Source organism: Achromobacter deleyi (assembly GCF_902859705.1).
Lineage (GTDB): Bacteria > Pseudomonadota > Gammaproteobacteria > Burkholderiales > Burkholderiaceae_B > Achromobacter > Achromobacter deleyi.
In genome coordinates this window covers 1-52,528 of sequence record NZ_CADIJO010000036.1, presented here as the reverse complement: position 1 = coordinate 52,528, position 52,528 = coordinate 1, and the positions used below count along the sequence as shown (strand labels likewise).

Annotated in this window: 50 protein-coding genes and 2 riboswitches; of the genes, 23 read left to right on the top strand and 27 right to left on the bottom strand. The window is 65.7% G+C overall.

Translation table 11 applies throughout. The features are described from left to right. Nucleotides 1–621, bottom strand: a 621-nt coding sequence (locus HV798_RS29275) for a DUF2242 domain-containing protein (RefSeq protein ID WP_175196059.1), incomplete at its 3' end; no start/stop codon positions are given. A 151-nt stretch (nucleotides 622–772) separates the two neighbouring features. Next, complete coding sequence (locus HV798_RS29270) at nucleotides 773–2,173, bottom strand: spinster family MFS transporter (protein ID WP_175196057.1); 1,401 nt, start codon at nucleotides 2,171–2,173, stop codon at nucleotides 773–775. Between the two features lie 183 nt (nucleotides 2,174–2,356). On the opposite strand from HV798_RS29270, the gene HV798_RS29265 reads away from it, so the two are divergent. From HV798_RS29265 to HV798_RS29255, 3 genes are all read left to right on the top strand, one after another. Beyond that, nucleotides 2,357–3,349, top strand: a complete 993-nt coding sequence (locus HV798_RS29265; RefSeq protein ID WP_025135694.1) for an AraC-like ligand-binding domain-containing protein — start codon at nucleotides 2,357–2,359, stop codon at nucleotides 3,347–3,349. A gap of 266 nt (nucleotides 3,350–3,615) precedes the next feature. Beyond that, nucleotides 3,616–4,713, top strand: a complete 1,098-nt coding sequence (locus HV798_RS29260) for an NAD/NADP-dependent octopine/nopaline dehydrogenase family protein (protein WP_175196054.1) — start codon at nucleotides 3,616–3,618, stop codon at nucleotides 4,711–4,713. 2 nt (nucleotides 4,714–4,715) lie between these two features. Then, nucleotides 4,716–5,714: a 3-hydroxybutyryl-CoA dehydrogenase gene (locus HV798_RS29255; RefSeq protein ID WP_175196052.1), complete on the top strand. Its 999-nt coding sequence runs from the start codon at nucleotides 4,716–4,718 to the stop codon at nucleotides 5,712–5,714. An 83-nt stretch (nucleotides 5,715–5,797) separates the two neighbouring features. On the opposite strand, the gene ampC is transcribed toward HV798_RS29255, so the two are convergent. Next, nucleotides 5,798–6,937 (bottom strand): class C beta-lactamase, encoded by a 1,140-nt coding sequence (gene ampC, locus HV798_RS29250; RefSeq protein WP_175196070.1) that lies wholly within the window; start codon nucleotides 6,935–6,937, stop codon nucleotides 5,798–5,800. A gap of 202 nt (nucleotides 6,938–7,139) precedes the next feature. Then, nucleotides 7,140–7,230, top strand: a riboswitch (glycine riboswitch). A gap of 1 nt (nucleotide 7,231) precedes the next feature. After that, nucleotides 7,232–7,322, top strand: a riboswitch (glycine riboswitch). 44 nt (nucleotides 7,323–7,366) lie between these two features. Here ampC and HV798_RS29245 point away from each other — a divergent pair. Further along, on the top strand, nucleotides 7,367–8,596 hold the full coding sequence (locus tag HV798_RS29245; protein WP_175196050.1) for a D-amino acid dehydrogenase: 1,230 nt from the start codon (nucleotides 7,367–7,369) through the stop codon (nucleotides 8,594–8,596). 3 nt (nucleotides 8,597–8,599) lie between these two features. Here HV798_RS29245 and HV798_RS29240 read toward each other — a convergent pair whose 3' ends face one another. From HV798_RS29240 to HV798_RS29230, 3 genes are all read right to left on the bottom strand, one after another. Then, nucleotides 8,600–9,343, bottom strand: coding sequence for a sulfite exporter TauE/SafE family protein (locus tag HV798_RS29240; RefSeq protein ID WP_175196048.1), 744 nt, complete (start codon nucleotides 9,341–9,343; stop codon nucleotides 8,600–8,602). Nucleotides 9,344–9,517: 174 nt separating this feature from the next. Next, nucleotides 9,518–10,105 (bottom strand): SUKH-4 family immunity protein, encoded by a 588-nt coding sequence (locus HV798_RS29235; RefSeq protein WP_175196046.1) that lies wholly within the window; start codon nucleotides 10,103–10,105, stop codon nucleotides 9,518–9,520. Between the two features lie 13 nt (nucleotides 10,106–10,118). Next, entirely contained in the window at nucleotides 10,119–10,907 is a 789-nt protein-coding gene (locus HV798_RS29230; RefSeq protein WP_175196044.1) for a PhzF family phenazine biosynthesis protein, read from the bottom strand. Nucleotides 10,908–11,128: 221 nt separating this feature from the next. Here HV798_RS29230 and HV798_RS29225 point away from each other — a divergent pair, with 221 nt between their 5' ends. Then, a complete protein-coding gene (locus HV798_RS29225; RefSeq protein ID WP_175196042.1) occupies nucleotides 11,129–11,944 on the top strand; it encodes an alpha/beta fold hydrolase in 816 nt (271 codons plus the stop codon). Here HV798_RS29225 and pdxR read toward each other — a convergent pair whose 3' ends face one another. Then, nucleotides 11,945–13,540, bottom strand: coding sequence for a MocR-like pyridoxine biosynthesis transcription factor PdxR (gene pdxR / locus HV798_RS29220; RefSeq protein ID WP_175216621.1), 1,596 nt, complete (start codon nucleotides 13,538–13,540; stop codon nucleotides 11,945–11,947). Between the two features lie 91 nt (nucleotides 13,541–13,631). Here pdxR and HV798_RS29215 point away from each other — a divergent pair, with 91 nt between their 5' ends. Continuing rightward, the gene (locus tag HV798_RS29215; RefSeq protein WP_175196037.1) at nucleotides 13,632–15,332 is read left to right on the top strand and encodes a M24 family metallopeptidase; all 1,701 of its coding nucleotides are present in this window, start codon (nucleotides 13,632–13,634) and stop codon (nucleotides 15,330–15,332) included. An 86-nt stretch (nucleotides 15,333–15,418) separates the two neighbouring features. On the opposite strand, the gene HV798_RS29210 is transcribed toward HV798_RS29215, so the two are convergent. Continuing rightward, nucleotides 15,419–15,913, bottom strand: a complete 495-nt coding sequence (locus HV798_RS29210; protein ID WP_175196035.1) for a nucleoside deaminase — start codon at nucleotides 15,911–15,913, stop codon at nucleotides 15,419–15,421. 143 nt (nucleotides 15,914–16,056) lie between these two features. Between HV798_RS29210 and HV798_RS29205 the strand changes: the two genes are divergently transcribed. Next, the gene (locus tag HV798_RS29205; protein WP_175196033.1) at nucleotides 16,057–16,503 is read left to right on the top strand and encodes an SRPBCC family protein; all 447 of its coding nucleotides are present in this window, start codon (nucleotides 16,057–16,059) and stop codon (nucleotides 16,501–16,503) included. 79 nt (nucleotides 16,504–16,582) lie between these two features. Here the strand turns inward: HV798_RS29205 and HV798_RS29200 are convergent, their stop codons facing one another. Next, nucleotides 16,583–17,530 carry a Dyp-type peroxidase gene (locus tag HV798_RS29200; protein ID WP_175196032.1) on the bottom strand — a complete coding sequence of 316 codons (948 nt, stop codon included), beginning with the start codon at nucleotides 17,528–17,530 and terminating at the stop codon, nucleotides 16,583–16,585. Between the two features lie 118 nt (nucleotides 17,531–17,648). Between HV798_RS29200 and HV798_RS29195 the strand changes: the two genes are divergently transcribed. Both HV798_RS29195 and HV798_RS29190 read left to right on the top strand, forming a co-directional pair. Further along, nucleotides 17,649–18,695, top strand: a complete 1,047-nt coding sequence (locus HV798_RS29195) for a transporter (protein ID WP_025135682.1) — start codon at nucleotides 17,649–17,651, stop codon at nucleotides 18,693–18,695. A gap of 196 nt (nucleotides 18,696–18,891) precedes the next feature. Continuing rightward, nucleotides 18,892–21,597, top strand: coding sequence for an autotransporter family protein (locus HV798_RS29190; RefSeq protein WP_175196030.1), 2,706 nt, complete (start codon nucleotides 18,892–18,894; stop codon nucleotides 21,595–21,597). Between the two features lie 78 nt (nucleotides 21,598–21,675). On the opposite strand, the gene HV798_RS29185 is transcribed toward HV798_RS29190, so the two are convergent. Further along, a complete protein-coding gene (locus HV798_RS29185) occupies nucleotides 21,676–22,650 on the bottom strand; it encodes a GlxA family transcriptional regulator (RefSeq protein ID WP_025135680.1) in 975 nt (324 codons plus the stop codon). A 170-nt stretch (nucleotides 22,651–22,820) separates the two neighbouring features. Here HV798_RS29185 and HV798_RS29180 point away from each other — a divergent pair, with 170 nt between their 5' ends. Next, a complete protein-coding gene (locus HV798_RS29180; protein WP_175196028.1) occupies nucleotides 22,821–23,189 on the top strand; it encodes a DUF1428 domain-containing protein in 369 nt (122 codons plus the stop codon). A 136-nt stretch (nucleotides 23,190–23,325) separates the two neighbouring features. Beyond that, the gene (locus HV798_RS29175) at nucleotides 23,326–23,829 is read left to right on the top strand and encodes a VOC family protein (RefSeq protein ID WP_025135678.1); all 504 of its coding nucleotides are present in this window, start codon (nucleotides 23,326–23,328) and stop codon (nucleotides 23,827–23,829) included. 146 nt (nucleotides 23,830–23,975) lie between these two features. Here HV798_RS29175 and HV798_RS29170 read toward each other — a convergent pair whose 3' ends face one another. The 3 genes from HV798_RS29170 to HV798_RS29160 form a co-directional block, all read right to left on the bottom strand. Further along, nucleotides 23,976–24,488 carry a DUF1993 domain-containing protein gene (locus HV798_RS29170; protein ID WP_025135677.1) on the bottom strand — a complete coding sequence of 171 codons (513 nt, stop codon included), beginning with the start codon at nucleotides 24,486–24,488 and terminating at the stop codon, nucleotides 23,976–23,978. Between the two features lie 186 nt (nucleotides 24,489–24,674). Continuing rightward, on the bottom strand, nucleotides 24,675–25,676 hold the full coding sequence (locus HV798_RS29165) for an extracellular catalytic domain type 1 short-chain-length polyhydroxyalkanoate depolymerase (RefSeq protein ID WP_232786479.1): 1,002 nt from the start codon (nucleotides 25,674–25,676) through the stop codon (nucleotides 24,675–24,677). Nucleotides 25,677–25,880: 204 nt separating this feature from the next. Beyond that, a complete protein-coding gene (locus HV798_RS29160; RefSeq protein ID WP_025135675.1) occupies nucleotides 25,881–26,063 on the bottom strand; it encodes a hypothetical protein in 183 nt (60 codons plus the stop codon). 283 nt (nucleotides 26,064–26,346) lie between these two features. Between HV798_RS29160 and trhA the strand changes: the two genes are divergently transcribed. Further along, nucleotides 26,347–26,991 (top strand): PAQR family membrane homeostasis protein TrhA, encoded by a 645-nt coding sequence (gene trhA, locus HV798_RS29155; protein ID WP_025135674.1) that lies wholly within the window; start codon nucleotides 26,347–26,349, stop codon nucleotides 26,989–26,991. A 49-nt stretch (nucleotides 26,992–27,040) separates the two neighbouring features. Here the strand turns inward: trhA and HV798_RS29150 are convergent, their stop codons facing one another. Further along, nucleotides 27,041–28,225 carry an FAD-dependent oxidoreductase gene (locus tag HV798_RS29150; protein ID WP_175196026.1) on the bottom strand — a complete coding sequence of 395 codons (1,185 nt, stop codon included), beginning with the start codon at nucleotides 28,223–28,225 and terminating at the stop codon, nucleotides 27,041–27,043. Nucleotides 28,226–28,355: 130 nt separating this feature from the next. Continuing rightward, nucleotides 28,356–29,123 (bottom strand): AraC family transcriptional regulator, encoded by a 768-nt coding sequence (locus HV798_RS29145; protein ID WP_175196024.1) that lies wholly within the window; start codon nucleotides 29,121–29,123, stop codon nucleotides 28,356–28,358. 102 nt (nucleotides 29,124–29,225) lie between these two features. Here HV798_RS29145 and HV798_RS29140 point away from each other — a divergent pair, with 102 nt between their 5' ends. The 4 genes from HV798_RS29140 to HV798_RS29125 all read left to right on the top strand — a co-directional run bounded on the left by HV798_RS29140 (nucleotide 29,226) and on the right by HV798_RS29125 (nucleotide 32,245). Beyond that, the gene (locus HV798_RS29140; protein WP_175196022.1) at nucleotides 29,226–30,041 is read left to right on the top strand and encodes a sulfite exporter TauE/SafE family protein; all 816 of its coding nucleotides are present in this window, start codon (nucleotides 29,226–29,228) and stop codon (nucleotides 30,039–30,041) included. Between the two features lie 120 nt (nucleotides 30,042–30,161). Then, on the top strand, nucleotides 30,162–30,869 hold the full coding sequence (locus HV798_RS29135; protein WP_175216620.1) for a 4'-phosphopantetheinyl transferase family protein: 708 nt from the start codon (nucleotides 30,162–30,164) through the stop codon (nucleotides 30,867–30,869). Nucleotides 30,870–31,083: 214 nt separating this feature from the next. After that, entirely contained in the window at nucleotides 31,084–31,488 is a 405-nt protein-coding gene (locus tag HV798_RS29130; RefSeq protein ID WP_175196019.1) for a DUF4168 domain-containing protein, read from the top strand. A 61-nt stretch (nucleotides 31,489–31,549) separates the two neighbouring features. Continuing rightward, nucleotides 31,550–32,245 carry a glutathione S-transferase family protein gene (locus HV798_RS29125; protein ID WP_025135668.1) on the top strand — a complete coding sequence of 232 codons (696 nt, stop codon included), beginning with the start codon at nucleotides 31,550–31,552 and terminating at the stop codon, nucleotides 32,243–32,245. 64 nt (nucleotides 32,246–32,309) lie between these two features. Here the strand turns inward: HV798_RS29125 and HV798_RS29120 are convergent, their stop codons facing one another. Next, nucleotides 32,310–33,071: an ABC transporter permease gene (locus tag HV798_RS29120; protein ID WP_025135667.1), complete on the bottom strand. Its 762-nt coding sequence runs from the start codon at nucleotides 33,069–33,071 to the stop codon at nucleotides 32,310–32,312. Then, the gene (locus tag HV798_RS29115; RefSeq protein ID WP_025135666.1) at nucleotides 33,068–33,991 is read right to left on the bottom strand and encodes an ABC transporter ATP-binding protein; all 924 of its coding nucleotides are present in this window, start codon (nucleotides 33,989–33,991) and stop codon (nucleotides 33,068–33,070) included. Before HV798_RS29115 ends, HV798_RS29120 begins: the two co-directional genes overlap by 4 nt. Before the next feature lie 191 nt (nucleotides 33,992–34,182). Here HV798_RS29115 and HV798_RS29110 point away from each other — a divergent pair, with 191 nt between their 5' ends. The 6 genes from HV798_RS29110 to cynS all read left to right on the top strand — a co-directional run bounded on the left by HV798_RS29110 (nucleotide 34,183) and on the right by cynS (nucleotide 39,559). Next, a complete protein-coding gene (locus HV798_RS29110; RefSeq protein ID WP_175196017.1) occupies nucleotides 34,183–35,322 on the top strand; it encodes a sensor histidine kinase in 1,140 nt (379 codons plus the stop codon). A 12-nt stretch (nucleotides 35,323–35,334) separates the two neighbouring features. Continuing rightward, the gene (locus HV798_RS29105; RefSeq protein ID WP_025135664.1) at nucleotides 35,335–35,973 is read left to right on the top strand and encodes a response regulator; all 639 of its coding nucleotides are present in this window, start codon (nucleotides 35,335–35,337) and stop codon (nucleotides 35,971–35,973) included. Between the two features lie 132 nt (nucleotides 35,974–36,105). After that, nucleotides 36,106–37,467, top strand: coding sequence for a CmpA/NrtA family ABC transporter substrate-binding protein (locus HV798_RS29100; RefSeq protein WP_175196015.1), 1,362 nt, complete (start codon nucleotides 36,106–36,108; stop codon nucleotides 37,465–37,467). After that, a complete protein-coding gene (gene ntrB, locus HV798_RS29095; protein ID WP_175196013.1) occupies nucleotides 37,467–38,309 on the top strand; it encodes a nitrate ABC transporter permease in 843 nt (280 codons plus the stop codon). Before HV798_RS29100 ends, ntrB begins: the two co-directional genes overlap by 1 nt. 2 nt (nucleotides 38,310–38,311) lie before the next feature. Next, nucleotides 38,312–39,106: an ABC transporter ATP-binding protein gene (locus HV798_RS29090; RefSeq protein WP_025135661.1), complete on the top strand. Its 795-nt coding sequence runs from the start codon at nucleotides 38,312–38,314 to the stop codon at nucleotides 39,104–39,106. Between the two features lie 9 nt (nucleotides 39,107–39,115). Further along, nucleotides 39,116–39,559 (top strand): cyanase, encoded by a 444-nt coding sequence (gene cynS, locus HV798_RS29085; protein WP_175196068.1) that lies wholly within the window; start codon nucleotides 39,116–39,118, stop codon nucleotides 39,557–39,559. Nucleotides 39,560–39,574: 15 nt separating this feature from the next. Here cynS and pdxK read toward each other — a convergent pair whose 3' ends face one another. The 8 genes from pdxK to HV798_RS29045 all read right to left on the bottom strand — a co-directional run bounded on the left by pdxK (nucleotide 39,575) and on the right by HV798_RS29045 (nucleotide 42,939). After that, complete coding sequence (pdxK, locus tag HV798_RS29080; RefSeq protein WP_175196011.1) at nucleotides 39,575–40,438, bottom strand: pyridoxine/pyridoxal/pyridoxamine kinase; 864 nt, start codon at nucleotides 40,436–40,438, stop codon at nucleotides 39,575–39,577. A 67-nt stretch (nucleotides 40,439–40,505) separates the two neighbouring features. Next, nucleotides 40,506–40,646, bottom strand: a complete 141-nt coding sequence (locus HV798_RS29075; RefSeq protein ID WP_281360928.1) for a colicin immunity domain-containing protein — start codon at nucleotides 40,644–40,646, stop codon at nucleotides 40,506–40,508. Nucleotides 40,647–40,684: 38 nt separating this feature from the next. Next, on the bottom strand, nucleotides 40,685–40,948 hold the full coding sequence (locus HV798_RS29070; RefSeq protein WP_175196009.1) for a hypothetical protein: 264 nt from the start codon (nucleotides 40,946–40,948) through the stop codon (nucleotides 40,685–40,687). Between the two features lie 153 nt (nucleotides 40,949–41,101). Then, nucleotides 41,102–41,320, bottom strand: a complete 219-nt coding sequence (locus tag HV798_RS29065; protein ID WP_175196007.1) for a hypothetical protein — start codon at nucleotides 41,318–41,320, stop codon at nucleotides 41,102–41,104. After that, nucleotides 41,317–41,550, bottom strand: coding sequence for a hypothetical protein (locus HV798_RS29060; protein ID WP_246289281.1), 234 nt, complete (start codon nucleotides 41,548–41,550; stop codon nucleotides 41,317–41,319). The genes HV798_RS29065 and HV798_RS29060 overlap by 4 nt, the downstream gene beginning before the upstream one ends. Nucleotides 41,551–41,673: 123 nt before the next feature. Then, nucleotides 41,674–42,027 (bottom strand): DUF596 domain-containing protein, encoded by a 354-nt coding sequence (locus HV798_RS29055; protein WP_175239579.1) that lies wholly within the window; start codon nucleotides 42,025–42,027, stop codon nucleotides 41,674–41,676. 130 nt (nucleotides 42,028–42,157) lie between these two features. Continuing rightward, complete coding sequence (locus HV798_RS29050; RefSeq protein ID WP_175196003.1) at nucleotides 42,158–42,505, bottom strand: Imm8 family immunity protein; 348 nt, start codon at nucleotides 42,503–42,505, stop codon at nucleotides 42,158–42,160. Beyond that, entirely contained in the window at nucleotides 42,502–42,939 is a 438-nt protein-coding gene (locus HV798_RS29045) for a hypothetical protein (RefSeq protein WP_217481201.1), read from the bottom strand. The genes HV798_RS29050 and HV798_RS29045 overlap by 4 nt, the downstream gene beginning before the upstream one ends. 248 nt (nucleotides 42,940–43,187) lie before the next feature. On the opposite strand from HV798_RS29045, the gene HV798_RS29040 reads away from it, so the two are divergent. Then, nucleotides 43,188–44,384 carry an IS4 family transposase gene (locus tag HV798_RS29040; protein WP_175216619.1) on the top strand — a complete coding sequence of 399 codons (1,197 nt, stop codon included), beginning with the start codon at nucleotides 43,188–43,190 and terminating at the stop codon, nucleotides 44,382–44,384. A 99-nt stretch (nucleotides 44,385–44,483) separates the two neighbouring features. Here HV798_RS29040 and HV798_RS29035 read toward each other — a convergent pair whose 3' ends face one another. Both HV798_RS29035 and HV798_RS29030 read right to left on the bottom strand, forming a co-directional pair. Next, nucleotides 44,484–44,936, bottom strand: a complete 453-nt coding sequence (locus HV798_RS29035) for a hypothetical protein (protein WP_175196671.1) — start codon at nucleotides 44,934–44,936, stop codon at nucleotides 44,484–44,486. Between the two features lie 7 nt (nucleotides 44,937–44,943). Then, nucleotides 44,944–52,506: a hemagglutinin repeat-containing protein gene (locus HV798_RS29030; protein ID WP_246289280.1), complete on the bottom strand. Its 7,563-nt coding sequence runs from the start codon at nucleotides 52,504–52,506 to the stop codon at nucleotides 44,944–44,946. Nucleotides 52,507–52,528 lie beyond the last annotated feature (22 nt).

The window sequence follows — 52,528 nt, the reverse complement described above, 5'->3', positions numbered from 1 at the left end:
CGCGTCCGGCGTGGTCACGGGGTCCGCGGGCGGCTTGGGCGCGGCGGCCTTGCCGCGGCCGGGCGGCGGCACATGGGGCGCCGCGGCGGCCTGCGCGTCCGGCAGGAAGCGCTGCAGCAGCTGGAAGAAACCTTCATAGAACGCCGGCCGCGACACGGTCTGGCTGGCCGTCTTGACCAGCGAATCGTCGCTGGCGCCGAACGGCATCGACACCTGCCCCAGCACGCTCACGCCTACGCTGGCCGAACTGGAGGTGCGCTTGATGGAATAGCGGTCCTGCACGGCGTTGGCGAACACGGTGGCGCGCTCGTTGGCGGCGCCGTCCGAGGCGCAATCGATGTTGAAGCTGATCTGCGTGTGCTGGCCGTCGTCGCCCTGGAAATTCTTGTGGCCGGTGACGCGCGAACCTTCGAATTTGTCGATGTTGTAGCCCTGGCTGAGCAAGGCCCGCCGCCCGGCGTCGCACGCCGTGTTGCTGCCCGCCGCGACCGTCCGGGAATAGGTGTCGTTCTGGGTGAAGTCTTCTTTTTCGAAGGCGGCTTTGGGAGCGGCGCATCCCGCCAGGACGGCTGCCAGGGCAGCGCACAACGGAAGGGCAAGACGAGGGGTGACGCGGGGCATGAAAAAATCCGGCTTCGGGGCGACGGGGGGATTATCGGCCAAGGGCCGAGCGTCCGGCGCCCGCGCGAGCCTGCGCAGTGATGAGTTGAAACAGCTTTATAGCCCATCTGCGGCAGTGGCGCCCGCGGGCACATGCCGTAACCCTTATGTGTCAAGGCGTAGCCCGCGCCGGCACGGGCGCCGCACCGCCCGGGGCCGCCCCCTGCTCGGCCAGGGTCTCTTCCCGCACCAGACTGCGCCGATACTTGCCGCAGCCCACGGCCAGAAGACCCACGCACAGCAGCGTGGCCCCCCCGATCAGCAGCGACATGGAATGGCCCACCGCCGCGGGCAGCTTGAACAGCCGATCCGTCAGCAAGGCCACCGCCGTCGTGCCCGCCCCCAGGCCGATCAGGTTCGAGATCAACAGGAACAGCGCCGACACCTGCGCCCGCAGCTGGTTGGGCGGCAGGATCTGCATCGCGGCGGTGGACGTGGGCATGGGAAACGAGGCAAAGAACATCGCGGGCAGCAGCAGGCCCACCGACAGCCACAGGCCGTCGACCTGGGTGAACGCCACGGCGGGCACGGCCATGCCGACCGCCCCGATGACGCCGGCCCGCAGCGGCGCATCGCTGTAGCCGCGCTTGGCCAACCAATCCATCAGCCAGCCGCCGCAGAACACGCCGGCCGTATTGGCCACCAGCACCACCACGCCCAGCATGTAGCCCACGTCCACCGGCGACAGGCCGTACTTGCGCATATAGAACGCCGGCGTCCAGCCCAGCAGGCAGAACAGGATCATGGCGTAGAACGAAAACCCCAGGTAGTGGCAGAAGAATGTGCCGCGATGCCGCCCCAGGAAACGAAAGGTCTCGCCCACCGAGGGCTTTTGCGCCTGGCCGGCCGCATCGCGGCGCACCCCGCGGCGCTGCGGATCGCGCACGGTCAGCAGAATCAGCAACGCCACCAGCAGCCCGGGCAGGCCGACAATGAAGAAGGTCACCTGCCAGGGCCGCAGCGCGCCCAGCAGCGGCACCGCCACGCTGTCCACGCTTTTGAGCAGGTTGATGACGTAGCCGCCGATCAGGAAGGCCATGCCGCCGCCGATGAACGAGCCGATGGAATAGATGCCCACCGCGCGGCCCAGCTTGTGGCGCGGAAACATGTCGCTCAGCATCGAATAGGTGGCGGGCGACAGCGCGGCCTCGCCCACGCCGACGCCGATGCGCGCCAGGAACATCTGCGCGAAGCTGCGCGACAGGCCACAGGCCGCGGTGGCCAGGCTCCAGAACGCCACGCCGATGGCGATGATGCGGGGCCGCGAATAGCGGTCGGCCAGCAGCGCGATGGGAATGCCCATGAAGGCGTAGAACAGCGAAAACGCCAACCCGTGCAACAGGCTGAACTGGGTGTCCGACAGTTGCAGGTCGTGCTTGATGGGCTCGATCATCAAGGCCAGGATCTGCCGGTCGACGAACGAAAATATGTACGCTAGCATGCAGATCAGGACGACATACCACTCGTAGGCATAGCTGGTCTTGGCCGCGTCGTTTCGGGGGTCGCCCATCATGTTTTTCCCTTGTATCGCAACGGGATCGCGCCGGCCCCGCCAGGGTGGCGGCTGCGTCCCCTTGTCTGGTTCGCCAATCCGGGCTTGCGTCGGCAGGCCCCAATGGCTGCATCTTTTGTAGGCCTTTGCGTCCACCGGCTCTATACCGGGCGCGCAACGGCTATTCCCGGGGCGCAGGAAAGCATGTTCCAAGACACCTATCCGCTGCAACGCCATTGCCTGCTCAATTCGGGCAATGTCTCTGAAATCACGGACCAGGTCAGCCAGCACCTGTGGTCGCACCGCATGTGCGTGGCCCCGGGCGAGCCCATGCGCTCGCGCCTGTACGGGGTGTTCTTCGGCAGCGCCGCGCTGTTCGACCTGCACTACGGCGCCGACGTCGAAATCGATGCCGGCGACATCGCCCGCTACTACCTGGTGCGCGTCACGCTGCAAGGCGCCGGGCTGGTCACGCTGGGCAAGCGCAGCGCGCTGTTGCGCGAAGGCAGCCTGACCATTTCGTCGCCGTCCGAACGCAGCATCATCCGCATCGGCCAGGACTGCCGCAGCCTGATCCTGCGCATCGAACGCCAGGCCCTGGAGCGCCACCTGCAGCAACTGCTGGACCGCCCGGTCAAGCAGCCGCTGGTGTTCGACCTGGAAGCTGCCCCGGGCTCGGCGGGCCTGGCCGCCGTGCAGGAAACGCTGGACTACCTGTGCCGCCTGTACCGCCACCCCGCCATTGAAGGCGTGACGCAGACGCTGGCCGCGGGCTTTTCCGACTATCTGGTGTCGTTGCTGCTGACCCAGCTGCCGCACAACTATTCCGATGCGCTGCGCGCCGACCGCCGCCAGCCGCTGCCCCAGCACGTGCGCCGCGCCCGCGACTACATCGAAGAACACATCGACGCGCCCATTGCCCTGACCGACCTGGCGGCGCATTGCGGCGTGTCCATCCGCACCTTGCAGAACGGCTTCACGCAGTTCCTCAAGCAAAGCCCCAGCGACTACCTGCGCAACCGCCGGCTGGCGCTGGCGCACGCCGCCCTGGGGCAAGCGCGGGACGGCGACAGCGTCACCGACATCCTGCTGCGCTGCGGCGTTACCAGCTTCGGCCACTTCGCCACGCATTACCGCAAGCGGTATGGCTGCCTGCCGTCCGACACGCTCAGGCAGCGCCGCGCCTGTACGCCCTGATAGCGGCGGGATGGTGCTTGAAGCAGTGCTTGGTCGCTGCCTGATCGCTGCCTGATCGTTGCCTGATCGCTGCCTGATCGCTGCCTGATCGTTGCCTGATCGCTGCTTGGTCGCCGCCTGATCGCCGCCGGACTGCGGCCGCTGCCATGTCACGCACCTCGCCGCCCTGCATTTGCTTGCCGATTCGGTATCCCGCCTGCGCGTTCGGCGCAGACCGCGCCTTGTCCCATCGCTAGGATCAAAGCCTCTATCGAAGGAGCTTGATCATGCGCATCGGCGTTATTGGCGGCGGCCACGGCTGCTACGCGGCGGCGGCCGACCTGGTGGAAAAAGGGCATCGTGTGCGGCTGTGGCGCCGCGACGGGGCCGCGTTCGACAGCCTGCGCCAGGCCGGCGCCCTCACGGTGACCGACTATCGCGGCACGCGCCGCATCCCGCTGGGCGACGGCCCCGGCCAGCTGGAGCTGGCGGCTGACCTGGGCGCCGCGACGGACGGCGCGCAATTGCTGGTGATTCCGCTGCCGGCCACGTCCCACGCCGCACTGGCGCCTGACCTGGCGCCGCACCTGCAAGACGGCCAGGTGGTGTTCCTGCCGCCCGGCACCTTCGGCAGCCTGCTGTTCGCCCGCGCCCTGAAAGACGCCGGCAACCCGGCCGAGGTGGCCTTTGCCGAGACCGGCACCCTGCCCTACCTGGCGCGCAAGCACGGCGACCGCGTCGTGATCAGCGCCTACGCCACGCGCCTGCCCACCGGCGTCTTTCCCAGCCGCCTGTCCGGCCCCGCCCTGGAGGTGCTGGCGCAGGCCTACCCCAGCATCGAGCCGATCGAAGACGCCCTGTCGGGCGCGTTGATGAACGCAGGGCCGGTGATCCATCCGCCGCTGATCCTGATGAACGCCGGCCCGCTGGAACACTTCGACAAGTGGGACATCCACAACGAAGGCACGCAACCGTCCATCCGCCGCGTGACCGACGCGCTGGATGCCGAACGCATCGCCGTGCGCACGGCGCTGGGCTATGCGGCGCCGCACTTTCCGCTGGCCGACCACTACGCCGCCGAGGGCGATGAATGGATGTACGGCCGCGGCGCGCACGGCAAGCTGACCGACAGCGGCGACTGGCGCGAGAACATCGACCTGGCCCGCCACCGCTACATGCTGGAAGACACGCGGCTGGGCCTGTCCTTCCTGGTGTCGACGAGCCGCTGGGCCGGCGTGCCCACGCCGGTGGCGCAGGGCTTGCTCAGCGTGGCCTCGGCAGTGACCGGCCGCGACCTGTATGCCGAAGGCCGTACGCTGGAAGCGCTGGGCCTGCACGGCCTGTCGCGCAGCGCCATGGCCGCGTTGCTGGCGCAAGGAGCCTGACCATGGACAGGACCTTGTGCGTGGTCGGCGCCGGCCGCATGGGCATCGGCATCACGCTGTCGTACATCCATGCCGGGCTGCCCGTCACCCTGATCGACATCAAGCCGCGCGAACGCGGCGAACAGGCCGAATATTTCGCGCGGGTGCTGGGCGACCTGCGGCGCGAACTGGCCACGCTGACGCGGCTGGGCCTGCTGGACGCGGCACAGGCCGACATTGCGCTGGGCCGCGTGCGCCTGACCACCCGCGACGACGCCCACGCGGACCTGGCCCACGCCCGGGTCGTGTTCGAAGCCGTGCCCGAACGCCTGGACGTCAAGCGCGACACCTTCGCCTGGCTGGGGCGGGCCTGCGCGCCGGACAGCGTCATCGCGTCCACCACGTCCACCTTCCTGGTGACCGAACTGGCCGCGTTGGTGCACGCGCCCGCCCGCTTTCTGAACGCGCATTGGCTCAACCCGGCGTATCTCATTCCGCTGGTGGAAGTGAGCCGCGGCCCGCAGACGGCGGACGCCGCGTTGCAGGACCTGCTGGCGGTGCTGCGGCTGGCCGGCAAGACGCCAGTGCAATGCGCCCCGGCGGCCGGCTACATCGTGCCGCGCATCCAGGCCCTGGCCATGAACGAAGCGGCCCGCATGGTCGAGGAAGGCGTGGCCAGCGCCGAAGACATCGACACCGCCGTGCGGCTGGGCTTCGGCCTGCGCTTCTCGGTGTTGGGCCTGCTGGAATTCATCGACTGGGGCGGCGGCGACATCCTGCATTACGCGTCCCGCTATCTGGCCGATGCCATCGACCCCCGCTTTGCCGCGCCGGACATCATCGCGCGCAACATGGAAGCCGGCCGCAACGGCCTGCGCGAAGGCCAGGGCTTCTACGACTACGCCGGCATGGACGTGGACGCCTACAAGCTGCGGCGGCTGGGGGAGCTGTGCGACCGGTTGCGCATCATGGGCTTGCTGCCGCGTCATGACGCGGCCCGGGAAATGGGCGACGTGCGGTAAATAGGCAGGGCCCGGGTGGACGGCATTACCGTCGCAGGCAACGGCCAGGGGCCAGGCAGCGCCGCCGCACAGCCCCCCGCCGTTCAACGATCCAGCGTCTCCAGCACCCGCAACGCCAGCCGTACACGCGCCTCGTTGGGATAGTTGCGGTTGGCCAGGATCACGATGCCCTCTTTGCGCGACGGCACGAAGGCCACGTAGGCGCCAAAGCCGTTGGTGGCGCCGGTCTTGTTGATCCACGTCGCGGGCTGCGGCGCGCTCGGCGGCTGCAAGGCCTGCACCGGCAAGGTCTCGAAGGCCACCTTGGCCGAATTGCCGGCCACCAGGTCATCCACCGACACCGGGTAACGGTACTGTTCCCAGATCAGGTCCTGCGTCATCGCGCCCAGCTGGTAGTAGCCCGTGTGCGTGGCCGCGATGGCGCGCTGGATGGCGGCATCCACCGGCGCCACGCCCAGGTTCGCCTCGACAAAGCGGATCATGTCGCGGGCGGTCGATTTCACGCCATAGGCTTCGTCCGCCAGCACACCCGGATTCACCCGCACCGCCGCGTTCTGCTTGTTGTAGCCCCAGGCGTAGTCGGGCATTTTTTCAGGCGGTACGTTCACATAGGTGCTGCGCAGCCCCAGCTTGGGAAACAGGCCCTGCTCCAGCGCCGCCACGTAGGGCTGGCCCAGGCTGCGCGCGGCTACCACGCCCAGCATGCCGATGCTGGGATTGGCGTAGGTGCGGTGCGTGCCGGGCGCGTATTGCGGCGTCCAGGCCTTCAGATAGGCCATCAACTGGGCCGTGTCCTGCACGGCGTCCGGCACCTGCAAGGGAAAGCCGCCCGCCGTGTGCGTGGCCAGGTTGATCAGCGTGGTCTTGGCGAACGCGCTGCCTTGCAGTTCGGGCACGTACCTGGCGGGGCTGTCGCCCAACGACAGTTTGCCCGAGGCCTCTGCATAGCCCGCCAGCGTCACGGTGAAGGTCTTGCTGATCGAGCCCAGCTCGAACAGCGTGTCGGGCGATACCGGCTTGCGCGGTGCGCGCGAGGCATCGCCGTAGTTGAAAAAGCGCTGCTGGCCATTGCGGGTGACGGCGATCGCCATGCCGGGGATGTCGTATTGGCGCATGACCTCGGCGACGGTGGCGTTGATCGCCTCGTCAGCAGCCTGCGGCGGCACCGCAGCGACTGGTGCGCCGGACGCGGCCGTCGCTGGCGCTGGCTGCCCCGCCGCCATGGCGGGCCCGGCGCCTGCGGCCAGGGCCAGGAACCACATCGAAATACGGAATTTTTCCCTCAGGCGCATGCCATTCTTCCTATCGCGTCATACCGGCTGGCGCCGGCCGAATGGCGCCCAGTGTAGGACGAAATTGGCACATCCTAGTACTAACCCTAAGTCTCGTCCGGCCGAAATTTTGGCTATCCTGCTTCGGTCGATTCAAAACCCCGCAGAAGAGACTCGCCCCCGTGGCGGGCGCCGACGGAGCAACCGCCCCGGAAACTCTCAGGCAACAGGACTGCGCGGTGTAGACAATCTGGAGAGAGGTGCCAAGCGCGCCCACCGAAGGGGATCCCGCGGCGCACACCGCCCGGGTGAAGCTCTCAGGTACCAAGACAGATGGGGTGCTGCTGCCAATTGGCCGCAGCCACGCTATCTGGAGCCACCATGCCCCGCATCGCCATCATCGGCGCCGGTATCACCGGCGTCACGTCTGCGTACGCCTTGAGCAAACTGGGTTACGACGTCACGGTCTACGACCGCCAGCGCTATCCCGCCATGGAAACGTCCTATGCCAACGGCGGGCAGCTGTCCGCCAGCAACGCCGAAGTCTGGAATAGCGCCGCCACCGTCATGAAGGGCCTGCGCTGGCTGGGCCGCCGCAATGCGCCGCTGCTGCTCAACCCGCGCTTCAGCTGGCACAAGTATTCTTGGCTGGCCCAGTTCATGGGGCAGATCCGCAATTACCGCCAGAACACCATCGCCACCACCCGCCTGGCCATCGAGGCGCGTCAGCACCTGTACGCCATGGCCGAGGAAGAAGGCATCGACTTCGACCTGGAACGGCGCGGCATCCTGCACATCTACCACGACGCCGCCAGCTTCGAGACCGCACGCCGCGCCAACGCGCTGCTACGCGAAGGCGGACTGGAACGCCACGCGGTCACGCCCGACGAAGCACGCGCCATCGAACCCGCGCTGCAAACGGCCTGCCACGGCGGCTTCTACACGCCGTCCGATGCCACCGGCGACATCCACAAATTCACCAGCGGCCTGGCCCGTGCCTGCGTGCGCCGCGGCGTGCGCTTCGAGCAGGACGCCGACATCCGCGCCATCAGCCGCGACGGCCTGCCCTACGTATTGGACATTGCCCGCGAAGGCGGCACGCAACACGAACAGCACGAGGCCAGCGCCATCGTCATCTGCGCCGGGGCCGCCAGCCGCCAGTTCGCGCGCCAGCTGGGCGACTCGTTGAACATCTACCCGGTCAAGGGCTATTCCATCAGCGTGCACCTGGACGAGCCCGACAGCCGCGCCGCCGCGCCCACCGTCAGCCTGCTCGACGAAGCCGCCAAGATCGTCACCAGCCGCCTGGGCGACCGCTTCCGCGTGGCCGGCACGGCGGAATTCAACGGCTTCAACATGGACATCCGCGCCGAACGCATCCAGCCGCTGGTGGACTGGACCCGCAAGCACTTCCCCGGCGTACGCACGTCACGCGTGGTGCCCTGGTGCGGCCTGCGCCCCATGACCCCCAACATGATGCCGCGCGTCGGCCCGGGCAAGCGGCCCGGCGTGTTCTACAACACCGGGCACGGGCATCTGGGGTGGACGTTGTCGGCAGCGACGGCGCAGATGCTTGCGGCGAGTGTGCGGGACGGGGTGGCGCTGGCGTAGCGCCTACCGCGCCAGCAACTGCGGCACCGACGACGCCAGCAACGTCAGCCCCGAACATGTCAGCAGGCCCAGTACCGTGCGCCGGAACGTCACTTCGGAAATGCCGATGTACAGGCGGGTGCCCAGCAACGTGGGGATCAGCATGGCCGGCGCCACCACCGCGAACATGGGCGCCATGTCGCGGGTGACGATGCCGGTGGCCAGGTAGGTGGCCATCGTCACCGACAGCATCGCCAGGTTGAAGTTCTGGATCACGGCGCGCTGGGTGTCCTTGTTGAAGCCGCGCAGCGTGCACCATAGCGTGGGCACGCTGCCCGCGAAACCGCCGATGCCGCCCAGCACGCCGCCGACCATGCCCACGGCGCCATCGCCCAGGCGGTTGCCGCCGATGCGCGGCAGCCGCTGCGACATCAGCATGACCGGGCACCACAAGGCCAGCAAGGCGCCCAGCACGGCCTTGAACCAGTCCATGTCCAGGTGCGGCAGCACCAGCACGCCCAGCGGAATGCCGGCCAGGCCGCCCGCCAGGAAGGGCCACAGCAGTTGCCAGTCAAAGCCCCGGCGCACCGAGAACACGGCCAGCAGTTGCCCGGTCAAGGCGCCGAAGACGGCCAGCGCGGCGGCCAGACGCGGGTCCAGCACCCAGGCCCAGAACGACATGGCTACCATGCCGAACGCAAAGCCCGACAGGCCCTGCACGAAGCCCGCCACCGCCGCGCCGATCGCCACCACCCATACCGCGTCCATGCCCTCTGTCTCCTTGGTTCCAGGGCCGGTTGCGGCCTCTTGGTGTCATGACCGGGGATTCTAGGCAGGTGCGGCGCGCAGGGTTATTTGAAGTGCTGATGAGGGAATAGGTTTTCGATAATGGCGCGCCGAAGCCTCGCGCGCGCCGTCGAACCCGGTCCGCGAGCGTTCAGGCTAGCCTTGCAGGACCTCGTAGAAGCGCTCGGCCTCGCCCCGGTCGCCCAGCACGGCGGTCAGTCGGTCGAGCACGGCGTCGCGGTAGGCCAGCTTGATCTCCCAGTCGTCGTCGCGCAGGTCTTCATCCGCGTCCAGGTAGACCTCGCCCACGGCGGCCAGGGCGGCGGCCAGGGTCCAGAGGTCGGGCGCGATGTCGTCGGGTGCCCATGTGCCGGTGCCGTGCATCGCATACAGGATGCGGCCGCTGCCCGTGTCCAGGATGAAGGGATCGGCGTTCAGGTCGGCGATGACCAGCCAGTTGTCCTGCCAGGCCGGCACCCGTTGGCCGTTCGAGGCATCCCAGCGGTAGCCGGCCTGCAAATCCCACAGCCGGCTGAGCGCGGGAAAGCACACATTGGTTTCGGACAGCGTGACGCCGACCGGGCCGATGTGCGCGTGATAAGTCTTGCCCAACGGGCCGATGCGGGCATAGAAATCGGCCAGCGCGTCGGGCAGCGGAATATCGCCGCGCCATTCGTCGCGGCCTTGCGGGCGGAGTTCGCCGAAGCGGGCAAAGCCGTCCCGCAACGCGTCGATGTCGATCATGGCGGCCCTTGGGTCAAAGGTAGATCGTGCCGCGCAGGTACAGCGCCGCCTGGCCGCTGATGATGACGCGGCCGTTGCTGGGCAGTTCGCATTGCAGCTGCCCCTTGCGTGCCCCGCCCTGCTCGGCCGTCAGCGTCGTCTTGCCCAGGCGCTCGGCCCAGTATGGCGTGAGCGAGGTGTGGGCCGAGCCGGTGACGGGGTCTTCGTTGACGCCCACGCGCGGGCCGAACCAGCGCGACACGAAGTCGTAGCGGGTGGACGGCGCCGTGACCGCCACGCCGCGCACGTCAAACGCGGCCAGCGCCGAGAAATCGGGCTTCAGGCCGTCGATCAGGGTTTCATCGTCGATGACCAGCAGGTAGTCGTCGGTGCGGTACAGCGCCCGCGCGTCCTTCAAGCCCAGCGCTTGCAGCAGCGCGGCCGGGATGGCTTCAGCCACCGGTTGCTTGACGGGGAAATCCATGGCCAGCGCCTTGCCGGCGCGGCGCACCTGCAATTCGCCACTGCGGGTCGAAAAACGCAGCAGGTCGTCCTTGACGCCCAGCTGTTCGAACAGCACCCAGGCCGTCGCCAGCGTGGCGTGGCCGCACAGGTCGACCTCGACTGCGGGCGTGAACCAGCGCAGTTCGTAGACATCGCCCTGGCGCACGAAGTAGGCGGTTTCCGACAGGTTGTTTTCTTCGGCAATGCGCTGCAACGTCGCGTCAGGCAGCCACGCGTCCAGCGGCACCACCGCGGCGGGGTTGCCGCCGAAGGGAGCGGCAGTGAAGGCGTCTACTTGGTAAAGGTCGAGCTGGGGCATGGGGAAATTCCTGTGTCGTACGCGATAAAGCAGCCGTTATTTTGCTACAAGGCGCCGGGCGGGTGCTTGCGGCGGGTTGTACTGGGCTGCGCGTCTGGATTTTTCCCGCACTGGATTTTCGCCCGCCGACCCGATATGATGATGCTTCTTTCAAGACGCCCTCCCGGTCCGCCGGGAGGGCGTTTCTTTTGGCTTTTTCCAACCCAGAAGGAACCCTTGAAATGACCCATCTCCCCTCCTCCCATCCGAACGTTGGCAACGATGCCGCCGCGGCCAGCCTGTTGGGCTTTGTCCGCCACGGCCACGGCCCGGAACCCGTGCTGGTGCTGCACGACTGGCTGGGCGACCACGGCAACTACGCCGCGATGACGCCCTATCTGGACGGCGACGCCTGCACCTACGTGTTCGCGGACTTGCGCGGCTATGGCCTGTCGCGCCACCTGACGGGCGCCTGCACGGTCGATGAGATCGCCGCCGATTGCCTGGCGCTGGCCGACCACCTGGGCTGGCCGCGCTTTAACGTGCTGGGGCATTCGATGACGGGCATGGTCACGCAGCGCCTGGCGGCGAATGCGCCTGACCGCATCAAGCGGGCGATTGCCGTGTGCCCGGTGTCGGCCGCGGGCAATCGGCTGGGCCCGGACGCGTATGCGTTCTTTGCCAGCACGGCACATGACGACGAGGCCTTTTGCCGCCTGATGCAATACGTGACCGGCGGCCTGGGGCGCGGCTGGGCGCAGGCCAAGCTGCGGCGGCATCGCGCGTCGGTGGCGCCCGCCTGCCGCATTCCCTACCTGGACATGCTGGTCCACACCGATTTCGTGGACGAGGTGCGCGGGCTGACGACGCCGTATCTGGTGATCGTGGGCGACAAGGACCCGGGGCTGGACGAAGCCGCCATGCGGCAGACGTTCCTGGCGTGGCATCCGAACGCCCAACTGCGGGTGATGCCGAACTGCGGCCATTACCCGATGCAGGAATGCCCGCCGGCGTTTGCGGCGCTGATCGAGGCGTTCCTGGCGGACAAGGCCGTCTGATCAGGCGCCGGCCCCGCGCAGCAGCGCCCCCACCTGTTCCAGTTCGGCCTCGCTGCGCGCGCTGTAGCCGATGACCACCCCGGGCGGCATCGTCACGCGCAGGCAGAAGTCGGCCACCGACTGGATGCCGATGCCGCGCGCCTGTGCGCGGCGCAGCAGGTCCGCCAGGTCCATGCCGGGCGGCAGCCACCACACCAGGTGAAAGCCCGCCTGCTCGCCGCTGACCCGCAGCGGCGACGGGCCTGCGGCCTGTCGCAGCAGCCGCAGCAGTTGGTCGCGCCGGGCCGCGTAGACGGGCCGTACACGGCGCACGTGGCGGGCGAAGCTGCCGTCTTCCAGGAAGTTGGCCAGCGTCATCTGTTCGATGATGCTGTTGGACCGCCCCGTGGTGTGGCGCGTCCGCGTGAACGCCGCCACCAGCGGCCGCGGCAGCACCGCATAGCCGATGCGCAGCGCGTTGAACAGGGTCTTGTTGAAGCTGCCGCAGTGGATCACGCGGTCGGCGCTGTCCAGGCTTTTCAGGGCGGCCAGCGGGGCGCTGTCGTAGTTGAATTCGCTGTCGTAGTCGTCTTCCAGGATCCAGCTGCCGGTCTGCGCGGCCCAGTCCAGCAGTTCCAGGCGGCGCGACACGGGCATGGTGACGCCGGTGGGCGACTGGTGCGCGGGCGTGACGTGCACCAGCTTGACGCCGCGCTGGCGGCGGGCGCTGGCCACCGAAAAACCGTGATCGTCGATCGCGATGGGCGTGATGCGGCGCGTGTACTGGCTGAACAGCGGCACGGCATTGAGGTAGCCGGGGTCTTCCACCAGCACCTTGTCGCCCGGCGACAAAAGCACGCGGGCACTCAGGTCGATGCCGTCGCGGATGCCGGTCAGCACCACCACCTGGTCGGCATCGCAGGCGATGCCGCGCGCCGCGCCCAGGTAACGCGCAATCTGCTCGCGCAGCGGCCGCCAGCCCTGCGATTCCTCGTTGGCCAGTTGCGACGGCGTGACGCGCTGAGCGCTGGCCGCCAGCCCCTTGCTCCATGCCGCCATCGGGAACAGCGAGGCGTCGGCGCTGCGGGCCGTGAAAGGCGGCTCTGAACGCGGCGGCGGCACCGGCGGCAAGCCGGTCGCCGGGCGTGCCGATACGGCACGCGGTGACGGGGAGGATGCGCCAGGCGCTGCCGGCGTGGACGGACGGCCGCCCCCTTGCGCCGCCTCGCCGGGCAAGCCATCGCGAAAGAAATTATCGGGAATGACCGCCGCCACATAGGTGCCTGACCCGACCGTGCCCGCCGTATAGCCTTCGCTGTGCAACTGGTCGTAGGCGGACTCGACCGTGGACCGGGCAATGTGCCAGCGTCCGGCCAGGCTGCGCGTGGACGGCAGCCGGCTGCCCGAGGGCAGCACGCCTTTGAGGATGCGCTCGCGGATCTGGCGATAGACCCAGGTCTGCTTGGATTCTCCGGCCCGGGGCGGGTCCAGCGGCAAGTCCAGGCTGGCCTCCTGGCGGGTTTCCCGCAGGGCCGCCCGGCGGGAAACCCGCCGCGTGTCGGGCGGGGTTTCCGGGTGGCTACCCCCGGTTGCATCGTGCAAAAGTGGCTTGGTCATATTCATAAAAATGGCCCTGGCAGACAAAGCCATTCTATCGCTACATTGCGCTCCATGCGCCCGCCCACGGGTCTATCAACGGAAATGCGCCATGACCACGCCCTCCCTGTACACCATCACCCTCGATACCGGCCACTTCACCACCGACGGCACGACGACGCTGCTGGACGCCGCGTTGGCCCAGGGGGTGCCGGTGCCCTTTTCCTGTCAGCGCGGCGAGTGCGGCTCGTGCCGGGCCACGGTGGTGGACGGCTGCCACGAACGCCTGGCCCCGCCCACCGAACGCACGTACGTCACCGCCGACGATGAACTGCTGATGTGCCAGTGCCGCGCAGCGGGCGACCTGGCGCTGCGCTTTCCGCATTGGCGCGAACCCGCCCTGCAAGCGCAACGCCGCGAGGCCGTCGTCGTGTCGCGCGTGCCGCTGACCGAAGACGTGACCCAGCTGATCGTGCAGGTGCAGGGCGAAGACGCCTTCGCCTGGCAACCGGGCCAACACGTCGAATTCCTGCTGGAAGACGGCAGCCGGCGCCCCTTTTCCATCGCCAGCCTGCCGTCGGCCGCGGGCCCGGCCCGGCTGGAATTCCAGATCCGCCGCATGCCCGGCGGCGGCTTCACCGAACGCCTGCTGCCGCGCCTGATGCCTGACGACACCCTGGCGCTGGAAGGTCCGCTGGGCGGTTGCACCTGGCCGGACGAAGGCTGGCCGGACGACATCGAACACCTGGTGCTGCTGGCCACGGGCACGGGCTATGCGGGCGTGTACCCGATCCTGATGGCCGGGCTGCAAAGCCCGGCCATCAAGAGCGTGACACTGTACTGGGGCGGCCGCTCGGCCGACGACTGCTATGCCGCGCCGATGCTCAATGCCCTGCTGGGCAAGGGCGGCTTTCAATGGCATGCGGTGGTGCCGCAAGACGACGCCGGTGCGACCCCGCAGGCCCATGCCTACGTGCAGGACAGGGCCGCGGCCGCCAGCCACGACTGGGCGCGCACGGTGGTCTACGCTTGCGGCAACCCCGCCATGGTGCGCGCGGCGCGCGACCGGCTGCGCCAGGCCGGTCTGCCCGACGACCGCTTTCTGTCCGAAGCCTTCGTGCCCGCGACCGGCGCCGGCCCCGTCGTGGCGCCCGCCCCGGCCCACCCGTGGGAACGGGTCAGCCCGCGCTTCACCATGGACGGCATCCTGCGTGCGCGGCGGCGGTCGCTGACGGCGGTGCGCGAGATCGCCGCGCTGATCCAGCCCGGCATGACCACGCGCGAAGCCATCACCGCCGCCGACGCGCACCTGCGCCGCATGGGCGCATCGCACAACTGGCACCCGACCTACGTGCGCTTCGGCGCCGACACGCAGTCACCCGCCGTGCATCCCACCGACTTCCAGCGCCGGCTGGGCGACAAGGACATGTTCGTGGTGGACATCGGCCCGGTCTGGGACGGCTACGAAGGCGACTATGGCGACACCTTCGTGGTGGGCGCGGACGCCGACCGCCAACGCTGCGCCGAAGCCGCCCGCCAGGTGTTCGCCCGCACCCGCGAGGCCTGGCTGCAAGGCCTGAGCGGCGCGGCCCTGTACGACCGCGCCGAAGCCTATGCGCGCGAACACGGCTGCGAACTGGTGCGCGAGATTCCCGGCCACCGCGTGGCGGATTTTCCGCATGCGCTGTATGGCAAGCACCAGTTGGCCGACGCCGACTTCGTGCCGGCCGACGGCATCTGGGTGCTGGAGATCCAGGTGCGCGACCAGACGCTGCCGATCGGCGCGTTCTACGAAGACGTGCTGCTGCGCTAGGCGGCCGGCTCGATCAGGCGCGCCTCGATCAGGCCCGTCTCGGTCAGGTCAGTCAGGTCAGGCCCTTCAGGCTGGCCAGCCGCCCATCAGACCGACGCCGCCCCCGCCGGCCGCTGGCGCGCCCGGTGCAGCGCCCCGACCTGTTCGGCCAATTCCGCGTCCGGCCCGTCCACCGGCGTGTCGGTGATGACATCGGTGATGCGCAGCGCCTTGACCCGCGGCGCGGGAAAGCCCAGTTCCTGCATCCATGCGCTCAATTGCGGGGTGGAACTGGCGTAGACGATGCGGCCCAGCCCGACCCAGCCGTGCGCAGCGGCGCACATGGCGCAGTGCTCGCCCGACGTGTACACGGTGCTGGCGGCGCGCTGGGCGGGCGTCAGGTTGGCGGCGGCCCACCGTGCGATCTCGAATTCCGGATGGCGCGTATGGTCGCCCCCGGCCACGTGGTTGCGGTCTTCGAACAGCACCTGGCCGTCGGCCGACAGCAGCAGCGAACCGAAGGGCTCGTCGCCCTGCGCCAACGCCTGCCGCGCCAATTCGACGCAGCGCGCCAGGTAATGCCTGTCTTGTGCAGAGATCATGCCTATGCTCCTTTTGCTCGCGCCGGGGCGGTGATGCCCCCGACACCCTAGGGTTTATCCTGATCCGTGTCCTGTCGATTTACGGGAGGCTCATGCGTCGAGCCAGTACATCCCCCCACTTTCCCTTCAAGGCGGAAATGACCATGACGACAGGAACCGTAACTTTGCACCGCGTGCTGCGCGCCGCCCCCGACCGCGTGTACCGCGCCTTTCTCGAACCCGACGCCATCGTGCGCTGGCTGCCCCCGTATGGTTTCACCTGCCTGGTCCATGAACTGGACGCCAAGGTGGGCGGCTCGCACCGGATGTCGTTCCGCAATTTCGGCACCGGCCATAGCCACGACTTCGGCGGCAAGTACCTGGAACTGGTGCCGAACGAGAAGATTCGCTACACCGACCAGTTCGACGATCCTAACCTGCCGGGCCAGATGCAGACCACCATCACGCTGCGCAAGGTGTCCTGCGGCACGGAAATGACCGTGGTGCAGGAGAACATCCCGGCGGTGATACCCACCGAGATGTGCTACCTGGGCTGGCAGGAATCCCTGGCCCAGCTGATGCGGCTGGTGGAACCGCAGATTCCGGATTGACGGCGCCGGGCTGCGGGGTGCGCGCGGGCGGCCACGCACCGCGCCATCATTCGCCTGGGGGACGCGCCCGCAATGCGCGTCAGCGTTCGCGTTCGGCCAGCGCTTCCAGCAGCTCGGCCGACGGCGCGAAGAACAGGCCACCGGTGACCGCCCGGCTGTAATCCAGCAGGCGGTCGTAGTTGCCCGCCGGACGGCCGACGAACATGTTTTCCAGCATCTGCTCGATGGGTGCGGGCGAACGTGCGTAGCCGATGAAGTAGGTGCCGAATTCGCCCGAGCCCGGGCGGCCGAACGGCATGTTGTCGCGCAGGATCTTGACCTCTTGGCCGCCCTCGTCCAGCGTGGTCAGCGAACTGTGCGAATACGACGGCTTGACGTCGTCGGCCAGCTCGACGTTGGTGAGCTTGCGCCGGCCGATGATGCGTTCCTGCTGTTCGGTGGGCAGGGCTTCCCAGGCGGCCATGTCGTGCAGGTATTTCTGCACCAGCACGTAGCTGCCGCCCGAAAAGGCCGGGTCTTCGTCGCCGATCAGGGTGAAGTCGGCCAGCTCGAAGCCCTGCGGGTTTTCGGTGCCGTCGACGAAACCGATGATGGCGCGGCGGTCGAAATAGCGGAAGCCATGCACTTCGTCGACCACCTTGGCGGCCGTGCCCAAACCGGCCACCAGCAACGTGGCCAGTTCGAAACAGGCGTCCATCGCTTCGGCGCGGATGTGCAGCAGGATGTCGCCGGGGGTGGACACGGCCACTCGGTCGCCCGAGCCGAATTCGCGGAACGGATGCAGCGAGGCCGGGCGCGGCGCGCCGAACAGGGTGTCCCAGGCGGATGAGCTGAAACCGCAGATACAGGACAGGTCGGCTGCCACGGCGCGGGTGCCGACCGTGCGGACCAGCGCGGCGACGTCTTCGCACCAGGCGCGCACGGTGGCAGCGTTGTCGGCGCCGGGGTTCAACGTGGCGACCAGGAAGATCGCATAGCGGGCGTTGGGGCTGAGGACGGCTTGGGGTTCGACGGGTTTTTCGGGCATGGAATGTCTGGGTCTGGAAAGGCGGGAAGGAAACGCGCTTGAAATATAGCTGATGCCACGCGGGCTGCCGGGCGCGCTGTCTCAGAACTGTCACGCTTTGGCGTCACCATCGCGCATCATGACGACGCCCGCGGCCCCGGCCGACTACCAATCCGACATTTCCGGCCTGATCTGCGCGTTCCGCTTCGCGGCGGGCGGCGGCGCCGCCACCGAAATCGCCCCGCCCGCACTCGCGGACCTGCTGGAACGCGGCCGGGCCACCGGCCCCGAGGCCCCACCGGACGACGGCGCCTTCCTGTGGCTGCACCTGAACCTGTCGCAGGCCGGCTGCGTGCGCTGGCTGCAAGCCCACCTGGACCTGCCGGACACCTTCATCGCCATGCTGGGCGATGACGCCCATTCCACCCGCATCGAGCAGCAGGAAGGCGCGCTGGTGGCGGTGTTCAACGACGTGATCTTCGACTTCGACCGCACACCCGCCCAGGTGTCCACGCTGTGGGTGTGTGCCCACCGTCGGCTGCTGGTGACGTTGCGGCGCAAGCCGCTGCGCTCGCTGGACCGGTTGCGCGAGCACGTGCGGCGCGGCGAGCCGTTCGAGTCGCCCGCCCAACTGCTGGCGCACCTGATGCGCGATCAGGCCGACCTGATGATGGAGATCGTGCGCAAGGCCAGTGTGGACGTCGATGGCATCGAAGACCATTTCCTGGCGTCGCGCGGCGGCCCCGGCCGCCTGGACCTGGCCGGCACCCGCCGCGTGCTGGTGCGCCTGCAACGCACGCTGGCGCCCGAGCCGGGATCGGTGTTCCGGCTGCTGGCCCGTCCGCCCGCGTGGCTGCGGCCGCGCGACGTGCAGGAACTGCGCGAATCCACCGAGGAATTCTCGGTGGTGCTGGGCGACATGGCCGGGCTGGTCGAGCGCATCAAGCTGCTGCAGGAAGAAATGACCGCGCGGCTGGACGAACAGAACAACCGAACGCTGTTCACCTTGACGCTGGTGACGGTGCTGGCCCTGCCCATCAACATCATGGCGGGCCTGTTCGGCATGAACGTGGGCGGCATTCCGCTGTCGGACGACCATCACGGGTTCTGGATCATCTGCCTGCTGGTGGCTGCCTTTACCGTGCTGATGGGCTGGTGGGCGTTTCGTCGGCGGCGCGGCGGCTGACAACCACGGCAGCCCGCCCGGCGCCCCCCCGCGTCCGGCCAACCGGAATCGCCTGGCACGGCGCACCCGCCGCCCTCATCTGCTGCGCCGCAAAAAGCGCAATCATTTGCTACCAATTCCCGCAAACGAGAATCCGCAGTGCTATAAGTCGAGCCATTCTTGCAAGAGGCGTATCTCCCTTCAAAGGACATTGCCCATGAAGAAAGCCATCGGCAGCGGTATCGGCAGCGTCGCCCTTTTCTCCTGCGCGATAGCGCCTGCCGCGATGGCGGCTTGCAGCGATCCCGCGCCCGCCAGCGGCGTCACCGTGACCTGCTCCGGCACGGGCATCGCCCCGGTCGCGGCGCAGCCCGGCAGCACTAACGTCACCGTCAACATCGACAACACGGCCACCAGCAGCTTCACGCGCGCGGTCAATCGAATCGGCATCAGCGTCGAGGCCGGCAGCACCATCACCAACAGCGGCCAGCTTGTGCTGACGGGCGGCGGCGGTACAGGCACCATCCGCGGCGCAGTCCTGCTGGGAAGTGGCGACGGCAATCAGATCACCAATGCCGCCGGCGCCAGCCTGACCACGACCGGCGCCTCCAACGACGGCATGGCGGTCGACGGCTCCGGCAATACGCTGATCAACCACGGCACGATCTCGACCTCGGGGCCGTCTGCCTACGGCATCACGGCGCCATGGGGAGCCGTCAGCACGGGCCAGCACGACAACACCATCATCAACACCGGCACCGTGACCACCACGGGCTCCAGCGCCCGCGCCCTCTCCGTCGTGGGCAGCAACGGCACCGTCACCAACAGCGGCACGCTTGAATCCAGCGGCGCGGGCAGCCAGACCGTCTTCCTGCAAGGCAATAACGCGCGGCTGGTGAATTCGGGCACCATCTCGGCCAGCGGCGCGGTCGGCGTCAGGTCCCCGGATGCGGTCGTTTCGAACACGGTCAGTTCCAGCTTCACCGCAACCATCGAAAACCTGGCGGGCGGCCGCATCATCAGCCAGAACGGCTTTGGCATCCGCACGCTCAATGGCAACACCACGCTGACCAACGCCGGCCTTGTGGAAAGCGGCGTCGGCACCGCGATCGGCATGGGTAACGGCAACAATACGCTGATCCTGCAGACCGGCTCGGTCATCAACGGCAGCGCGGACGGCGGCAACGGCAACAACACCCTGACGCTGCAAGGCACCGGCACGGCGGCCAACGCGTTCCTGAACTTCGGCACCCTGCACATGCAAGGCTCGCTGTGGAACTGGACCGGCAGCGGCACCTTCAACCAGGTCTATGTAGACAGCGGCACGCTGAACGTCGCCAGCACGCTGGATGCCCCCGTGAACGTGGCCGCGGGCACGACGCTGGGCGGCTACGGCACGGTCACCGGCGCCGTCACGAACAACGGCACGATCGCCGTGGCCAACGCCCTGCCCGCGCTCGCCGCCTCCGGCAACGGCGCCTTCACCATCAACGGCGCGCTGACCAACGCGGGGCTGGTGCAACTGGGCGGCGCGGGCGTCGGCAACCGCCTGAACGTCGGCAGCTACGTGGGCCAGAACGGCACCTTGGCGCTGAACACCTACCTGGGCGGCGACGGCGCGCCGTCTGACCAGTTGGTGGTCAACGGCGGCACCGCGACGGGATCGACCCGGCTGCAGATCAACAACGTCGGCGGCCCCGGCGCCGAAACCGTGGCCAACGGCATCCAGGTGGTGCAGGCGGCCAACGGCGCCACCACGTCACCCAGCGCCTTCATGCTGGCCGGCCCGGTCAAGGCCGGCGCCTATCAATACCACCTGGTGCACGGCGGCATCACGCCCGGCACGGCCGACAACTGGTACCTGCGCAACAGCGTGCCGTCGGTGGACGGCGTGGTCGACCCGCCGGACCCGGCCATCGGCACGCCGCCGCTGCCCGAGCCGCCGCCCGCGGGCGAAGACCCGATCGTGACCTACCGCCCCGAAGTGCCGGTGTATGCCGCCCTGCCCGGCGTGGCGCGCCAGCTTGGCATCCAGCAACTGGGCACGTTTCATGACCGCCAGGGCGCGCAATCGCTGCTGACGCAGGACGGCGCCTTGCCGGCCGCCTGGGCGCGCGCCTGGGGCGGGCACGACACCCTGACCCAGCGCGGCGACGCCAACCCGCAGTTCAAGGGCGACATTTTCGGGGCGCAGGCCGGGCAGGATATCTATGCGCGCACCGGCGACAACGGCCACCGTGACCGCTTCGGCCTGTTCGCCGGTTTTGCGCGGGCCACGGGCGACGTCAACGGCTTTGCGCTGGGCATGCAAGGGCTGGACGCCGGCCACCTGGCCGTGAACGCCTACAGCCTGGGCGCGTACTGGACCCACATCGGCCCGGGCGGCTGGTACACCGACGTGGTGCTGATGGGCAGCACGCTGGACGCCAAGCCGCGCTCGCGCGATGGCATCGGCGACACGACGCACGGCCGGGCCATCACCGGGTCGGTGGAAGCCGGGCTGCCGATCCCGCTGGGCGGCAATGTCGAGCTGGAACCGCAGGCGCAGCTGGTATGGCAACGGCTGTCGTTCAACGACCTGGACGACGGCATATCGACAGTGGGTTTCAACCGCGGCAATACCTTCCTGGGCCGCGCCGGCCTGCGGCTGCTGGGCCGTTATGAATCGGCACGCGTGAGCTGGCAGCCGTACGTGCGGCTGAACCTGCTGCGCACCTTTGGCGACAATGACCGCACCACCTTCGGCGGCGACACGGTGCTGGGCGCCAACGTCGGCCAGACGGCCGGCAAGGTGGACCTGGGCGTGGCGGCGCAGGTGGGCAAGTCCACCAGCCTGTACGCGGCCGCCAGCGGCTTGGCCAACCTGGGTGGCGAACGCCAGCGCAGCGTGTCCGGCAGCGTGGGCGTGCGCTGGGCGTGGTGACGCGCCCGGCTACCCGGCGCGTGCTGGGCGCAGCAGCGCGAACTACCGGAACAGGGCGGCCGGGGTGCGCCCGGCCCCTTACTGATAGCGTTCGCGATAGCCCACGGGCGACATGCCGCAGTACTTGTTGAAGATGTCGCGAAACGCCTTGGTGTCGTTGTAGCCGACTTCGTACATGACTTCGGCCACGCTCTTGCGTGAGCTTTCCAGGCGCTTCTTGGCGGCTTCGACGCGCACGCGCTGCACGTATTCGACGATGCTGTTGCCGGTGGCTTGCCGAAAGCGCCTTTCAAGCGTGCGCCGGCCCATGGCGTGGCGGTCGGCCAGGTCTTCGACGGTGATCTTTTCGGTGTAGCGGGTTTCGATTTCGTCCTGCACCGCGCGTACCACCTGGTCGGCGTGGGACTTGTGGCCCATGAACACCGAGAACGGCAGCTGGCTCTGGCGGCTCCAGTCGAGCTGGAAGTACTTGGCGCACCAGATGGCGGTGTCGCGGTCGGTGTATTTTTCGATCAGGTGCAGCACCAGGTGCGCGGCTGAAAATGCGCCGCCGCTGGTGTAGATGCCGTTTTCGGCCATGACCACGCGGTCGCTGGACCACTGCACCGACGGGAACAGGCTGGCGTAGAGGTCGCGCGCCACCCAATGCACCACCGCCTGCTGGCCGTCGAGCAGGCCGCCGGCCGCCAGCAGCGCCGCCCCCATGCAGAGGCTGGCGACTTCGCCGCCCTGGCGGTAATGGCCGGCCAGCCATTCGATCAGTTCACGGTTGGACAGCACGGCATCGGACACCGCGCCCAGCAGCGGCGGCACGATGCAGATGTCGATGCCCTGCGCCTGGTCGAGCACCAGGTCGGCCTGCACGGTGATGCGGCCGTCGTCCAGGCTGACCTGGCGCGTGGCGGCCAGCGTGCGCACCTGGAAGCGCGGTTCGCGCCCCTGCGCGGCCAGGTATTCGTTGGCCACCAGGAAGCCATGCCGGGCGGTTTCCAGCGAGGCGATATTGGCGCCGCCGGGCAACAGGAACGCGATGTTTTTCATGCCGCCAAGCATACGCTTCAGACCTGTCGCAATCCACCCTGAAGATGTCGCAATTGCCTATCTGAAAGCGGCGCCGATCCCGATACAGTGGCATCTACCGGCAACGAGGCCGGTGCCGGTTTCCCGGGAGCAAGCGGGCCTTGGGCAGCCGCCTACAACAACATGGCAAGAAGGAGCATCTGATGGAACAGTACATAGACGGTTACCTGTTGAGCGTGCCCAAGGCGAACCTGGACGCGTACAAGAAAATGGCCGACACCGCCGGCTCGATCTGGCTGGAATACGGCGCGCTGGAATTTCGCGAATGCGTGGCGGACGACATCGACGGCGAAGGCTTCGGTTCGTTCAGCGCCGCGGCCGGCACGCGCGAAGGTGAAACGGTCGTGTTCTCGTGGATCGCCTTTGCCAGCAAGGCCGAGCGCGACCGCATCAACGCCAAGGTCATGGCCGACCCGCGCCTGGCGAACATGTCCTGCGAGGGCGTGTTCGATTTCAAGCGCATGTGCTGGGGCGGATTTGCCACGTTGGTGGCCAAGGTGGCCCCGCGATAAAAAAAACTCGGGCGCGCTGTCGATTCCGGCGCCGCCCGTTCGTCGTAGGACAAGAGCAGGCCGACGGCGCACCAGCAGCCTACTCGACAGTAGCTATCCCACCCCATCCATACGTAACGATTCACGGAGACACACCATGGCAACCCCCGCAAGCAAGGCGATTCCCGACGGCATGCACACCCTCACCCCGCACATCGTGTGCGAGGGCGCGTCGGACGCGATCGCGTTCTACAAGAAGGCATTCAACGCCCAGGAGCTGACGCGCCTGCCCGGCCCCAACGGCAAGGTGATGCACGCGGCCATCCGCATCGGCGACTCGGTCCTGATGCTGATGGATGATTTTCCCGAATGGGGCAGCCTGGGCCCCAAGGCGCTCAAGGGCTCGCCCGTGACGCTGCACCTGTACGTGCAGGATGCGGACGCCGCCATCGAACAGGCGGTGGCGGCCGGCGCCCAGCTGGCGATGCCCGCCGCGGACATGTTCTGGGGCGACCGCTACGGCCAGGTGATGGACCCGTTCGGCCACCGCTGGTCGCTGGCCACCCACAAGCAGGACCTGACGCCCGAGGAAATCCAGCAGAACATGGCCAAGATGGGCGAGATGAGCGGCTGCGGCGATCAGGCGCAGAAAAAAGGCTGATGGCGATGCGGTGGCGCGGCGCCGGCCGGTCGGCTTGACCGGCCTGGCCTGGCCCGCCGCGTCGCCGATCGAACGCGGCCATGCCCTGGTGCGGCGAGCTGTCCGGGCTGACCCCAGGTCAGCGGGCAGCCCCCGCGCCATCCCCATCAGGCCTTGTACGGCCCCAGGAAATCCAGCTTGCCGATCGCCACACCCGCATGGCGCAGGATGTCGTAGGCGGTCGTGACGTGAAAATAGAAGTTCGGCAGCGCGAACGTCAGCAGGTAGGCATCGCCCTGGAATTCGGGCTTGAAGTCGCCGAAGCTGAGCGTGACCTTGCGGCCCTCGGCACCGTCGAGCTTGTCGGCCGGCACCGATTGCAGGTAGGCGATGGTGTCGGCCACGCGCTTTTGCAGCTGTTCGAACGTGGCTTCCTCATCGGGAAACTTGGGCGATTCGACCTGCGACAGGCGCTGCACGGCAAACTTGGACGCATCGCTGGCGCGTTGCACCTGGCCCGACAGCGGGTACATGTCGGGGGCCAGGCGGGCATTGACGAGTTCGGCCGGATCGATACCGTTGGCGGCCGCGTGGGCGGCGCCCTTTTCCAGCAGCGTGGCCAGCACGGTCAGGCCGCGGATGAAGACAGGCACGCTGGCCTGGTACATGGACAAAGACATGATGTTTTTCCGAAAGACGTGATCGGCCGACGCCGGACGTGGCGCCGGATTTCCGAGCGTGCGGCGATGTTAGCGCCCGGTGCTTTCAAGCGGCCGGCGGTGGCCGCGACAACTCCATTCCCGATTCCGGAACAATAGCGCCATTGCCGGCCCGGCGCAGGGGTTTCGCATGACGATGCGTGCCCCTTACTGCGCGATCGCGACGCGGCGCTGGCCCTGGAAAAACCGCCAGATCAACGCCGAGGCATCCGGGCCGCTGCGGGCGTGGTAGCGCACCGACGCGTCGCCGCCGCTCCAGGCATGCTCGACCCGGGTGATCTCGCACAGCCGCAGCACCGTCTTGCGGCCCCGCACCAGGTCGACGCGGCGATAGGCCTTTTCCGTGCCCAGGCCCAGCACGCGTTCGACCGGCAAGTCTTCAGCGCCCAGGCCGTTCAAGGCGCGGAACTGCTCGAACAGCTGCTTGGCGTTGCGCGGCGCGACAGCCGGGTCCATCTGCCCCTGCAGGATCATGGCGGGCATGCCCAGCTGGAACACGGCCGGATCCGCCACGCTCTGCACCAGCGGCAAGAGCGGCTTGACCGAGCCGCGCCGCATCGTGGAAAGCCCCGCCGCCGCGGTATGGGCATCGCCCACCACCGGCCCCGAATGCATCGCCACCGCGGCGATCAATGCGGGATGGCGCAGGGCCACCAGCGCGGCCATGCTGGCGCCGGCCGACAGGCCGGCGATATACACGCGTTCGGGGTCCAGGCCGTGGCGCGCCACTTCGGACTGGATCAGCGCGGCGATCAGGTCGGCGTCAGCCCCGCCGTGCAGCGCGTCGGGCTGGAACCAGCGCCAGCAACGCTGCACCTGCCGGGTCATGGACTGCTGCGGATACAGCACCATGAAACCGCCGGCATCCGCCCATTGGTTCATGCGCGAGCCGCGCGCGAAGGCCAGCGCCGTCTGGCGGCAGCCGTGCAGCATCACCACCAGGGGCATGCCCTGGCGCGTTGCGGTGGCCGGGGTGTAGCGGGCGAAGGTCAGGCGCCGGCCCAGCGCATCGGAGAACTGCCGCGAGGCCTCCCAGCGGCCGGCGCCCAGGCTGGACGCAGCAGAAGCGGCGGTCTTGGCCGCCTGCCGCGCCACGGCGGCCTTGCGCGCCGACACGGTACGCTTGCGGGCGGCTTTGGGGGCCGCCATGCGCAATGCCGCGCGCTGGAGTTTGCTGAATTTTTTTGCGGCGTTGAAAAACAAGCTGGTAAAACTGCGCGCCATTGTCAGGCCTCTGCCAGTAAACCTCTTTTTAACTCCACGACGACGTTTGAAAACCACCTGGCCGCACCGTGCGGCCCGCCGACTGCCACGTCCGCGGGAGCGGACGCCAATGCCCTGGAATCCGCCGGATCAGAACCGGCCGGATTGAATCGCGGCGCTGCTGGTCAGAAGGTCCAGACAGGACACCAGCGCGACCACGATGGTCAGAATCGAAAGCACTTTGACGACTTTGTTGGTATCGGGTCGGGTCAACGTCGCGGTCATGCGCGTGACGATATAAGCCCCAACCATCAGGCCAATTGCCGGAATCATAAGTGCCTCCCCTTCAAGAGTCTGTGCGGGCCCGCCGGATGCGTCGCCCGTCGTTAACGCGGTAAGCCGCCCAATCGCCGCCTCTGTCGGGCAAGCTGATTAGCGTGTGAAATGTATCACACAGTAACTTAACCTCGCAGCATTTCGGATGACGGCAGGACGACGCGCTTGCACCAGATCAAGCCCGGCACTTGTTCGGACCGATCCCGCTTGAGGCGGCGGCCCAAAACGCCTATGGTAGAAACCCTAATCTTCAATTCCAGCATCATCCTTGCCGCAAACCATGTTCCCGAACGACCGCCGCCAGACCCTGGGCGAAGAAATCGCCAACACCATCAGCCACGGCCTGGGCGCGGCCGGCGCGCTGGCCGCTGCCCCCATTCTCATCATTGCGGCCGTGCGCCAGGGCGACGCCGCCTTCATCGCGGGCGCCGCGGTATTCGCCGCCACCATGTGCCTGCTGTACCTGGCGTCCACCATCTATCACGCCCTGCCCGACAACCGCGCCAAGCGCCTGTTCAACGTCCTGGACCACTCGGCCATCTACCTGCTCATTGCCGGCACCTACACGCCGTTCGCGCTGGGCGCCCTGCGCGGGCCGTGGGGCTGGACGCTGTTCGGGCTGGTCTGGGGCATGGCGCTGCTGGGGGTGGGTCTCAAAGCCAGCAAGCGCCTGAACCGCCCCGCCGTGTCCACCGGCCTGTACCTGGCGATGGGCTGGCTGGTCATCATCGCCGTCAAACCCCTGCTCGAACTCGTGCCCACCGGCGGCCTGTGGTGGCTGGTCGCGGGCGGGCTGGCCTATACCGGCGGCGTGGTCTTCTTCGTCTTCGACAACCGCTGGCGCTACAGCCACTTCATCTGGCACCTGTTCGTGCTGGCGGGCACGGTGTGCCATTTCTTTGCGGTGCTTTGGTATGCGGCGTAGGGGTGCAACGGGACACCCTTGCCAACAAGCACCCCGAGCGGGTGCTTTTTTACGCCCGCGATGAACGCCGCGCGGCACCTGGTTCAGGCATGGCGAGCAGGCCGCGTTTCATCAGGCCGCGCATGCCGGGTATCAGCAGGCTGCCGGCGAAGGCCAGGTCGCGCCACAGGCCGGGGCCTGACGCCTGAAAGCATGGGGTCAACGCGCGGCTCAGGGTCTGGTACAGGCGTGACGGCGTAAGGCGGCTGCGCGCGTATTGGGCGGGGCCGTCCGCGGCGCCGTGCTGGTTGACCGCCCGCGCCAGCGCCAGTGCGTCCAGCACCGCCAGCGTGGTGCCCAGCCCTAGTTGCGGGCTCATGGCGTGGGCGGCATCGCCCACCGCGCAGTAGGGGCCGCTGGCCAGCGCGCGAGGCCAGCTGTGGCGGTAGGTCGCCACCGCCAGGTCATCGTGGGCGGTGACCTGGCTGACCACCGGCTCGGCCTCGGGCCAAAGCTGCAACAGACGGGCTTTCCAGGCGGCAATGGGCGCGGCGCGCCAGGCCGGCAAGGCGTCGTGGCGGATGCTCCAGAAAAGCGACAGGCGCACGCCCTGCGGCCCCAGGTCGGTCGGCAGCAAGCCCATCATTTCGCGGGTGCCGGCAAAGCGTTGCAGCAGTTGCGAGGCGCCGGCCCATTCGGGCACCCAGAACTGGCCCCACAGCGCGCCCCAGCGATAGACGCTTGAGCGGGCGGCCAGCCCCACCTGTTCGCGCAGCGCAGACGCGGCCCCGTCAGCCACCACGAACAAGTCGAAGGTCGATTCGCCGCCCCCGTGGCGTACCCGGGCGCGGCCCTGCTCGGTGTCCAGACGTTCCACCGGACAGCCGAAGGAAAACTGCGCGCCGGCGCGTTGGGCGGCGTCGAACAGCACGCCGCCCAACGCAGCGCGGTTGACGGCGCGCGCGCCGTCGCCCACGTAATCGATATCCACCACCCGCCAGCCGCGATGCGACAGGCCCAGCAGCCGGTCGATAGGCGCGCCGACGTTCAGCGCCGCGATATCCACGCCCAGCGCCTGCAAGCCGCGCACGCCGGGCGGCTGCAGCAAGAGGCCCGCGCCCAGGGTGGTGAAGCCCTGGTGCTTTTCGAAGACCTGCACGCGATGCCCGGCGCGGGCCAGGGCCAGCGCGGTGGCCAGGCCGGCGCTGCCGGCGCCGGCGATGCCGATGGAAAGCGGGGAAGGCGTGGGGGACATGAACGCGGCGCCGTGTAAGTGAAGTGCGGGCATAGTACCAACGCGCGCGGCCTTTGCCGGAAGACGGCTTCCCCGGACTGCCGTCATGCAGGCGCGCTGCGCGTCGCCGGCATCCCTGCCCTGTGTTGCCCTACTCCGCCCGCAGGTAACTCGTCGGCGGCCGCCCCAGCACGCGGCGGAACATGGTGGAGAACGCGGCCGGGCTTTGGTAGCCGAAATCCAGCGCGATGGCGGTCACCGGTGCGCCGGCCGCCAGGCGGGCCAGCGCCAGCACCACACAGGCGCGCTGACGCCATTCCGAAAACGCCATGCCCGTCTGCTGGCGGAAATGGCGGCTGAAGGTGCGCGGGCTCATGTGCAGGCGTTCGGCCCAGGCCTCGGGGGTCTGGCGCACGTCGGGCGCGGCGATGAAGGCGCGGCACAGCGGCGCCAGGCGCTTGTCGGGCGGCAGCGGAATGTGCAGCGGCAGCACGGCGGCGCGGTCCACCTCGTGCAGCAGCAGCGTGGCCAGCGCGCCGTCGCGGCCGGCCAGGTCGTAGCGCGGCGGCATGTCGACGGCTTCGAGCAGCAATTGGCGCAGCAGCGGCGACACGTCCACCACTTCGCAGGCCGTGCTGGCGGCGCGCACGGCGCCCGGCTCGATGTAGGCGCTGCGGGTGCTGACGTCCTGCATGCGGACCTGATGCGCCACGCCGGCCGGGATCCAGACCGCGCGCTGCGGCGGCACCACCCAGTTGCCGTCGCGCGTCGCCACGTGCATGACGCCGGTGGCGCCATACAGCAACTGCGCGCGGCGATGCGAGTGCGCGGGCAACAGGTGCCCGGGCGGGTAGTCGTTGCCAATGGCGACGACCGTGCGGTCCATGCGGTCGTGCAGGTCGATGTGGGTATTGCGCATGGGCAAGCGGTTGGCCGAAACACGAACATTATTGTCCAATCCTCGAAAGCAGGCCACCGCCGGCCGGCCTATCGTGATGTTTTCCCATCAAGGATGCATGACATGCTGTATGTGGTGTTGGCGCTGTTCGGCGCCCTGAGTGGCGTGACCACGGTGCTGTTCGGGTTTGGCGGCGGCTTCGTGGTGGTGCCGGTGTTGTACGGCGTGCTGACGGCCACCCATGGCGCCCAGGACGCCATCGGCCAGGCGGCGATGCACATCGCGGTGGCGACGTCCACCTGCGTGATGATCGTCAATTCCATTGCCGCCACCCGCAAGCACCAGCGCAACGGCAACATCGTGCGCGCCTATGTGTGGCCGCTGGCCGCCTTCATCGGCGTGGGTGCGCTGGTGGGCGCGTGGGCCGCCACGTCGGCCAGCGGCGACCTGGTGCGCTACGCCTTCATTGCCTACCTGGGCGTGACGATCCTGGACTGCCTGTTGCGCCAGGGCTTCATGGCGCACACGGACACGCAGAGCGCGCAGCCGCTGGGCCAGGGGGTGATCGTGGGCGGCGGCGTCGTGATCGGCGCAATCGCCACGTTCCTGGGCGTAGGCGGCAGCGTGATGACAGTGCCGCTCCTGCGCCGCCGGGGCCTGCCCATGGCCAAGGCCGCGGCCATGGCCAACCCGCTGACCCTGCCGGTGGCCATCGTGGGCACGCTGGCCTACATGGCGGCGGCGCGCGAACTGGCCGCGCCGCTGGCGCCGTGGATCGTCGGCTATGTCGACCTGCTGGCATTCGCCGCGCTGGCGCTGGGCTCGCTGGCGGGCATCCGGCTGGCGGCGCCGCTGATTCCGCGCATTCCCGACCGGCTGCATGCCCGCGTGTACGTGCTGCTGTTGGTTTTGGTGATGGTGAGCATGGTGCTGGCGTAGGATCGGCCGGGCCTGATGGCCTATGATCGTGGCTGCGCGTCGCGGGCCGTCCAGATGGACTGGCGGCCTGGCGCGATTGCCCGCGCCATGACCCCTGGCGCATCGACTCCAGGGACCTCGGTGCATCGATTTCCCCCTGCCCCCGACACCGTGAATCCGCTACCCGACGCCTACGCGCCTTTCGTCCTGACCGGCCGCATCGCCCAGCGCGTGCTGCGGCTGCCGGTGGAGGTTGGGGCAGCCCAAGCCGGCGCCACCGGTGTTGCCCCCGCCCCTGCTGCCCAGCGCCGCCACGCCGAATACCAGGCCGGCCGCGACCTGGCCGCCACGCTGCTGGCGGGGTTAGGCGCGCAGACCCTGCAGGTAGGCACCGACGCAGACCGCGCACCGGTCTGGCCCGACGGTTTCACAGGTTCGATCAGCCACAGCCGGCAGTTGCTGGCGGTGGCCGTGGGCCGCCACGAAGACACGCGCGGCCTGGGCATCGACCTGGAAGCCATCGCCAATGCCGACGAACTGCAAGCCATCGAGTCCGTCTGCATGGTGCCGGAAGAACACGCGCTGGTCGGCAACGCGCTGCCCCGCGCGGACTGGGCCACGCTGGTGTTCTCGGCCAAGGAAGCGTTCTACAAGTGCCAATTTCCGCTGACGCGCTGCCCGCTGGAATTCGGCGACCTGGCCGTGATGCACGCGGACGTATCCGCGCAGCGGCTGGTATTGCGCCTGCAACGCGACGCGGGGCCGGATTTCCGGCGTGGCCAGTCGTTTCATTGCGGCTATCGCTACGGCCAGGGGCACGTGTACACGGCGGTGCAATTGGCGCCGTAAGGCCGCGCAGCCGACATCTGCCCTGCGATCCGCTTTCCTAATGTCACGAAGTTGCGGGCAAAACGTTTCCACGGCGCGCCCGGGGCGCTTCCCCCGTGCAGACCCCGCAGCACTGTGGTCCGCCGACACAGGAAAACACATTGCGAAACTTGAACCTGCCCGGGACCGGTTGTCATCATGGCCAGACACTTACCCGGAACCAGGAGGATTTCTTATGCAGCGTTCCAAGACCGCAATCCTATCGGCCGTGCTCGCGGCGGCCGCGTTGTCCGGTGCCCCTGCCCTGGCGCAAAACGCCCCGGCCACCCAGACCCCGCCACAGACTCAAGCCGCGCCCCCGGCCGTGCAGCCGTCCGACCAGCAATTGCAGCGCTTCGCGTCGGCGTCGCAGAAGGTGTCGGGCGTGGTGGACGAATACCGGCCCAAGGTCGAAGCCGCCAAGAGCGACGCGGCCAAGCAGAAGATCGTCCAGGAAGCCGACGCCAAGATGGTCAAGCTGGTGCAGGCCGACGGCCTGTCCGTCGAGGAATACAACGGCATCGGCCGCGCCGTGCAGCAGGATCCGCAGCTCAAGCAGCGGCTGATGAGCATGGGCAAGGCCGGCGCAGCGGTGCAGTAAATTCACGCGCCGTGGGGTTATCCTAGGCAGACCTTTCACAGGACCGCCCAGGAGCCCCGCCTTGACCCCGGAACTCACCCTGTATGACCTGGCCGGCGCCGACCCGGCGCTGCGCTTTTCCCCGCATTGCTGGAAGACGCACATGGCGCTGGCGCACAAAGGCCTGACGGCCCGCACCGTGCCGTGGCGCTTCACTGAAAAGGACGCCATCGCATTTTCCGGCCAGAAGCTGGTGCCGGTGCTGGTGCACGAGCAGCACGTGGTCAGCGATTCGTGGCAGATCGCCTGCTACCTGGAAGACACGTTTGCCGAACGCCCTTCGCTGTTCGGTGGCGATACGGGCCGCGCGCTCAGCCTGTTCATCAACGGCTGGTCCGACACCACGCTGGTGCCGGTGCTGGCGCGCCTGTTGCTGCCCGAGATCCACGGCCTGATCCGCGACGAAGACAAGGACTACTTCCGCACCACGCGCGAAAAGCGCTTTGGCCGCCTGGAAGACCTGCCGGCCGGCTACGCGGACCAGATCGCCGCCTTGCGCGCCGCGCTGCTGCCGCTGCGCCAGATGCTGGCGCGCCAGCCGTTCCTGGCGGGCGCGCAGCCGGCCTATGCGGACTACGCCGTGTTCGGCATGTTCATGTGGGCGCGCTGCACCAGCACGCTGGAACTGCTGGCCGAGGATGACCCCGTGCACGCCTGGCGCGAGCGCCTGCTGGACGCCCATGGCGGCCTGGCGCGCAATGCGCCGATGGCGGCCTGACAAAAAAGACGCGAAAAAAGCGGCGCAAAAAAAAGCGCGGTCTCCAAGACCGCGCCCTGCCCCATCAGGTCTTCAGGCGGTAGCCCGTCTTGAAGATCCAGCGCACCGCGATCATGCACACCACCAGGAACACCAGCGTCATGCCGACGCTGACGCTGGCGCTGACGTCCGACACGCCGTAGAACGCCCAGCGAAAGCCGCTGACCAGGTAGACCACCGGGTTGAACAGCGTGGCGGTCTGCCAGAACGGCGGCAGCATCTTGATGGAATAGAAGGTGCCCCCCAGGAAGGTGAGCGGCGTGATGATCATGAGCGGGATGATCTGCAGTTTCTCGAAGCCGTCGGCCCAGATGCCGATGATGAAGCCGAACAGGCTGAAGGTGACGGCCGTGAGCACCAGAAAGCCCAGCATCCAGAACGGATGCACGATCTCGAACGAGACGAACAGGCGGGCCGTGGCCAGCATGATCAGCCCCAGGATGATGGACTTGCTGGCCGCCGCCCCCACGTAGCCGGCCACGATTTCCATGTAGGAGATCGGCGCGGAGTGGATCTCGTAGATGGTGCCGGAAAAGCGCGGCATGTAGATGCCGAACGAGGCGTTGGCGATGCTTTGCGTCAACAGCGACAGCATGATCATGCCGGGCACGATGTAGGCGCCGTAGCTGACCCCGTCGATGTCGACCATGTGCGAGCCGATGGCCGAGCCGAACACCACGAAGTACAGCGACGTGGAAATCACCGGCGACAGCACGCTTTGCATCAGCGTGCGCCAGGCGCGGGCCATTTCAAACAGATAGATGGCGCGGATTGCGTAGAAATTCATGATTGGGCGGTCACCAGGCTGACGAAGATTTCCTCGAGCGAGCTTTCGGAAGAATTGAGGTCGGTGAATTCGATGCCGAGCTCGCTCAGGTGGCGCAGCAGGGCAGAGATTTCACCGCCGCCGTGGTTGTCGTAGGTGTAGACCAGCTTGTGGCCGTTGTCGGACAGGTCCAGCTGGAAGGCATCGAGCGCCGTGGGAATGCCCGGCAGCGGCGCCTTGAGCGTCAGGGTCAGGCGGCGCTTGCCCAGCTTGGCCATGAGCTCGTTCTTTTCTTCGACCAGGATGATCTCGCCCTTGCGGATCACGCCGATGCGGTCGGCCATTTCCTGGGCTTCTTCGATGTAGTGGGTGGTGAGGATGATGGTGACGCCGCTTTCGCGCAGACGCCGCACCATTTCCCACATGCCGCGCCGCAGTTCGACGTCGACGCCGGCGGTGGGCTCGTCCAGGAACAGGATCTTGGGTTCGTGCGACAGCGCCTTGGCGATCATGACGCGGCGCTTCATGCCGCCGGACAGCGCCATGATGCGGCTGTCTTTCTTGTCCCACAGCGACAGGTCGCGCAGCACCTTTTCGATGTAGGCTGGGTTGGCCGGCTTGCCGAACAGGCCGCGGCTGAAGGTGACCGTGTTCCAGACGCTTTCGAAGGCGTCGGTGGAGATTTCCTGCGGCACCAGGCCGATGGCGGCGCGCGCCGCGCGATACTGCGACACGATGTCGTGGCCGTCGGCCAGCACCCGGCCTTCGGTCGGGTTGACGATGCCGCAGATGATGCTGATAAGGGTGGTCTTGCCCGCGCCGTTAGGCCCGAGCAGCGCGAAGATCTCGCCGCGCTGGATGTCCAGGTCGACGCTCTTGAGCGCCTGGAACCCCGAGGCGTACCGTTTGGATAGACCCTGTACTGAAATGACCGGCTGCACTCTGGCTCCCAGCGTGATGGACAACCCTGGATTTTACCCGTCCGGCCAGGCAGGCTTGTTCGCCCTGGCGGAACGGTGTGTTTGATAAACACGATAAACGGCCCGGGCTGCCTTACACTCGGTGCACACAAAAAAAGGGGTAAAAGCCCCGAACCAGAGGGACCGGGCCGCCAGGCGCCCGGTGAATCGATATGTTCGCCGACCTGAAACACCTGTCGCACCATGCCGCCTGGCGGCGCCAGCTGGAAATGCTGCTGGAATCCGCCGGGGAAGGCATCTACGGCATCGACTTGCGCGGGCGCTGCATCTTCATCAACGGCGCGGGCGCGGCCATGCTGGGCTACACCCCGGACGAGGTGGTGGGGCGCAACATGCACTACCTGATCCACCATTCCCACGCCGACCGCACGCTGATGCCGGTGCACGACTGCCGCATCTTCAAGGCATTTCGCGACGGCCGCGGCGAACGGGTGGACGACGAGGTGCTGTGGCGGCGCGACGGCTCGTGCTTTGACGCCCAGTACGCGTCCTACCCCATCCGCAACGACGACGACGTGGTGGGCGCGGTGGTGACGTTTTCGGACATCACCGCGCGCAAACGCATCGAACGCGAGCTGCACGGCACCCAGGCGCTGCTCGAAGCCCGGGTGGCGGCGCGCACGGCCGAACTGAGCGCCGCGCACGAGTCGCTGCGCAGCCTGTCGTCGCACCTGAGCACGCTGCGCGAAGAAGAACGCGCCCATATCGCCCGCAACATCCACGACGACCTGGGCGCGTCGTTCACCGCCTTGCAACTGGACCTGAACTGGCTGCGCCGGCAACTGGCCGCGCAGCCGCCGCTGCAAGCCCACCTGGACCGCATGCTGGACGTCACGCAGACGGCCATGGACGCCACCCGCCGCATCCTGAACGACCTGCGCCCCGTGGTGCTGGACCACCTGGGCCTGTGGGCCGCGCTGGAAACCCTGCTGCAGGACCTGCAGGCGCGCAGCGGGCTGCAATGCCGCTACCTGTGCCCGCCCGACACCGAAAGCCGCCGCCTGGCCCCCGCCGCCGAAATCGCCGTCTACCGCATCGTGCAGGAACTGCTGACCAATGTGCAGCGCCACGCCCGGGCGCGCAGCGTCAGCGTCAGCGCCACCTGGGGCGAAGACGGCCTGCTGCTGGCCGTGGAAGACGACGGCGTGGGCATGCAATTGCCCGAAGCGCGCCAGACCTTCGGCATTCTGGGCATGCGCGAACGGGCCCGCGCCATCGGCGGCGACCTGGTGCTGGACAGCGCCCCGGGCGCCGGCATGCGCGCCCGCCTGCGCCTGAATCCCCCCGCCTGAGACCACGACGCCATGGCCCTGAACCTGCTGATCGTCGACGATCACCTCATCATCCGTCGCGGCCTGGCCCGCATCCTGCTGGAAGACCCGCGCGTCGGCCAGGTGGACGAGGCCGCCGACGCCCCGTCGGCCCTGCGCGCGCTGCGGCAAGGCCGCTACGACGCCCTGGTGCTGGACGTGGCGCTGGGCGAACGCGACGGCCTGGACGTGCTCAAGACCGTGCGCGCCGACTACCCCGGCCTGGGCGTGGTGATGCTGTCCGTGTACCCGGAATCCCAATTCGCCGTGCGGGCGCTGCGGGCCGGCGCCCATGCCTACCTGAACAAGGGCTGCGACCCCGACGAATTGCTGGCCGCCCTGGTCAATGCCGCGGCCGGCAGGATGTACGTCACCCCCGCCGTGGCCGAACTGCTGGCGCACACGGTGCGCCAGGACAGCACCCGGCCGCCGCACGAACTGCTGTCCAACCGTGAATTCCAGGTGCTGCAACTGCTGGTGGCCGGCAAATCGGTATCGGCCATCGGCGAGCAGCTGGCGCTGTCGGTGAACACCATTTCGACCTACCGCGCCCGCATCTTCGAAAAGCTGGGTGTGCGCACGCTGGTGGAACTGGTGGCCTACGCCAACACGCACCAGCTGGGTGCCCGCTGACGCGCCACGCACCGCCCTGGCGCAGGCCGCGCACCGTGTAGTGATCGCCCTACACGCATATGGTTGAACCGGCGATACCGGCCGCCCGCGGCCGGCGCCAAGATGAAGGCCTTCCCCATTCCGGAGGCTTCCATGTCCCTGTTCAGCAATCCGTTCGACCCCGGCAGCCGCCTGGCCTGCGGCTGCGGCCGCCATGCGTCCCAGGCCGAGCACGCGCGCGCCCAGGGCGGCGTGGCGCCGGACGCCGCCGCGGACAGCGCCGTGGAAAACGCAGTAATGCGCGCCCTGTTCCCGCAGGACGCGCTGCGCCGCCGCTTCCTGCGCGCCGTCGGCAGCGGCACGGCCCTGGCCGCCGTCGCATCGCTGTTCCCGCTGGCCGCCGCCAAGGAAGCCTTTGCGCAAACGACCGGGCCGCTGGAGAAACAGAAGCTGAAGGTGGGCTTCATTCCCATCACCTGCGCCACGCCCATCATCATGGCGCACCCCATGGGCTTTTACGGCAAGCAGGGGCTGGACGTGGAAGTGGTGAAGACGGCCGGCTGGGCGCTGATCCGCGACAAGGCCATGTCCGGCGAATACGATGCCGCCCACATGCTGTCGCCGATGCCGCTGGCCATTTCGCTGGGCGTGGGCGCCAGCCGCGCGGTGCCCTGGACCATGCCCGCCGTGGAAAACATCAACGGCCAGGCCATCACGCTGTCGATGAAGCACAAGGACCGGCGCGACCCGAAGGACTGGAAAGGCTTCAAGTTCGCCGTGCCGTTCGACTATTCGATGCACAACTACCTGTTGCGCTACTACCTGGCCGAGCACGGGCTGGACCCCGACACCGACGTGCAGATCCGCTCGGTGCCGCCGCCCGAGATGGTGGCCAACCTGCGGGCCGACAACATCGACGGCTTCCTGGCGCCGGACCCCGTCAACCAGCGCGCGGTGTACGACGGCGTGGGCTTCATCCACACGCTGTCCAAGGCGATCTGGGACGGCCATCCGTGCTGCGCGTTTTCGGCCAGCCGGGAATTCGTGACCACCCAGCCCAACACCTACCAGGCGCTGCTCAAGGCCATCATCGAGGCCACCGCCTATGCTCGCAACCCGGCGAACCGCAAGGAAATCGCCACCGCCATCGCCGCGCCCAACTACCTGAACCAGCCCGTCACCGTGGTCGAACAGGTGCTGACGGGCACCTACGCCGACGGCCTGGGCAAGGTGCTGACGGACCCGGCCCGCATCGATTTCGACCCGATGCCATGGGGTTCGTTCGCCGTCTGGATCCTGACGCAGATGAAGCGCTGGGGCCAGATCAAGGGCGACATCGACTACCAGAAGGTCGCCAGCGAGGTGTTCCTGGCCACCGACGCGGTGCGCCTGATGCGCGAGGCCGGGCTGACCCCGCCCGCGCAAACCGACAAGGCCTTCAGCGTGATGGGCAAGCCCTTCGACCCCAGCCAGCCCGAGGCCTACCTGGCCGGCTTCAAGATCCGGAGAACCTGATGCGGGCCGTGCAACCCTGGCGGGCGACGTTCCTGTCCGTCGTGCTGTTCCTGGCGTTCCTGCTGCTGTGGCACGCCGCCACCCGCCCCGCGGCGGGCGCGGCGACGGTGGACCCGGCCTATGCCGCCCTGGTCGGCAACGCCGCGGCCAGCGGGTCGACAACGCCCTTTCCCGGCCCGGCCGAGGTCGGCGCCAAGCTGTGGCAACACCTGCAGGACCCGTTTTACGACCGCGGCCCGAACGACAAGGGCATCGGCGTGCAGTTGGCGTATTCGGTGGCGCGGGTGCTGACGGGCTTTGGCCTGGCGGCGCTGGTGGCGATCCCGCTGGGGTTCCTGATCGGCATGTCCAGGACCGTGTACCGCGCGTTCGACCCGTTCATCCAGGTGCTCAAGCCGATCTCGCCGCTGGCCTGGATGCCGCTGGCGCTCTACACCATCAAGGACGCCGACACGTCGGCCATCTTCGTGATCTTCATCTGCTCGCTCTGGCCCATGCTGGTCAACACCGCCTTCGGCGTGGGCGCGGTGCGGCAGGACTGGCTGAACGTGGCGCGCACGCTGGAAGTGACGCGGCTGCGCACCGCCCTGCAAGTGATCCTGCCCGCCGCCGCGCCGACCATCATGACGGGCATGCGCATCTCCGTCGGCATCGCCTGGCTGGTCATCGTGGCCGCCGAGATGCTGATCGGCGGCACCGGCATCGGCTACTTCGTGTGGAATGAATGGAACAACCTGTCGATTGCCAACATCATCTGCGCCATCCTGTTCATCGGGCTGATCGGCATGCTGCTGGACACCCTGCTGGCGCGCGCCGCGCGGCTGGTCAGCTACCGGGAATGAGCATGAGCGCCCCTTTCCTGCAAGTCCAGGCGCTGGCCAAGCGCTACCCGGGACGCCACGGCCAGCCCGCCGCGCCGGTGTTCGAGCACATCGACTTCGGCATCGAACAAGGCCAGTTCGTCTGCGTGATCGGCCATTCCGGCTGCGGCAAGACCACCATCCTGAACATCCTGGCGGGCATCGACGAAGCCAGCGAGGGCGTGGTCATCATGGACGGCCGCGAGATCGCCGGGCCGTCGCTGGCGCGCGGCGTCGTGTTCCAGGCGCACGCCCTCCTGCCGTGGCTGACCGCGTTGCAGAACGTGGAATTCGGCGTGCGTTCGCGCTGGCCGGCCTATCGTCGCGAGCAGGTGCGCGAGCACAGCCTGCGCTACCTGGCCATGGTGGGCCTGGCGCATGCCGCCGACAAGAAACCGTGCGAACTGTCGGGCGGCATGAAGCAGCGCGTGGGCATCGCCCGGGCCTTTGCCATCCAGCCGCGGATGCTGCTGCTGGACGAGCCCTTCGGCGCGCTGGACGCCCTGACCCGCGGCACCATCCAGGACGAACTGCGCGCCATCGTCCAGGAAACCCGCCAGACCGTCTTCATGATCACGCACGACGTGGACGAAGCCATTTTGCTGTCCGACCGCATCCTGCTGATGAGCGCGGGGCCGTATGCCCGCATCGCCGAATCCGTCGACGTGGACCTGCCGCGCGGCCGGACCCGCGCCAGCCTGCATCACGAGCCGCGCTACTACGAAATTCGCAACCATCTCGTCGACTTCCTGGTCGACAAGGCTTCCCACAAGGAGTGAACCCCCATGATGTCCCGCGCCGAAGTCACCGAACTGGTCGTTACCCGCCGCCTGGAAAAAAAGCTGTCCTGGGCCGCCATTGCCGAGGCCGTCGGCCAGAGCAAGGAATGGACCACTGCCGCGCTGCTGGGCCAGATGACGCTGACCGAAGAACAGGCCCTGGCCGCGGCCCGCTTGCTGGACCTGCCGGCCGATGCCGTGGTGCAGCTGCAGGTGGTGCCCTACAAAGGGTCCCTGCCCACGACCGTGCCGACCGACCCGCTGATCTACCGCTTCTACGAGCTGATCAACGTCTACGGCACCACCTTCAAGGCGTTGATCAATGAAGAGTTCGGCGACGGCATCATGAGCGCCATCGACTTCAAGATGGACCTGACGCGCGAAGCCGACCCCAAGGGCGACCGGGTGCAGATCGTGATGAGCGGCAAGTTCCTGCCATACAAGACATATTGAGCAGGACCGCGGGCGTCAGCCTTCGATCGCCAGCTCTTCCCAGCCCAGTTCGCGGGTGCGCGTCAGCGCGTCGGTCACCACCGCGGTGGCCGCCCGTGCCGCCTCTTGCAGCGCGTCGCCGGCCAGCAGCCGGGCGGTGATGGCTGCCATGAAGACATCGCCCGTGCCATGCACCGACGGCGGGATAGCGATCTCGGGGTGGGTCAGTACGATGCAGTCGGCGTCAGTCACCACGGCCAATTGCAAGCTGCCGGGCGCGGCCGCCATGGGCGCGGCGCTGGTCACGACAATCCATTGCGGACCCTCGGCGATCAATTCGCGCGCGGCCGCCGCCACCTCGTCAATAGAAGACAGCGGCCGGCCCACCATCTGTTCCAGCTCGAAATGGTTGGGCGTCATGCCGTCGGCGTGTGGCACCAGCTTCTTGCGGTACTGCGCCACCAGGCCGGAATCCACGTACAGGCCGTCATTGCGGTCGCCCATGACCGGGTCGATGTGCACCCGCAGATCGGGCCGGGCCGCCCGCAGCGCCGGCAGCCACTCGGCCAGCAGATCGGCCTGGCCCGGCTGGCCCAGGTAACCGCAGACCACGGCGCGCGCCACCTGCGTGACGCCGCGCTCGTCCAGCCCCTTGAGCAGGCCCTGAAACCAATCCAGCGGCACGGCGCCGCCGTGCAGGGTGGGATAGTGCGGCGTGTTGCTGAGGATGACCGTGGGCACGGCAATGGCTCGCAGCCCCGCCTGGCGAAACACCGGCATGGCGGCGTTGTTGCCGACATAGCCGTACACGACCTGGGATTGAATGGAAATGACGTCCACCCGCGCGGTCACGGCGGGCAGCGCTGCGCCGGCGGTCGGGGCAGCGGGAATGGCGGTCATACGGCGGGCTCCTGGCGGAATCGGGATCGTCTGCCGGCGACATGCCGGGGGTGCGACGGAGTGGCCCCTATTCTAGGCCACACACCTTCTGCACCCATCTTGCGACTTCAGTGCGAAGCTGGTGTTCATCAAACTCAGGTTCTTCCCGCAATTCCGCTGGGTAGTACATATCTGCGGCACAGAAAATGCTGGATAAACCTTCGCTCAATAAAATAAGGTTTCAGACTACGTTTTTAAATCACCTCTTCAGGCCAAAAACGTAGTCTGACACCTTATTTCATACAGGCACACCAACTCTGCACCCCAGGAAGGTTCGATGCAGAACAATCGCAATGTTCCCGCGATCACCTCGGCCCTGGATTTCTCTATGGCGTTGTCATCCACTCGCAGCGTTCCATCTGACAGCTGATATAGCCAGCGCAGTCTTGCAATGATGGCGCTGTCTGACATTCTGTCGATTTTCGAGTCCAGGACCCGGGAGACAACGTTCTGCCCGATGAAGTCGGTCATGCGAAATGACTGGACCCGGCCCAACGTGACGCGCTCGATCTCATTGCCCCCGAACTAAAACGTCAGGATCAGTGTTTCGGTGGATTTTATGTGTTCAACGGCAAGAAGCTCTGCGTCGTGGAATGGCAATTTCTTCATCATCTTTCCAATCGGCTAATTTTCAGCCGCCCGTCCAAGTCGCTTTTTCAATATCTTGCGTCGTGCAGGCCAATCATCTCTTAAAAACTGGGTGGCTTTTTTGAAATCATTCTCTGCTGCCCTTGCAAGCCAGGACGTTATCTCATCAATGTCTTCAAGCGACCACGAGTCGTCAAATTGACTTAGGCGCTGCATCACGCCTTCGATCAGTATAGCGGCGCCATCCCCTTTCATTTTGGAGAAGCATTATCAATGACTAACAGCGCCTTTTCTACTGCCCATCGCCAATCCTCCCAAGCCCCGGGATCTCCAGGCCCATTACCTTGGGTTATCTCCCAAGAAAGAGAACTAAGTAAACCACCGGTCTCGTCTGCTCCTGTTCTTTCATATTCTCTCTCTAGAAAATAGAACATTGCACGATATGCCTGTTCGATATTCAGCATTCTTTCTTGCATCATTTTCATCTTGGCCTGATTATTGCAGCCGACCCATTTTCAGAAAAATAAGGTGTAAGACTACGTTTTCACAGGGCCATCTTCAGGCCTAAAACGTAGTCTTACACCTTATCTTCTGTCAATTTTCACCACCTATGTCCATTGCTCGAAACCATTTTCAAATATCCAGACGACACCAGCAGGGGCAGAAATTAAGAACCAACACCCAAAACCGTCCAGATCATCCTCATCGGGATTGCAAGGCAATGCCTGACGAATCTCTTCAATTTGACTATTAATATCCCCAGATAGGCACACATCATTACGCGCGAATTTTATTAGCCCCTCTCGCAGGAGCTTATCCAGAATCTCAAAGAAATAAGTAACTCGCACTTCGTAAGGTACTGTTGGTCCGCCAACCGCCACTCCCAAATGCTGCCAAATCGCAGCCATAGACAGCCCTCTAGAACTATCTATAACGCTATCAAAAATTTCGTCTTTTTTCATTCCAGTTTCAAAAGACATAAGCCTGGCACCTTATTTTTAGAAAGCGCTCTCATATGTGCTTCGGCGTACTAAAACCACGCTCACCATTGACTACAGCTAAACGCCTGATGGGCAAGCCGACGTCTTATTTTTATATTTCAAACTCCCACGAGAAGTACCTACTGAGCGCTGCCATACTATCGGCGCCACTATCTCGAGTAGACTGACTTATGATTTCCTCTATTTTTTTCTTGATCAAATCAAAACAAAATTCATCAACAACCAACAGATTTCGCGGAACCACTATCTGCTGAATGGCCACTTGATGTGCAAGCCAAATTGGAGTGCAAATACCCACTTGAAAGAGATTTCCACCGTCCTCACCCAGAAATCCTATTGAGAGGTCCAGCCACAAACAAAAATCTTTTGGATTATCTGGAACAAAAGAATCCAAGCATTCATTGCCAAACCCAATGTACTTCAGAATTAGTTTTTTCATTTAACGATCAAATGCCCATTTGAAATAGAAGCTCCAGTTTTTGGATCTCGCAATTGAAAATTTGCTTGAACCCCTGTCGGATTATATTGAGCGGGAGTGTTTGGCTTAGCTGTCGGCGGCCTGTAAACTCTAGAGCCGTCGGCGCTTATATATCCACCGGGAACACCTTTTAACGGATGCGCCCCATCACCAACCCAGATTTTTCCCAAATATTCTGCTTCCAAGCGCGTTCCTTTTCCTACAGAAAAGTTTGGATTAGCATTTCCACTCCCTTTGATGGCCGCGGCCAATCTCGGATCTTGAGAAGCAATATTCCTCAAATTTTGCTGTTGTAGCTGCTCTTTCAATTTCGGATAAAGCGCGCCGTTCTCCGCGCCCGCGGCCCCATTCGGCCTGCGACCGCCCCCGCCCCCATCACTATCCAGCGGAGACAATCCCTTCACCGCCGCAAACACCACGAGTAAAATAAGGTGTCAGACTACGTTTTTAAATCACCTATTCAGGCCAAAAACGTAGTCTGACACTGAGGTTTCCCCACGAATTTCCAGGGAAACCTATTTCAAATCAGAGGTTTGAGGTGTGGGGCGAAGTCAAACGATTCGCGGGCAGGTGATCAGGGCGTGCATGGCGCCAGTCCTATACCCTTCATCAAGCGACCAAACCGTTTGAAGGAAGACAGGCCATGCACGCAGTGGGAGTATTGCAGAAACTGCTCCAGGATTCGATCCCCAGCCTACATTTGAACCGGCTCCGCGCCTTGATAAGCACAGTGCGAAGTGCGATGACGACGCGGCGTTTGACGCTCAGTGGCTTGGCGCGTGGTCTGCCGACGGGTCAAGCAATACGGCATCGGATCAAGCGTGTGGACAGGCTTCTGGGTAATCGCCATCTGCATAACGAGCGTCCCCTGTTCTATCAATTGCTGTGCCGGCAGTTCATGGTCCAGGACAAGCGCCCCGTGATCCTGGTGGATTGGTCTGATTTAAAGGCTGACAGGAGCTGGTTGGTATTGCGTGCGGCACTATGGATACGCGGCGCTGCGGTGCCTATCTACGAGAGCGTCCATCCGCTGCGCGATCAGAACTCGCCAAGCGTTGAACGGTCGTTCCTGACCCAGCTCAAGTCGTTGCTGCCACAGGGCTTGCGGCCAATCGTCGTGACCGATGCGGGATTCCGCGGCCCTTGGTTCACCTATCTGAATCAGCTGGGTTGGTACTGGGTAGGACGTATCCGTGGACGCACGTTTCTTAGATCTGGGGACGATCCGTGGCGGCGCTGCACGGCCGATTACGCCCGCGCCAACGCTCGGCCGAGCGATTTGGGCGAACAAGAAATGATCCGTTCCTGTCCCGTGCAAGCTCGACTGGTGTTGTATCGAAAGCCGCCGCAGCAGCGTCAGGCACTGACTCAGTTCAAGCAACGCAAGCGCAGCAGCCACAGCGAAGTCTGCGCCAGGCGGGAAAGCGAACCGTGGTTGCTGTGCGCCTCGCCGTCGCTGACCGAGGCGAACGCGCATGAAATTGTTGAGGTCTATCGCAAGCGCATGAGCATCGAGTGCACCTTCCGAAGTTTGAAATCCCATCAGTTCGGGTTCTCCTTCGAGGACAGCCAAAGCGCGGGCGCTGCCCGTCTGCAGATCTTGTTGTTGATCCACGCGTTGGCCACGTTCCTGCTGTGGCTGGTGGGCAAGCTGGCCGAAAGCCGGAAACTGAGGCCGGCTTATGAGTCCAACAATCGCAAAGATCGGCGGACTATCTCGTTGCTTACGCTAGGAGCCATGGTTTATGCAGAACGGGTACTGGTCCTGACTGAAATGTCGGTGCTGGGACTCCTGCAAACACCGTTGGAAGCTGCTGGACCCGTTGGAGAGAGCGAATGAATTCGTGGGGAAACCTCAGAGTCTGACACCTTATTTCTTCCTTGGCATCAAGAGCGCACCTAACTTACAAATAAGAAATTATTCAAGCATTGTTTTTGACTATTCGTCATTTTTTACGCTGTCGAAAATATCTAAAAATTTCGCCCTACTTTTTTCTGAAATCGATCCACTTTTACTCAAATAGTAAGCAGCAAAGCGCACACTTTTTGAATAACACCCTTTATTTTTTTTTAAAACACCCAACATCTTATTTGCAGCCATTCTATGAACAAACAAGTGCGCAACGTATTGTTTTATTTCATTGCTTCCCCCTCTTTTCAGCACATTGACAAACAAATCAGACAACAACCATTCAGGAAAATTAATCCTAGCAGCAACTGAAGCTGCCATACGGACATTTCCCTCACTCAGCTTTTCGATAACAAGAAATTTCTCATCGGGTGAAAGCCCCCTTAAAATCTTGCACAGCTTACTTTCTTTTACGCTTTCCCTGCGCCTCAAAAGATCGGACAACAGGCCATTAACATCTTCAAGACTCGATTTAGACTCCATTCAAACCTCAATCTCTTTCAAAAAAAATATCAGTCGGAAACCCTACCGAGAAGGCTGAAGACACAGGCGGCTCATAATGACCGGACTTATTATCCCATCTCTTTAAAATACCTTTGTGCGAAAAATCCACCTGCCCTGAATAGTCTACATCAGTGCCTTTTGATAGAGACAAATGCCCCGAAAAACCATCGCCCCTAGGGGGTGCAATATATATCCGATCGTTTTTCTTTATAAAATCAAACCGGCCGGCTGGAGTACGCAACTCGCCAGATGAAGTTCGATATTTATACGCACCAGATTCAGTTAACACCAGTTCGTAACGTGGGCCGGGCATTACAGGATCATTAGGATAAAGGTTCCTTAATTTCGGTGCCTCTGCCGCAACCTTTCTTTCACTGTGCCCGAGCACCTTGGGACCAACAGCCTCATACTCCCCCGTAGCCGGATTCTGCCGCAGCGCAACTTTCCCGTTGACCAGAACCTCGGCATTCCTGATCACCTTCGGCGCGCTAGTCTCGGAAGAGTCCGGCAACCGTGGCGTTGAAGGGGTTTTTACGCCCGAAACCGTTTCAATCTTCGCTCGCGCCACCGACTTTTGAATCTGTGCCCGCGATAGCTTGCCTTCCAGACTGCCGAGCAACGCCCCCATCGCTGCCCTTTCTGCTGGCGTAAAGTCTTCTCGAGGAAAGTAATAGCCGCCGTTTTCAATAAGCTGAATTTCGGCCAGCTTGCTTTCCAGCGTTCGGACCAACGCATGGTTCTGCGCAGCCTCTGCTTTCGCGACCTCATCTTTCAAGGCTTGGACAACTTTGGCAGCATCCAACGGATGATTTAGAAAGTTTTCAATGTCCCTGGCCGCATCGCTCAGAGCCTGGTTTGATCCACTGAGGTTGGTGCGGTCTTTCTCGTTCGTCTGATAATGGCGCCAGGCTTGGTCATACAGTTCAGCCAGCGTGGCACTGTCTTTCAAGCCACCAGCGAACAAAACGTGGCTGTCGTAGGTTCCGTCCGCTTTCCCGTCGAAGTAGATGAAACCCGTACCCTGTGAGCCGGTCATCTGAGATAGAAACGCGCGGGCATTTTGATTTTCGATGTAGCGACCAGCGGCAGCGGAATCTGTCTGTCGCTCGGCTTGCCCGGTCAGTTCGGCCTCGGCCTGGGCCAGCGAGATCCCTTGCGCCTGCGCGTAGCGGCTGGCATTTTTCTTGATCCATATGCCTTCATCAGGATGCAATTGCCGGTTGTACATATCCGACGCTGCCGCACCACCCGCACCACTCAACCCTCCCGCCATACCGCCTGCCGTGCTGGCGACCACGTTCAAAATGACTTTGGCCACCTGATCGCGCATTTCTGCCGGCAAGCCCGCGACGGCCCGATCAACCTGGTCACGCATTACGCTGGCGGCGAGGTCTCCGGCTACGGTGCCTGCCATCGCGCCCGCCACATTGCCGCCGCCCAGGGCAGCGCCAATACCGGCGACCGCCGTATGTAGAGCTAGACGGCCGACGCCATGCTCGCCCCACGTGCCGGGATCGTCCTTCTTCAGCTTGTCTGCCACATCGCCCGCAATCTGCATCCCTAGCTGGCCAAACGCCTGCTGGAATTCGATCTGCTCGCGGACCTTGTCCTTATCGAAGATCTTGCCGATGCTGCCGTTCGCATCGGCTGTATCCCGACTCAGCCCCGCCGTGCTGTCTCGACCCGTGTTTTTGTCAGACCGAACCTCAATCGTTCCGGCCGATACCGCCGCACGGGTCGTGCCGGAGTCGCTGTCGCTGGTGCTGGCGAAACTCAGACCCGACGGGCCTGCACCCAGGGCATCGCCCTTGTTTGGCTTATCAAGCGCACCGGACATGCCCAGGCTGATGCCCACCGTGGTCGACTTGTAGGCGGCCTGGTTGTGCAGGTTGCTGAAGCCAAGCGTTTCCGTGGACAGCCAGTTCTTGGTCGCCTCGGCGTCGCTGGCGATGACGGCGCCCGTCAGCTGCGTATGCTTGCCGACGTAGATGTCATAGCCGCCCTTGCCGGCGAACAGCCCCGTCTGTTCCACGACGCTGTCGTAGTTGGACTTGGTCTTGCCCACGCTGGCGCCGAGATAGGCGTTGCCTGTCATCGAACCGAAGCTGAAGCTGCCGCCTGCATTGGCCTGCTGTTGCTTGGCGTCGTAGCGATCCGAATCTTGCTGGCTGACCAGGATCAGGTTGCGGCCGATGTCCGCACGGATGCTGTCCGCGCGCGCCTGGGCACCTTCAAGAATGGTGTTGCCGCCCGAGATCAGCGTCAGGTTGTCGCGCGCACTGACCTGGGTTTCGCGATAGGTCGTGCCGTTACCCTTGCCGCTACCGCTACCGACGTAGCCGCTGGCAAAGATATTGATGCCGCCACCGCTGCCGCTGTCGGATACACCGATACCCACGCCAAGCTTCCAGCCACTGCTTTTGTTGGTGGAGACTTCGGTGGACGTCAGCACCTGGCTTTGCAGCATCAGGTCGTTGGTCGCCGCCAGCAATACGTTCTTGCCGGCCAGGTCACTGCCGATGATGGACAGGTTGCCCGTGCCGGCTACGCCCTTTTCCCCCAGCGCGACAATGGAGACACTGCCGCCCGCCATGATCGACGAGCCAAATGCCGTCTCTTGCGTGCGTTTGGTTTCGCTGACGGATTTGTTGGCGCCGATGCTGATCTGGATCTGGGCGCTGGCGGCCTCTTTTTCAGCTGCGGTGGCCTTCGCCCCTTTGGCCGTGTCCATCGTCCGCTTGGCTTGCACCGCCTGATACGCTGCCTGCCCGACCTTGACTGCGGCAAGGCGCCCGCTCTTGGCTTCGTCGGCCTGTTGCAACGTGCCCTGTATCTGCTGCGCGGCACCCAGAATGCCTCCGGCGACGCCGATAGTCAGACCGGATTGTTTGAACTCGTGGTACTCGTGCTGCCGGGCCTCGCCGACACCGGCGATGATGGCAACGTTGCGGCCGGCAATGGAGATGTTGCCGTCCTGGGCCAACAGATTGCTGCCCATGACGCCGACATCTCTACCGGCATCGATAAAAAGATTGCCACCTGCACTGCCGATCGTGCTGGCCGAATAGCCGCCGCTGGCACCGCGGTTCCAGTCCGTGCGTTCTTGCTTTTGGTAGCCCAGGTTGAAGCCACCGCCACCGCCCAGACCCGACTTCTTGACCTTCTCGTACTGGTAGTCCTTGTAGGACCCCTCCTTGGCCAGGACCAGCAAATCGCGGCCGACGCCTATCTGCACATCATGGTCGCCCACAATGTTCGAGCCAACCACCGTCATGTTGCGCCCGGCCAGCATAGCCACCGTGTCGCCGCCGAAGGTCGCGCCGACAGCCTGGGTCAACTCCGTTTCGCGAAGCCGATGGCTGGTCTTGGTCGACAGGAATCCCTTCTTCCGGTCGTACGTTTCGTTATAGGTATAGGCGCTGGAGTCGCCCGCCAACACGTTGATGTCTCGTCCCGCCCCGACGCCCAGTTGCTGCATTGAAGACACCTGGGCCGCCCGCGCGTTGACATCCTGCCCGGCGAGCATAGTCAGGTTGCCGCCCACCGCAATCTGGGTGCCGATCTCGGTCGCTGACCGCATGTCGGCTCGGTTCTTCTTACCGTACTGGTACGACTCTGCATAACGCTCTTCGAACGTCGTCAGATTTATGTCACGGCGGGCTTGAATTTCGGCATCGCCCGTCGCGCTGATAGCCGCGGCCTGCGCGTTGAAGTCCCGGCCCGCCTGGACGTTCAAGGTTCCCGCATCAATCCGCGCCACGCCATCGATACGCGTACTGCTCACCCCGCCGTTGGCGTTGGTCTGCGTGCTGGACATCAGGTTGATGTCTCGGCCGGCGTTCAGCGCGACCGATTCGCCCTTGAGCAGCCCGGCCAGATTGTCGATGTCGTTGCGGGCCGTCAGGTTGACGGTCTTGGCCTGGACCGAACCGATGCTGTTGCGCACGTTCTGCGCGTTGACGACCAGGGCGTTGCGCGCGCCCAGGGTGCCGCTGTTGTTGAGGTCGCCCGTGGTGTTGATCTGCGTTGCACGGCCCGCGATGAGCGTGCCGTCGCCGCGCAGATCGCCCGGTTTGACGGCCAGGTAGACCTGCGGGGCCAGCACCTTCTGTTGCGTGCCATCGGGCAGCGTGACGGTCTGCTCGACCAGCCAGACGATGTCGCCGGTCAGGTGGCGCATCTGGTCTTGTGTCAAGGCGGTGCCGATGGTCAGGCCGAAGTTGCCGGCAAAGTCGGCGCCCGCGGCAAGCAGCGCCTTGTACTGGGTTTCGTTGTCGGTGTAGTCGCCTACGAAGCGCTGGCCGCTGGCCAGCATGATCTGCTCGGCCACCAGCTTCTGCTCATAGAAGCCATCGCCCAGGCGCTTGAGGAGGTAGCTGCTGTTCTGGTTGAGTTGGCGCAGCAGGGTGTCGCTGGACGTGATGGTGCGCGAGCCGAGGAACTGGCGGTCGGTGGCGATCAGGGTGGGTGCGTCCGGGGCCGACATCACGCGGTACAGCGCGTTGGTCGGCAGGACGGGCGCCAGCGTGGGCACGCGGATGACGAACTTGCCGGGCGTGGAAAATTCAATCAATTGGGCCGGCGCCAAGGGGTTGGTGATGCCGCTGGCGTCGGGCCTTGCGTTGCCGGTGGCCGGTGGCGCGGTGTTGCCGGTGGCGCTGGCCACAGCCAGCTCGAAGCGTTCGGCGGCCACGACGTCTTCGTAGGGAGTTCGGCTTTCCTTGCGGCCGCCGCCTTTGACGATGGTGCGTACCTCGATGCCTTTGCGCGCAATGCGGCGTTCGCCTTCGGCCCCGATGTTGTTGACTGACGGGCCGTCTACCGACAGCGTGGCGCCGGCGATGATGCGGCTCTTGTCGTTGGTGACGGCGCCCGTGAAGCGGGCGTTGCCGCCGGCAATGATCCGGGCCGGGTCTGTGGATACCGTGCGGCTTTCGGAGACGACTTCGTCGACCTTGTAGTAGAAGAAGTTCTCTACCATGCGGCTGTCGAAGTCTGCGTTGAACGCGCGGATACGGCGGTCCAGTTCCAGAAAGGGCGCCTTGTAGGCCGCGTAAGCCGCGTCGAAGGCGGCGCGGCGGGAGCGCTCGGCGTCGCATTCGGTCGGGTTGCGGCACGGCCAGGGCGGTTCACGCCAGGTAGGTTGACTGCCCTCTGGGGGGGTTATGCCGAAGACTTGCCAGACACGCTCGGCCGCACCGTAGTTGAACCGTTCGGGTACGTCCCTGGGATTGCCATCGGCGTCGTAGTCCACATAGCCCGCCGCATACGCGGGCGGAATGGGTGCGGTAGAGCCCGCCTTGCCTTTCTTGCCGCGTACATAGTCGAAGGGCGGGCCGTAGCGCGATTCCGGATAGGTCGTGGATGGCAGCAGCAGCCGGCGGTCAGAATCGTTGTCCAGGAACGTTTCGGGGTCTTTGCCGCACAGGGTGGTGACGCCGTCGCAGAGCCACAGCTTGTCGCCATCCATCAGCTCGGTGGCGTTTTCCAGGCGGTAGTACAGCTTGGGGCCGCGCGCGGTTTCGACCACTTCGCTGGCGTAGTGCGGGTTCAGGTTCTGGATGCTGGCCGCCGCGATGTCGGCGTTGCGTTCGGCTTCGATAGTGGCCGATTCGTTGGACAGCGATTGCGCCTGCCCGATCGCCTTGCCCGTGGCATCCAGGGCGCCGCCTATGCGCAGGTCTGCGCCGGCATAGATCAAGGCGTGTTCACGGTTGGCGAGCGTGCCGACGCCCAGGTCCAGGTCGCCGCGCGAGGCGATGACGGCGTTGGGGTCGTTGATGAGCGTCGGGGTCTGGATGCCGATGCGGTCGCCGTAAATGCGGCCGGTGTTGGTCAGACTGCCAGCGGTGATGCGGGTGTAGCCGCCATCGATGAGGCCGGCATTGGTCAGCATCGCGCTGATGTTCAGTTCGGTGTTGCGCCCCGCGATCAGTTCGCCGGTGGCGCGGTTGGTCAGCGTGTTGGCGGTGATCGTCAGGTCTTGGCCCGCGTGGAGCTTGCCGTCGTTGTCCAGGTTGCCGGTGGTCAGTTCCAGGGAATTGCCGGCTGTCACCGCACCGCTGCTGTTGATCAGGTTATTCGCCGCGAGCTTGGCGTTGGCGTCGGATGAGACGTTGCCTGACGTGTTGTCGAGCGTGCCGGTGGCAACGCCCAGGTCTTGCCCCGCGCCGATGCGGCCGGATTGGTTGTCGATGGCGTTGGCGTTGACCGTGACCTGCTTGCCCATCACGCCCAAGGCGCTGGTCGAGGTTGGTGTAGCGCCTGCTTGGGCGGTCGTTGTTGCGCTCGCACCAGGGGTGCCATTGGCGAGCGTGTCGCGGTTGTTCAGGCTGCCGGCCGTCAAGGCCAAGAGGTTGTCGGCCTGGATCAGGCCGGCGCGGTTGTCCAGCAGGCCTTGCGTCTTGAGCGTCAGATTGGCGGCGGCGACGATGCCGCGGGTGTTGGACAGGGTCTGCGCGTTCAGCGTGGCTTGCCCTTGGGCGGCAACGGTGCCGCCAGTGTTGTCCAGGTTGCCGGTGGTGTTTACGTCCAGCGCCCCGCCGCTGACGACCTTGCCGTCGGTGTTGGACAGGCTCGCGGCTTTAACGTCGATTGAACCGCCGTACAAGCCGCCGCCCTGGTTCTGCAAGGCGCCGGTGTTGGCGACGGTGAGCTTGCCGCCCTGATTGTTCACGGCGCCGGCCGTTTCTACGCGCAGCGTGCCGTTGGCTTGGACGGAACCGCCTTGGTTGTTGATGCCGGCCGTTCCCCGCAGCGCGACGCTGTCGCCCGAGACGACGCCGCCTGCCGCGTTGACGATGGATTGGCCGGCGATGGCCACCGCGCCAGCGCCGGCCAGGGTGCCGGCGGTGTTGTCGACCGCGCCTGCGACGTTGGCGGTCAGTCCTGCCCCGCTGGTGAGCTTGCCACCCGTGTTGTCCAGGCTGGATGCGCGCAGCAACACCGAACCGCCGTACACGGAACCGGCGCGATTGGTGATTGTGCCGTTGGCGTCCAACGTCAACGCACCGCCCGCGACCAACTTGCCACCCGACAGACCCAGCGCATCGGCCGTGACCGTAGCGTTGCCGCCGGCCATCAGCGTGCCGGCGTTCTGCAGGCTATTGACCTGCACGCTCAGCGCACCCAAAGGACTGATCGAACCATCGGCCTGCAAGCCGGCCGTGAAGGTGCCGCGGTTGTCCAACTTGCCCGACACGACACTGGCGTTGCCCGCCGAGGACACGGCGCCGGTGTTGATGACCGAGCCGGGCGCGTTGAGCGCCAGCGCGCCGCCCGCCGTGACCGTACCGTCGTTGACGATATCGCGTCCGCTCTGCACCGACAGGTCAGTGGCAGCCTGCATGCGGCCAGACGGCAGAATCTTGACGTCGCCATTGGCGCTGACGGTCAGCGTGCCGGTCAGCGCAGCAAGGTTGCCGCCGATGTTCACGCCGACGCCCGCTTCGGTGCCGATGAGCCGGATGCTGTTGGCGTACATGCCGCCCAGGGCCGCGACGTCGATGGATACACCAGTCGTAGCGCCAGCGCCGGTCAGGGCCGACACATCGATACCGTCATACCCGACG

What these genes read in the sequence shown, in the direction of transcription:
- HV798_RS29140 (WP_175196022.1), top strand. Translation starts at nt 29,226, where the DNA reads ATGCTGTATGTGGTGTTGGCGCTGTTCGGCGCCCTGAGTGGCGTGACC.
- HV798_RS29270 (WP_175196057.1), bottom strand. Translation starts at nt 2,173, where the DNA reads ATGATGGGCGACCCCCGAAACGACGCGGCCAAGACCAGCTATGCCTAC.
- HV798_RS29100 (WP_175196015.1), top strand. Translation starts at nt 36,106, where the DNA reads ATGTCCCTGTTCAGCAATCCGTTCGACCCCGGCAGCCGCCTGGCCTGC.
- HV798_RS29175 (WP_025135678.1), top strand. Translation starts at nt 23,326, where the DNA reads ATGGCAACCCCCGCAAGCAAGGCGATTCCCGACGGCATGCACACCCTC.
- trhA (WP_025135674.1), top strand. Translation starts at nt 26,347, where the DNA reads ATGTTCCCGAACGACCGCCGCCAGACCCTGGGCGAAGAAATCGCCAAC.
- ampC (WP_175196070.1), bottom strand. Translation starts at nt 6,937, where the DNA reads ATGGCGGCGGGGCAGCCAGCGCCAGCGACGGCCGCGTCCGGCGCACCA.
- pdxR (WP_175216621.1), bottom strand. Translation starts at nt 13,540, where the DNA reads ATGACCAAGCCACTTTTGCACGATGCAACCGGGGGTAGCCACCCGGAA.
- HV798_RS29200 (WP_175196032.1), bottom strand. Translation starts at nt 17,530, where the DNA reads ATGCCCGAAAAACCCGTCGAACCCCAAGCCGTCCTCAGCCCCAACGCC.
- HV798_RS29050 (WP_175196003.1), bottom strand. Translation starts at nt 42,505, where the DNA reads ATGAAAAAACTAATTCTGAAGTACATTGGGTTTGGCAATGAATGCTTG.
- HV798_RS29110 (WP_175196017.1), top strand. Translation starts at nt 34,183, where the DNA reads ATGTTCGCCGACCTGAAACACCTGTCGCACCATGCCGCCTGGCGGCGC.
- HV798_RS29040 (WP_175216619.1), top strand. Translation starts at nt 43,188, where the DNA reads ATGCACGCAGTGGGAGTATTGCAGAAACTGCTCCAGGATTCGATCCCC.
- HV798_RS29055 (WP_175239579.1), bottom strand. Translation starts at nt 42,027, where the DNA reads ATGAAAAAAGACGAAATTTTTGATAGCGTTATAGATAGTTCTAGAGGG.
- HV798_RS29190 (WP_175196030.1), top strand. Translation starts at nt 18,892, where the DNA reads ATGAAGAAAGCCATCGGCAGCGGTATCGGCAGCGTCGCCCTTTTCTCC.
- ntrB (WP_175196013.1), top strand. Translation starts at nt 37,467, where the DNA reads ATGCGGGCCGTGCAACCCTGGCGGGCGACGTTCCTGTCCGTCGTGCTG.
- HV798_RS29145 (WP_175196024.1), bottom strand. Translation starts at nt 29,123, where the DNA reads ATGCGCAATACCCACATCGACCTGCACGACCGCATGGACCGCACGGTC.
- HV798_RS29260 (WP_175196054.1), top strand. Translation starts at nt 3,616, where the DNA reads ATGCGCATCGGCGTTATTGGCGGCGGCCACGGCTGCTACGCGGCGGCG.
- HV798_RS29215 (WP_175196037.1), top strand. Translation starts at nt 13,632, where the DNA reads ATGACCACGCCCTCCCTGTACACCATCACCCTCGATACCGGCCACTTC.
- HV798_RS29105 (WP_025135664.1), top strand. Translation starts at nt 35,335, where the DNA reads ATGGCCCTGAACCTGCTGATCGTCGACGATCACCTCATCATCCGTCGC.
- cynS (WP_175196068.1), top strand. Translation starts at nt 39,116, where the DNA reads ATGTCCCGCGCCGAAGTCACCGAACTGGTCGTTACCCGCCGCCTGGAA.
- HV798_RS29035 (WP_175196671.1), bottom strand. Translation starts at nt 44,936, where the DNA reads ATGGAGTCTAAATCGAGTCTTGAAGATGTTAATGGCCTGTTGTCCGAT.
- HV798_RS29060 (WP_246289281.1), bottom strand. Translation starts at nt 41,550, where the DNA reads ATGAAAATGATGCAAGAAAGAATGCTGAATATCGAACAGGCATATCGT.
- HV798_RS29235 (WP_175196046.1), bottom strand. Translation starts at nt 10,105, where the DNA reads ATGATCGACATCGACGCGTTGCGGGACGGCTTTGCCCGCTTCGGCGAA.
- HV798_RS29065 (WP_175196007.1), bottom strand. Translation starts at nt 41,320, where the DNA reads ATGAAAGGGGATGGCGCCGCTATACTGATCGAAGGCGTGATGCAGCGC.
- HV798_RS29130 (WP_175196019.1), top strand. Translation starts at nt 31,084, where the DNA reads ATGCAGCGTTCCAAGACCGCAATCCTATCGGCCGTGCTCGCGGCGGCC.
- pdxK (WP_175196011.1), bottom strand. Translation starts at nt 40,438, where the DNA reads ATGACCGCCATTCCCGCTGCCCCGACCGCCGGCGCAGCGCTGCCCGCC.
- HV798_RS29070 (WP_175196009.1), bottom strand. Translation starts at nt 40,948, where the DNA reads ATGACCGACTTCATCGGGCAGAACGTTGTCTCCCGGGTCCTGGACTCG.
- HV798_RS29150 (WP_175196026.1), bottom strand. Translation starts at nt 28,225, where the DNA reads ATGTCCCCCACGCCTTCCCCGCTTTCCATCGGCATCGCCGGCGCCGGC.
- HV798_RS29195 (WP_025135682.1), top strand. Translation starts at nt 17,649, where the DNA reads ATGACGACGCCCGCGGCCCCGGCCGACTACCAATCCGACATTTCCGGC.
- HV798_RS29245 (WP_175196050.1), top strand. Translation starts at nt 7,367, where the DNA reads ATGCCCCGCATCGCCATCATCGGCGCCGGTATCACCGGCGTCACGTCT.
- HV798_RS29160 (WP_025135675.1), bottom strand. Translation starts at nt 26,063, where the DNA reads ATGATTCCGGCAATTGGCCTGATGGTTGGGGCTTATATCGTCACGCGC.
- HV798_RS29265 (WP_025135694.1), top strand. Translation starts at nt 2,357, where the DNA reads ATGTTCCAAGACACCTATCCGCTGCAACGCCATTGCCTGCTCAATTCG.
- HV798_RS29180 (WP_175196028.1), top strand. Translation starts at nt 22,821, where the DNA reads ATGGAACAGTACATAGACGGTTACCTGTTGAGCGTGCCCAAGGCGAAC.
- HV798_RS29170 (WP_025135677.1), bottom strand. Translation starts at nt 24,488, where the DNA reads ATGTCTTTGTCCATGTACCAGGCCAGCGTGCCTGTCTTCATCCGCGGC.
- HV798_RS29230 (WP_175196044.1), bottom strand. Translation starts at nt 10,907, where the DNA reads ATGCCCCAGCTCGACCTTTACCAAGTAGACGCCTTCACTGCCGCTCCC.
- HV798_RS29185 (WP_025135680.1), bottom strand. Translation starts at nt 22,650, where the DNA reads ATGCTTGGCGGCATGAAAAACATCGCGTTCCTGTTGCCCGGCGGCGCC.
- HV798_RS29240 (WP_175196048.1), bottom strand. Translation starts at nt 9,343, where the DNA reads ATGGACGCGGTATGGGTGGTGGCGATCGGCGCGGCGGTGGCGGGCTTC.
- HV798_RS29120 (WP_025135667.1), bottom strand. Translation starts at nt 33,071, where the DNA reads ATGAATTTCTACGCAATCCGCGCCATCTATCTGTTTGAAATGGCCCGC.
- HV798_RS29090 (WP_025135661.1), top strand. Translation starts at nt 38,312, where the DNA reads ATGAGCGCCCCTTTCCTGCAAGTCCAGGCGCTGGCCAAGCGCTACCCG.
- HV798_RS29255 (WP_175196052.1), top strand. Translation starts at nt 4,716, where the DNA reads ATGGACAGGACCTTGTGCGTGGTCGGCGCCGGCCGCATGGGCATCGGC.
- HV798_RS29225 (WP_175196042.1), top strand. Translation starts at nt 11,129, where the DNA reads ATGACCCATCTCCCCTCCTCCCATCCGAACGTTGGCAACGATGCCGCC.
- HV798_RS29165 (WP_232786479.1), bottom strand. Translation starts at nt 25,676, where the DNA reads ATGGCGGCCCCCAAAGCCGCCCGCAAGCGTACCGTGTCGGCGCGCAAG.
- HV798_RS29205 (WP_175196033.1), top strand. Translation starts at nt 16,057, where the DNA reads ATGACGACAGGAACCGTAACTTTGCACCGCGTGCTGCGCGCCGCCCCC.
- HV798_RS29210 (WP_175196035.1), bottom strand. Translation starts at nt 15,913, where the DNA reads ATGATCTCTGCACAAGACAGGCATTACCTGGCGCGCTGCGTCGAATTG.